At 72.6% G+C, this 46,007-nt stretch carries 43 protein-coding genes; 28 read left to right on the top strand and 15 right to left on the bottom strand.

What is annotated here, in order from left to right:
- Positions 1–571: 571 nt before the first annotated feature.
- Both Q7T52_RS10610 and Q7T52_RS10605 read right to left on the bottom strand, forming a co-directional pair.
- The gene (locus Q7T52_RS10610; protein ID WP_304802200.1) at positions 572–883 is read right to left on the bottom strand and encodes a DUF4235 domain-containing protein; all 312 of its coding nucleotides are present in this window, start codon (positions 881–883) and stop codon (positions 572–574) included.
- A gap of 38 nt (positions 884–921) precedes the next feature.
- Positions 922–1,374 (bottom strand): DUF3093 domain-containing protein, encoded by a 453-nt coding sequence (locus Q7T52_RS10605; RefSeq protein WP_304802198.1) that lies wholly within the window; start codon positions 1,372–1,374, stop codon positions 922–924.
- A 58-nt stretch (positions 1,375–1,432) separates the two neighbouring features.
- Here Q7T52_RS10605 and dut point away from each other — a divergent pair, with 58 nt between their 5' ends.
- From dut to Q7T52_RS10585, 4 genes are read left to right on the top strand one after another with little or no spacing between them, the layout of a single operon-like run.
- The gene (dut, locus tag Q7T52_RS10600; RefSeq protein ID WP_304802195.1) at positions 1,433–1,891 is read left to right on the top strand and encodes a dUTP diphosphatase; all 459 of its coding nucleotides are present in this window, start codon (positions 1,433–1,435) and stop codon (positions 1,889–1,891) included.
- 34 nt (positions 1,892–1,925) lie between these two features.
- On the top strand, positions 1,926–2,558 hold the full coding sequence (locus tag Q7T52_RS10595) for a DUF3710 domain-containing protein (RefSeq protein ID WP_304802194.1): 633 nt from the start codon (positions 1,926–1,928) through the stop codon (positions 2,556–2,558).
- A 23-nt stretch (positions 2,559–2,581) separates the two neighbouring features.
- Positions 2,582–2,947, top strand: a complete 366-nt coding sequence (locus Q7T52_RS10590; RefSeq protein ID WP_304802192.1) for an OB-fold nucleic acid binding domain-containing protein — start codon at positions 2,582–2,584, stop codon at positions 2,945–2,947.
- The gene (locus Q7T52_RS10585; protein ID WP_304802190.1) at positions 2,944–3,696 is read left to right on the top strand and encodes a DUF3159 domain-containing protein; all 753 of its coding nucleotides are present in this window, start codon (positions 2,944–2,946) and stop codon (positions 3,694–3,696) included. Before Q7T52_RS10590 ends, Q7T52_RS10585 begins: the two co-directional genes overlap by 4 nt.
- A 102-nt stretch (positions 3,697–3,798) precedes the next feature.
- Here Q7T52_RS10585 and Q7T52_RS10580 read toward each other — a convergent pair whose 3' ends face one another.
- Both Q7T52_RS10580 and Q7T52_RS10575 read right to left on the bottom strand, forming a co-directional pair.
- On the bottom strand, positions 3,799–4,470 hold the full coding sequence (locus Q7T52_RS10580) for a TrkA family potassium uptake protein (RefSeq protein WP_304802189.1): 672 nt from the start codon (positions 4,468–4,470) through the stop codon (positions 3,799–3,801).
- A 7-nt stretch (positions 4,471–4,477) separates the two neighbouring features.
- Positions 4,478–5,146, bottom strand: coding sequence for a TrkA family potassium uptake protein (locus Q7T52_RS10575; RefSeq protein WP_304802187.1), 669 nt, complete (start codon positions 5,144–5,146; stop codon positions 4,478–4,480).
- Between the two features lie 70 nt (positions 5,147–5,216).
- On the opposite strand from Q7T52_RS10575, the gene Q7T52_RS10570 reads away from it, so the two are divergent.
- From Q7T52_RS10570 to Q7T52_RS10560, 3 genes are read left to right on the top strand one after another with little or no spacing between them, the layout of a single operon-like run.
- The gene (locus Q7T52_RS10570) at positions 5,217–7,265 is read left to right on the top strand and encodes an APC family permease (RefSeq protein WP_304802185.1); all 2,049 of its coding nucleotides are present in this window, start codon (positions 5,217–5,219) and stop codon (positions 7,263–7,265) included.
- Positions 7,266–7,272: 7 nt separating this feature from the next.
- Positions 7,273–8,400 carry a class I SAM-dependent RNA methyltransferase gene (locus tag Q7T52_RS10565; protein WP_304802183.1) on the top strand — a complete coding sequence of 376 codons (1,128 nt, stop codon included), beginning with the start codon at positions 7,273–7,275 and terminating at the stop codon, positions 8,398–8,400.
- A gap of 34 nt (positions 8,401–8,434) precedes the next feature.
- A complete protein-coding gene (locus Q7T52_RS10560; RefSeq protein WP_304802181.1) occupies positions 8,435–9,265 on the top strand; it encodes an SDR family oxidoreductase in 831 nt (276 codons plus the stop codon).
- Between the two features lie 25 nt (positions 9,266–9,290).
- Here the strand turns inward: Q7T52_RS10560 and Q7T52_RS10555 are convergent, their stop codons facing one another.
- On the bottom strand, positions 9,291–9,869 hold the full coding sequence (locus tag Q7T52_RS10555; RefSeq protein WP_304802179.1) for a dihydrofolate reductase family protein: 579 nt from the start codon (positions 9,867–9,869) through the stop codon (positions 9,291–9,293).
- Positions 9,870–10,009: 140 nt separating this feature from the next.
- Between Q7T52_RS10555 and Q7T52_RS10550 the strand changes: the two genes are divergently transcribed.
- The 10 genes from Q7T52_RS10550 to Q7T52_RS10505 all read left to right on the top strand — a co-directional run bounded on the left by Q7T52_RS10550 (position 10,010) and on the right by Q7T52_RS10505 (position 20,697).
- Positions 10,010–10,798: a VWA domain-containing protein gene (locus Q7T52_RS10550; protein ID WP_304802177.1), complete on the top strand. Its 789-nt coding sequence runs from the start codon at positions 10,010–10,012 to the stop codon at positions 10,796–10,798.
- A gap of 242 nt (positions 10,799–11,040) precedes the next feature.
- On the top strand, positions 11,041–13,869 hold the full coding sequence (locus Q7T52_RS10545; protein ID WP_304802202.1) for an aconitate hydratase: 2,829 nt from the start codon (positions 11,041–11,043) through the stop codon (positions 13,867–13,869).
- A 144-nt stretch (positions 13,870–14,013) separates the two neighbouring features.
- On the top strand, positions 14,014–15,342 hold the full coding sequence (locus tag Q7T52_RS10540; RefSeq protein ID WP_304802175.1) for a hypothetical protein: 1,329 nt from the start codon (positions 14,014–14,016) through the stop codon (positions 15,340–15,342).
- Positions 15,326–15,835, top strand: a complete 510-nt coding sequence (locus Q7T52_RS10535) for a SigE family RNA polymerase sigma factor (RefSeq protein WP_304802172.1) — start codon at positions 15,326–15,328, stop codon at positions 15,833–15,835. The genes Q7T52_RS10540 and Q7T52_RS10535 overlap by 17 nt, the downstream gene beginning before the upstream one ends.
- A 61-nt stretch (positions 15,836–15,896) precedes the next feature.
- Positions 15,897–16,589: a hypothetical protein gene (locus tag Q7T52_RS10530; protein WP_304802171.1), complete on the top strand. Its 693-nt coding sequence runs from the start codon at positions 15,897–15,899 to the stop codon at positions 16,587–16,589.
- A gap of 24 nt (positions 16,590–16,613) precedes the next feature.
- On the top strand, positions 16,614–16,925 hold the full coding sequence (locus Q7T52_RS10525; RefSeq protein WP_304802169.1) for a thiamine-binding protein: 312 nt from the start codon (positions 16,614–16,616) through the stop codon (positions 16,923–16,925).
- A gap of 14 nt (positions 16,926–16,939) precedes the next feature.
- Positions 16,940–17,494 carry a DUF3105 domain-containing protein gene (locus Q7T52_RS10520; RefSeq protein ID WP_304802167.1) on the top strand — a complete coding sequence of 185 codons (555 nt, stop codon included), beginning with the start codon at positions 16,940–16,942 and terminating at the stop codon, positions 17,492–17,494.
- Positions 17,495–17,498: 4 nt separating this feature from the next.
- Positions 17,499–17,918: a YjbQ family protein gene (locus Q7T52_RS10515; protein ID WP_304802165.1), complete on the top strand. Its 420-nt coding sequence runs from the start codon at positions 17,499–17,501 to the stop codon at positions 17,916–17,918.
- 28 nt (positions 17,919–17,946) lie between these two features.
- Entirely contained in the window at positions 17,947–18,318 is a 372-nt protein-coding gene (locus Q7T52_RS10510) for a hypothetical protein (protein WP_304802163.1), read from the top strand.
- 93 nt (positions 18,319–18,411) lie between these two features.
- The gene (locus tag Q7T52_RS10505) at positions 18,412–20,697 is read left to right on the top strand and encodes a DUF3376 domain-containing protein (protein WP_304802162.1); all 2,286 of its coding nucleotides are present in this window, start codon (positions 18,412–18,414) and stop codon (positions 20,695–20,697) included.
- Between the two features lie 91 nt (positions 20,698–20,788).
- On the opposite strand, the gene Q7T52_RS10500 is transcribed toward Q7T52_RS10505, so the two are convergent.
- Positions 20,789–21,796, bottom strand: a complete 1,008-nt coding sequence (locus Q7T52_RS10500; protein WP_304802160.1) for a glycosyl hydrolase family 18 protein — start codon at positions 21,794–21,796, stop codon at positions 20,789–20,791.
- A 41-nt stretch (positions 21,797–21,837) separates the two neighbouring features.
- Between Q7T52_RS10500 and Q7T52_RS10495 the strand changes: the two genes are divergently transcribed.
- The 6 genes from Q7T52_RS10495 (at position 21,838) to Q7T52_RS10470 (ending at position 28,874) form a co-directional block, all read left to right on the top strand.
- Complete coding sequence (locus tag Q7T52_RS10495) at positions 21,838–22,704, top strand: NUDIX domain-containing protein (RefSeq protein ID WP_304802158.1); 867 nt, start codon at positions 21,838–21,840, stop codon at positions 22,702–22,704.
- A 67-nt stretch (positions 22,705–22,771) separates the two neighbouring features.
- Positions 22,772–23,716, top strand: coding sequence for an SMP-30/gluconolactonase/LRE family protein (locus Q7T52_RS10490; RefSeq protein WP_304802156.1), 945 nt, complete (start codon positions 22,772–22,774; stop codon positions 23,714–23,716).
- Between the two features lie 17 nt (positions 23,717–23,733).
- Entirely contained in the window at positions 23,734–25,638 is a 1,905-nt protein-coding gene (gene dxs / locus Q7T52_RS10485) for a 1-deoxy-D-xylulose-5-phosphate synthase (protein WP_304802154.1), read from the top strand.
- Entirely contained in the window at positions 25,622–27,031 is a 1,410-nt protein-coding gene (locus tag Q7T52_RS10480) for a basic secretory protein-like protein (RefSeq protein ID WP_304802153.1), read from the top strand. Before dxs ends, Q7T52_RS10480 begins: the two co-directional genes overlap by 17 nt.
- 53 nt (positions 27,032–27,084) lie before the next feature.
- Positions 27,085–28,017: a proteasome assembly chaperone family protein gene (locus Q7T52_RS10475; RefSeq protein WP_304802151.1), complete on the top strand. Its 933-nt coding sequence runs from the start codon at positions 27,085–27,087 to the stop codon at positions 28,015–28,017.
- Positions 28,014–28,874: an acyl-CoA thioesterase II gene (locus tag Q7T52_RS10470; RefSeq protein WP_304802149.1), complete on the top strand. Its 861-nt coding sequence runs from the start codon at positions 28,014–28,016 to the stop codon at positions 28,872–28,874. Before Q7T52_RS10475 ends, Q7T52_RS10470 begins: the two co-directional genes overlap by 4 nt.
- Before the next feature lie 3 nt (positions 28,875–28,877).
- Here the strand turns inward: Q7T52_RS10470 and Q7T52_RS10465 are convergent, their stop codons facing one another.
- From Q7T52_RS10465 to Q7T52_RS10455, 3 genes are all read right to left on the bottom strand, one after another.
- Entirely contained in the window at positions 28,878–30,272 is a 1,395-nt protein-coding gene (locus tag Q7T52_RS10465) for an O-antigen ligase (RefSeq protein WP_304802147.1), read from the bottom strand.
- 76 nt (positions 30,273–30,348) lie between these two features.
- Positions 30,349–31,206, bottom strand: a complete 858-nt coding sequence (locus Q7T52_RS10460) for a MaoC/PaaZ C-terminal domain-containing protein (protein WP_304802145.1) — start codon at positions 31,204–31,206, stop codon at positions 30,349–30,351.
- Positions 31,207–31,209: 3 nt separating this feature from the next.
- Positions 31,210–32,559 (bottom strand): 3-oxoacyl-ACP reductase, encoded by a 1,350-nt coding sequence (locus tag Q7T52_RS10455; protein ID WP_304802143.1) that lies wholly within the window; start codon positions 32,557–32,559, stop codon positions 31,210–31,212.
- Positions 32,560–32,701: 142 nt separating this feature from the next.
- On the opposite strand from Q7T52_RS10455, the gene Q7T52_RS10450 reads away from it, so the two are divergent.
- Complete coding sequence (locus tag Q7T52_RS10450; RefSeq protein WP_304802141.1) at positions 32,702–33,991, top strand: acetyl-CoA C-acetyltransferase; 1,290 nt, start codon at positions 32,702–32,704, stop codon at positions 33,989–33,991.
- 334 nt (positions 33,992–34,325) lie between these two features.
- Here Q7T52_RS10450 and Q7T52_RS10445 read toward each other — a convergent pair whose 3' ends face one another.
- Positions 34,326–35,018 carry a TetR/AcrR family transcriptional regulator gene (locus Q7T52_RS10445; protein WP_304802139.1) on the bottom strand — a complete coding sequence of 231 codons (693 nt, stop codon included), beginning with the start codon at positions 35,016–35,018 and terminating at the stop codon, positions 34,326–34,328.
- Positions 35,015–35,404, bottom strand: a complete 390-nt coding sequence (locus Q7T52_RS10440) for a hypothetical protein (RefSeq protein ID WP_304802137.1) — start codon at positions 35,402–35,404, stop codon at positions 35,015–35,017. Before Q7T52_RS10440 ends, Q7T52_RS10445 begins: the two co-directional genes overlap by 4 nt.
- Positions 35,405–35,553: 149 nt before the next feature.
- On the opposite strand from Q7T52_RS10440, the gene Q7T52_RS10435 reads away from it, so the two are divergent.
- Entirely contained in the window at positions 35,554–35,868 is a 315-nt protein-coding gene (locus Q7T52_RS10435; protein WP_304802135.1) for a DUF4333 domain-containing protein, read from the top strand.
- Between the two features lie 17 nt (positions 35,869–35,885).
- Here the strand turns inward: Q7T52_RS10435 and Q7T52_RS10430 are convergent, their stop codons facing one another.
- A complete protein-coding gene (locus Q7T52_RS10430) occupies positions 35,886–37,409 on the bottom strand; it encodes an ATP-dependent DNA ligase (RefSeq protein ID WP_304802134.1) in 1,524 nt (507 codons plus the stop codon).
- Between the two features lie 146 nt (positions 37,410–37,555).
- Here Q7T52_RS10430 and Q7T52_RS10425 point away from each other — a divergent pair, with 146 nt between their 5' ends.
- A complete protein-coding gene (locus Q7T52_RS10425; protein WP_304802132.1) occupies positions 37,556–40,804 on the top strand; it encodes a M36 family metallopeptidase in 3,249 nt (1,082 codons plus the stop codon).
- Positions 40,805–40,999: 195 nt separating this feature from the next.
- Here the strand turns inward: Q7T52_RS10425 and Q7T52_RS10420 are convergent, their stop codons facing one another.
- Positions 41,000–41,590: a TetR-like C-terminal domain-containing protein gene (locus Q7T52_RS10420; RefSeq protein ID WP_304802130.1), complete on the bottom strand. Its 591-nt coding sequence runs from the start codon at positions 41,588–41,590 to the stop codon at positions 41,000–41,002.
- Positions 41,591–41,636: 46 nt separating this feature from the next.
- On the bottom strand, positions 41,637–42,410 hold the full coding sequence (locus Q7T52_RS10415; RefSeq protein WP_304802129.1) for an enoyl-CoA hydratase/isomerase family protein: 774 nt from the start codon (positions 42,408–42,410) through the stop codon (positions 41,637–41,639).
- Positions 42,411–42,458: 48 nt separating this feature from the next.
- Here Q7T52_RS10415 and Q7T52_RS10410 point away from each other — a divergent pair, with 48 nt between their 5' ends.
- Positions 42,459–43,424: a DNA-3-methyladenine glycosylase gene (locus tag Q7T52_RS10410; RefSeq protein WP_304802127.1), complete on the top strand. Its 966-nt coding sequence runs from the start codon at positions 42,459–42,461 to the stop codon at positions 43,422–43,424.
- Between the two features lie 146 nt (positions 43,425–43,570).
- Here the strand turns inward: Q7T52_RS10410 and Q7T52_RS10405 are convergent, their stop codons facing one another.
- Positions 43,571–44,764 (bottom strand): MFS transporter, encoded by a 1,194-nt coding sequence (locus tag Q7T52_RS10405; RefSeq protein WP_304802125.1) that lies wholly within the window; start codon positions 44,762–44,764, stop codon positions 43,571–43,573.
- Between the two features lie 99 nt (positions 44,765–44,863).
- Here Q7T52_RS10405 and Q7T52_RS10400 point away from each other — a divergent pair.
- Positions 44,864–46,007, top strand: a 1,144-nt coding sequence (locus Q7T52_RS10400) for a phosphatidylserine/phosphatidylglycerophosphate/cardiolipin synthase family protein (RefSeq protein WP_304802123.1), incomplete at its 3' end; no start/stop codon positions are given.

Genomic DNA, 46,007 nt, shown 5'->3' with positions numbered 1-46,007 from the left:
GTCCGGGTCGGGTGGCCGCGCGCGTAGCAGACCGCGTCTCGGCGTCAAGGACGCCTTCGGCGCCGCTTCGCGGTCGCTGCGCGATCCTTGACCCCGAGCCTCTCGCGGTCTGCTCCTCGGCGCGCAACGGCGTGGCCTCGCGCGCGCGGCACGCCGTCGCCTGCGCGGCCACCCGACCCGGCGGTGCGTGAGCCACCGTTCTGGGCGATCCGAGGTGCCGGTTCGGAGGCTGACACACCGCCGGCCCGGGTCGGGGAGCCCGCAAGGTGAAGTTCTGCGACGAAGCTCCCGCTTCTGGGCCGAAGTTTCATAGGAGAACCGGGAGAAACGTCCGGTCAGCGCGACCAGTGGTGCAGATGAGGGCTGTCCGCGCCGGACGAGGGCGCGGCGGAGCCCGCCCTTGTCTGCGCCCTCAAGCATCCCGGGAGAGGCTCGCTGTCAAGGATCGCGCAGCGACCGCGCAGCGGCGCCGTAGGCGTCCTTGACAGGGAGACCCGGGATGCTAAGCGCGCGGACAGCCCGACCCCGAAAGACCTCAGGCTGACAAGGACCCAGCCCGACGTACGACCCTCTACTGCCCGTCCTTGTGCAGCCCAGGAGGCAGCCGACCGGTGGAGCGCGCGTAGTAGGATGCGGCCCGGCGCTGGGCGAGCATCCGGGCCAGGCCGACGAAGGCGCCGCTGAAGACGGCCCACGCGACCGCCTCGCGCAGCTCGATGTCGGGGTCGGCGGGGTTCTCGGGCGGCTTCTTGCGCGTGGCGGTCTTCCAGGTGGCGTTGAGCCCCTTCTTGGCCAGGGCCGCGGCACCCAGCGCCGACACGAGCGAGAACACCGACCAGATCTTGGAGCTGTCGGGGGCGCCTGAGGCGTCTTTCTTGGCCATGGCCCGACCCTATAGCGCCGGGGTGCGCCAAGGACCGGTCAGTCTCTGGAGAGGGCGTCGACCGCGTGGGCGAGCTGGTCGGGGTGGCGGGTGCTGATCAGCCAGTACGGCGCCGGGTCGGCCGGGTCGGTGACCTCGACCTTGACGGCGCGGGAGAGGTAGGGCCGCAGCAGCAGGAAGGCCCGGGCGTCGGCCTCGACGCCGGCGGTGCGGCGGGCCTGGTCGGCGTCGAGGGGCACGGCGCGGCCGAGGTGGTGGCCCTCGATCCGGGCCCGCCCCACCCGCAGCACCCCGTCGTCGACGACGATCCGGGCGCCGCCGTAGGTGCGCAGCAGCAGCGTCAGCAGGGCCACGGCGACGGCGGTGACCGCCCAGGCGAGCAACCCGGGGACCGCGACGACGAGGGCCAGCCAGAGCGACGCGACGAGCATCGAGCCCTGGACCCACCACCGCAGCGGGACGGCAAGCCTCTCGTCGTACGCCGTCACCACGGGTCAAGCGTCCCATCCGGTCCCTGAGGAGCCGATGACGGGTCGTAGGGTCCGTGCCGTGCCCGACCTCGAGATCCAGGTGCTGCGCCTCGACCCCGACCTGCCGCTGCCGGCCTACGCCCATCCCGGCGACGCGGGCGCAGACCTGCTGACGACCGTCGACGTGACGCTGGCACCGGGGGAGCGGGCGCTGGTGCCGACCGGCGTCGCCATCGCGCTGCCCGACGGCTACGTCGCGCTGGTGCACCCGAGGTCGGGGCTGGCGGCGCGGCACGGGCTGTCGATCGTCAACACCCCCGGCACCGTCGACGCGGGCTACCGCGGCGAGATCAAGGTGCTGCTGGTCAACCACGACCCGCGAGAGCCGATCGAGCTGCGCCGCGGCGACCGGATCGCCCAGCTGGTGGTGCAGCGGTTCGAGCGCGCCGCGTTCGTCGAGGTCGAGCGCCTCCCCGAGAGCGTGCGAGGGGCCGGGGGCTACGGTTCTACCGGCGGGTTCGGTCCCGTCGTACCGTGAACGGCCCCGCAGCCCCCGTCCCAGGAGTGACCTCGTGAAGTTCCGCCGCAAGTCCGACGCCGAGAAGGCTCAGGACACCCTCGACGAGGAGACGGCGGCGACCGCCGCGCGCGAGGCCCTCGTGGGCCCCTACGACGCCGAGGACCTGTCCGACGACGACGGCGTCGAGCGGGTCGACCTCGGCTCGCTGCTCATCGTCCCGACGGCCGACCGCGAGCTGCGGATGCAGGTCGACGAGGCCTCCGGCCAGGTGCAGTCGGTGATGCTGGCCGGTCCCGACGGGGCCGTCGAGCTGCGCGCCTTCGCGGCGCCCCGCAACGGAGACCTCTGGAGCGAGGTGCGCCCCAAGATCGCGGCCGACATGGCCCAGCGCGGCGGCACCGCCACCGAGCGCGAGGGCCGATTCGGCTCCGAGCTGGTCTGCGAGATCCAGGTCCAGCGGCCCGAGGGCAACGCGGTGCAGAACTCCCGCATCATCGGCATCAACGGCTCGCGCTGGCTGCTGCGCGCGACCTTCCTCGGCAAGCCGGCGCGCGACGTCGACTCCTCCGACGAGTGGGAGGACCTGCTCACGCAGGTCGCCGTACGTCGGGGCACCAGCCCGATGATGGTCGGCGAGCCGCTCCCCCTGGTGCTGCCCGAGTCCGCGCGCCGCGTCCAGGGCTGACCCCGAGGACCTGCGGGACACCCATGGCGGAGAAGAGCCGGTTGCGGCGCACCATCAGCAAGTGGGCCAACCCCGACGACTCCTACGCCCGCGACATGCGCGCGACCTACGTCGGTTCCGGTGACGTCTCGATCGCCGACGCCCCCGACCGCGAGCTGGTCACCCTGCGCGGCACCATCCGCACGGTCACGGTCCGGCCGCGCGGCGGCGTGCCCGCCCTCGAGGCGGAGCTCTACGACGGCTCCGGCGTCCTCACCATCGTCTGGCTCGGCCGCCGCCGGATCGCCGGGATCGACCCCGGTCGGTCGCTGCAGGTGCGCGCGCGGATCGGCGTCCATGACGGCCACCGGATCATCTACAACCCGCGCTACGAGCTGATGTCGACGTGAGCACCGACGAGACGACCGGCACCGACGGCACCGGAGCGGCCAAGCCCGAGGCCGACGTCGCGACCGTCGAGGCGATGGTCCGTGCGCAGATGTCCAAGGCCCTCGGCGGCAAGCGCGGCATGCTCGAGGCCGCCATCCCGGGGTTGCTGTTCACCGCCGTCTGGCTGCCGACCAAGGAGCTCCAGCTCGCACTGGTCGTCAGCCTGGCGTCGGCCGGGATCGCCCTGGCGGTCCGGCTGGTGCAGAGGAGCACGCTGCAGTACGTCCTCAACGCCGTCTTCTCGATCGGTATCGGCTACGTCTTCGTGCGGCTGGCCGCCCGCGGCGGCGGTTCGGCGGACGACCAGGCTCTTGCGTTCTTCCTGCCCGGCATCCTCTACAGCCTCGTCTACACGATCGTGCTCTTCGGCTCGGTGGTCGCGCGCTGGCCCGCGGTCGGGTTCATGCTCGGCAGCGTCACCGGCGACCCGACGGCCTGGCACGACAACAGGCAGGTCGTGAAGCTCTGCGGCCGCCTCACCCTGCTGCTCGGCGCCCCCGGTGCCGTCGGCGTGCTGCTCCAGGGACCCGTCTGGGTCCTCGGCTGGCAGGACGTCATCGGCACCGGCACCGCCGTCGCGATCATCGCCGCGCTCCGCTACGGCCTGGGGTGGCCGCTGCGGATCGCCTCGTGGTCGGCCATGGTGTGGCTGCTCGCGCGCAACGCGACACCCCTCGAGTCCGCAGAGGGGCAGCGAGGTACGACCTGACCCTCGTCGCGGACGAAGGTCGAGCGGGACCTCCGGCTGAGGAACGAGGCCGGAACGGGCGCGTCGAGAACACCGCAGCCGGCCCACCCAGGCCGCGGTGAGTCAGCCCGGGTGGCTCGACGGAGCGAGCATCTGCTCGAGCTCGTCCTCGCCCTCGGCGCCCACGACGAACAGCAGCTCGTCACCGGACTCCACGGGCTGCTCGATGTCGGGCACGTAGACCTGCCCGTCACGCAGGATCGTGACGAGGGCGCAGTTCTCGGGGAAGGGGATGAGCCCGACCGGCTTGCCGACGTAGGGCGAGTCGGCGGGCAGGGTCATCTCGACCAGGTTGGCGTTGCCCTGGCGGAAGGTGAAGAGGCGGACGAGGTCGCCGACGGTGACGGCCTCCTCGACGAGCGCCGACATGATGCGCGGGGTCGAGACGTTGACGTCGACGCCCCAGGCCTCGGTGAACAGCCACTCGTTGTTGGGGTGGTTGACCCGGCCGACGGTGCGGGGGACCCCGAACTCGGTCTTGGCCAGCAGCGACGTCACCAGGTTGACCTTGTCGTCGCCGGTCGCGGCGATGACGACGTCGCACTTGTCGAGGCGGGCCTCCTCGAGCGACGACATCTCGCAGGAGTCGGCAAGCAGCCACTCGGCGTCGGGGACGCGCTCAGGCATCACCGAGCGCGGGTTCTTGTCGATCAGCAGGACCTCGTGGCCGTTGCCGATCAGCTCGCGCGCGATGGAGCGGCCCACGGCACCGGCCCCGGCGATGGCGACCCTCATGAGTTGTTCATCCGTGGTGCTCCTCGGGTCCGCTCTTGATGACGTCGAACGCGCGACCGGCGTCGGACTCGCGCATGACCAGGTGGATCAGGTCGTTCTCCTGGAGCACGGTGTCGCGGTCGGGGATCATCCCCTCGCCGAGCCGGTCGATCCAGGCGATGCGGCCGCCGCTCTGGAGCTGTAGGTCGATGGTCCGCTGGCCCACCCACACCTCGGGCACCGGCACCTGGTCGACGCGGATGGTGCCGCTGGGGTCGCGGAAGTCGGGCTCGGCGCCGGCCGGCAGGATCCGGCGCAGCACCTGGTCGGCCGTCCACTTCACCGTGGCGACCGTGGTGATGCCGAGACGCTGGTAGACCTCGGCGCGGCCGGGGTCGTAGATCCGGGCGACGACCTGCTGGATCCCGAACTGCTCCCGCGCGACACGCGCGGCGATGATGTTGGAGTTGTCACCGCTCGAGACCGCGGCGAAGGCGTCGGCCCGCTTGATGCCGGCCTTCTCCAGGACCTGCTGGTCGAAGCCGTAGCCGGTGACCTTGTCGCCGTTGAACGCCGGGCCCAGCCGCCGGAACGCGTCGGGCTCGCTGTCGATGACGGCGACGGTGTGGTTGCGGTCCTCGAGGCTGCGCGCCAAGGTCGAGCCGACCCGGCCACAACCCATGATCACGACATGCACAACGTCACCCTAGGGCCTGGCCCGGCGCGGACAGCAGCGAACCCGTCCGCCACCAGTACCCTTTCGGCTCGTGGGTGTCGGCGATGTCTCGAAGCGGATCCTGTTGGGACGCAAGCTTCGGAGCGCCCAGCTGGGCGAGACCCTGCTGCCCAAGCGCATCGCGCTCCCGATCTTCGCCAGTGACGCGCTCTCGTCGGTCGCCTACGCGCCCGACGAGGTCTTCATCATGCTGTCGCTGGCCGGCGCGTCGGCGTACGCCTTCTCGTGGAAGGTCGGCATCGCCGTCGCGGTGGTGATGATCGCCGTCATCGCGTCCTACCGGCAGACCGTGCACGCCTATCCGAGCGGCGGTGGTGACTACGAGGTCGCGACGGTCAACCTCGGCAAGACCGCCGGCATCACCGTCGCCAGCGCACTGCTGGCCGACTACATCCTCACCGTCGCGGTCTCGATCTCCTCGGCCTCGCAGTACGCCGCGGCCGCGATCGAGCCGTTGCAGGGCCACGAGGCCCTGTTCGGGTCGGTGATGGTGGTCCTGCTCGCGTCGATGAACCTGCGCGGCATCCGGGAGTCCGGCGGTTTCTTCGCCGTCCCCACCTATGCGTTCATGATGGCGATCCTCGGCATGTGCGCCTACGGCTTCGTCCAGCTGGCCCTGGGGACGCTGCCGCAGGTCGAGAGCGCCGACCTCACCATCGAGGCCGCCCCGGGCTACGAGCAGCCGCTGACGACGATCGCGCTGCTCTTCCTGCTGGCGCGGGCGTTCTCCTCGGGCTGTGCCGCCCTGACCGGCGTCGAGGCCATCTCCAACGGCGTACCGGCGTTCCAGCGGCCCAAGAGCAAGAACGCCGCGACGACGCTGTTCCTGCTCGGCCTGATCGCGATCTCGATGATCCTCAGCGTCATCGTGCTGGCCCGCGAGATGGGCCTGCGCTACGTCGACCCCAACGACGGTGACCGACTGATGATGGGCGGGATCCCGGTCCCCGGCGACTACGAGCAGCACGCCGTGATCGCCCAGATCGCACGAGCGGTGTTCCTCGACTTCAGCCCGGGCTTCTACTTCGTCATCACGGTGACCGGGATCATCCTGGTGCTGGCGGCCAACACGGCGTTCAACGGCTTCCCGGTGCTGGGCTCGATCCTGGCCAAGGACGGCTACGCGCCCCGCGCGCTCGGCTCGCGGGGCGACCGCCTCGCCTACTCCAACGGCATCCTGTTCCTGGCGGTCATGGCGATCGTCCTGATCGTCGCCTTCGACGCCGAGACCACCAAGCTGATCCAGCTCTACGTGGTCGGCGTCTTCGTCTCGTTCAACCTCAGCCAGCTCGGGATGATCCGGCACTGGACCCGCAAGCTGCTGACCGAGCGCGACGCCGCCGCCCGGCGACGGATGCAGCGCTCCCGCGCCATCAACGCGGTCGGCCTGTCGTTCACCGCTGTCGTGCTCGTCGTGGTGCTGGTGACCAAGTTCCTGGCCGGCGCGTGGATCACGATCCTGGCGATGCTCTTCTTCTTCGCCCTGATGCGGGCCATCAAGGGTCACTACGACAAGGTCGCGCTCGAGCTCGTGGCCGACGAGGACGACAAGCTGCTGCCGACCCGCGTGCACGCGATCGTGCTGGTGGGCCGGATCCACAAGCCGACGCTGCGGGCGCTCGCCTTCGCCAAGGCGTCGCGTCCCAACGTCCTCGAGGCGATCTACGTCGCCACCGACGCCAAGGACACCAACAAGCTGGTCGACGACTGGGAGCGCCGCAACCTCGGCGTGCCGCTCAAGCTGCTGCACTCGCCCTACCGCGAGCTGGTCAACCCGATCGTCGCCTACGCCACCGAGATCCGCCGGGCCAACCCGCGCGGCGTCGTGGCGGTCTACATCCCGGAGTACGTCGTCGGGCGCTGGTGGGAGCAGCTGCTCCACAACCAGACCGCCCTGCGGCTCAAGGGCCGCCTGCTCTTCACGCCCGGCGTGATGGTGACGTCGGTGCCCTACCAGCTGCGGTCGTCGCAGATCGCCGTCGAGCGTGAGGAGCGCGACGCCTTCCGGGTCAAGGCCGGCGACCTGCGTCGCGGCCAGGTCGACGAGCGACCGCGCCCGCGCGGCCCCCTCGACAAGTGACGCGCACGTGACCCGCTCGTCGGGCCGCCGGCCGCGCACCCGGACCGCGCGCGGCGCCTCCCGCGTGGGGGAGCGCTTCGAGGTCGAGGTCGGCCCCGTCGGGCACGGCGGGTTCTGCGTGGCCCGGCACGAAGGCCGTGCGGTCTTCGTGCGGCACGCGCTGCCGGGCGAACGCGTCGTCGTCGCGGTCACCGAGGGCACCGAGGGCGACCGGTTCTGGCGTGCCGACGCCGTCGAGGTGCTGGAGCCGTCCGAGCACCGCGTCGAGCCGCCCTGCCCGTACGCCGGGCCCGACGCGTGCGGCGGCTGCGACCTGCAGCACGTCGCCGTACCGCACCAGCGTGAGCTCAAGGCCACCGTCGTCGCCGAGCAGCTGCGTCGGCTGGCGGGCCTCGACGTCGAGGTCGTCGTCGAGCCGGTGCCGGGGGACACCCCGGTCGGCAGCGGGCTCGGCTGGCGCACCCGGCAGCGCTACGCGCGGCTGCCGGCGGCGCAGGGCGGGGGGCCGGCGATGCGCAAGCACCGCTCGCACGACCTCGTCCCGGTCGACCAGTGCCTGCTGGAGGCGCCAGACCCCTCGCCCCACGTGGTGCGCGGGATGTCGTTCGCCGTCGCCGCCGACGGGTTCTGGCAGGTCCACCCCGGCGCGCCGGAGGTGCTCGTCGACGCCGTGCTCGCCGTGCTCGAGCCGCGGGCGGGGGAGTCGGTCCTCGACCTCTACGCCGGGGTGGGGCTCTTCGCGCGCTTCCTCGCCGAGGCGGTGGGCGACCCCGGGCTCGTGACGATGGTGGAGGGTGACCGCACGGCCTCGGCGTACTCCCTCGACAACGTGGCGGGGGCGACCGCGCTCGCCGGCGACGTCGGCACGGTCCTGTCCGGGCTGCCGACGACCCCGGTCGACCTCGTGGTCCTCGACCCGCCGCGCGAGGGCGCCAAGCGTGCGGTGGTCGAGCAGGTCGTGGGCCGGGCGCCGCGCGCGGTGGCCTACGTCGCGTGCGACCCGGCGGCCCTGGCCCGCGACGTCGCGATCTTCGCCGAGCACGGCTACGGGCTGGTCTCGCTGCGGGCGTTCGACCTCTTCCCGATGACCCACCACGTCGAGTGTGTCGCGCTGCTCACCCCTCGCGCTGGTTGACCTGGAGCGCGCACCAGTCCCTAACGTCGAGGTCATGACGGACACCTCTGGCAAGACCTGGTTCATCACCGGCGCCTCGCGCGGCTTCGGCCGCGAGTGGAGCACCGCCGCCCTCGAGCGCGGCGACCGCGTGGCCGCCACCGCCCGTGACACCTCGACGCTCGACGACCTCGTGGCGACGTACGGCGACGCGATCCTGCCGATCGAGCTCGACGTGACCGACCACGACGCCGACTTCGCGGCCGTCGCGCGCGCCCACGAGCACTTCGGCCGCCTCGACGTCGTCGTCAACAACGCCGGCTACGGCCACTTCGGCTTCGTGGAGGAGCTCACCGAGGCGGAGTTCCGCGCGCAGCTCGAGACCAACGTGTTCGGCGCGATGTGGGTGACGCAGGCGGCGCTGCCGTTCCTGCGCGAGCAGGGCTCCGGCCACATCCTGCAGGTGTCGTCGATCGGCGGCATCTCGGCGTTCCCGCTCGTCGGCGCCTACCACGCGTCGAAGTGGGCCCTCGAGGGCTTCTCGCAGGCCCTGGCCCAGGAGGTCGCCGGCTTCGGCATCAAGGTGACGCTCATCGAGCCCGGCGGGTTCTCGACCGACTGGGGCGGGTCCTCGGCCAGCCGCTCGGCCGAGCTCCCGGCCTACGCCGCCCTGCGCGAGCAGGTCGCCGAGCAGCGCAAGTCGCGCTGGACCCCCGGCGACCCGACCGCCTCGTCCGCCGCCGTCCTGCGCATCGTCGACGCCGACGAGCCGCCGCTGCGCGCCTTCCTCGGCGAGGCCCCGCTCACGATCGCCAAGGCCGACTACGCCTCCCGCCTCGAGTCTTGGGAGAAGTGGCAGGACGTGGCGGTGCTGGCGCAGGGGTGAAGCGGCGATCCCCCACGCCGACGGATCAGCGTACGACGTCGTACACGAGCTTCTGCACGCCGTTGCCGTAGGTCTCGCTCTCGACGACCTCCAGCATCTGCTTCGCCTTGTCGGTCTCGCTGAAGAGCCGCTTTCCGGCCCCGAGCAACACGGGGAAGACCAGCAGGTGGTAGCGGTCGACGAGACCGGCGTCGGCGAGGTCGCGGGCCAGGGTCGCGCTGCCGTGCACCGAGATCGGGCCGCCCTCAGTCTGCTTGAGCGCTGCGACGTCGTCGAGCGACCGCAGGATGGTCGCTGGCCAGCGGGGGTCGAGGTCGGTCTCGGCGAGCGTCGTCGAGACGACGTACCTCGGCATCGCGTTGTAGCCGGCGAAGAAGTCCATGTCGGGCCACACGGGCGCGAAGGCCTGGTAGCTGACCCGGCCGAGCAGCATGGCGGTGGCCTCCCCCTGCTCGCGGCCCTTGAGCTCGTAGACGGCGTCGTCGTGCTCGAGGTCCTGGAAGGTCCACCCGGTGCTGCGGTGGTCGGGCTCGCCGCCGGGGGAGTCGACGACCCCGTCGAGGGACACGAAGGCGGTGACGATGAGGGTGCGCTGCTCGGACATCTGTGCTCCTGGGGAGAGTTCGTGGTCGCTGTCATCCTCTCCACGAACGGCGTGGCCGCCGTACGACAGCCGCGCCCGAGGTTTCTCGTTTCGGCTGTCGGTCAGGATGGGCTCGTCCCCACCCCGACGGAAGGTCACTGATGCCCATCTCCCTCGACAAGGTCGAGTCCACCGCACCCGGACTCGTCTCCCTGGCCAAGACCGCCAAGGTCAGCCTCGAGAAGCGCAACCTGTTCGGCAGCAAGGCGAAGGTCGCGGTCGTCATGGACTACAGCGGCTCGATGTCGCGTGAGTACAGCTCCGGGCGCGTGCAGAACCTCACCGAGCGGATCCTGGCGCTGGCCACCCAGCTCGACGACGACGGCGCCATCGACTTCTTCGTGTTCGACTCCAGCGCCGCCTACCTGGGCGAGGTCCCGCTCGACAACTACGCCGGCGCCGTCACCCGGCTGACCCAGGGCCGCCGGATGGGCACCACCGACTACGCCGGCGCGTTCCGCACCGTGCGCGACCACTTCGGCTTCCCGCCGCCCCAGGTGGTCACCACCGAGAAGAAGGGCCTGTTCGGCCGCAAGAAGAAGGTCGAGGGTGCCGTCGACGTCGCCCTCCCCGCCGGCCTCCAGCCCGCCAACGAGCCGGTCTTCGCCATCTTCCTCACCGACGGCGCGCCCAACTCCAAGCCGCAGGCCGTCCAGGCGCTGATCGAGGTCTCGACCGCGCCGATCTTCTGGAAGTTCCTCTCCATCGGCGCCGAGTCGTTCGAGTTCCTCCAGAAGCTCGACGACCTCGAGGAGCGCGTCATCGACAACGCCGACTACAAGCCGATCGGCTCCATCGACGCCCTGTCCGACGAGGCCCTGATCGAGGCGCTGCTCGACGAGTACGGCGAGTACGTCACCGAGGCGCGCCGGCTCGGCATGGTCGTCTGAGCGAGGTCGGCCGCGACGGGAAAGCCGGTCAGCCGGGGAATCCGACCGTTGTCAGGGGTTGCAACCCCTGACAACGGTCGGAATCCCCGGCCGGCCGGGGATTCCGTCACCGTTTTCCCTCGACGTCATGTATCTTGATATCAAGACAAACGTGCTGACCGGTTAGGTCTGCCTTACTACCGCCGGGTTTCCCGGCGGCGGCAAGATGGTCAGCGGCCACCACAGCACCCACGAGGAGACGGCTGAGGCCCAGCAACGCCAGCTTCGGCGCCAAGAGCACCCTGGACGTGGACGGGAAGTCCTACGAGATCTTCCGTCTCGACGCGGTGGAGGGTGAGGGTCTCGACGTCGCGAGCCTGCCGTTCAGCCTCAAGGTGCTGCTCGAGAACCTCCTGCGCACCGAGGACGGCGCCGACATCACGGCCGACGACATCAAGGCGATCGCCGGGTGGGACGCCGACGCCGACCCGAGCAAGGAGATCCAGTTCACGCCGGCGCGCGTGATCATGCAGGACTTCACCGGCGTCCCCTGCGTCGTCGACCTGGCCACGATGCGCGAGGCGATGGCCGACCTCGGTGGCGACCCCACCAAGATCAACCCGCTCGCGCCGGCCGAGATGGTCATCGACCACTCCGTCATCGCCGACGTCTTCGGCACGCCCGAGGCGTTCGGCCGCAACGTCGAGATCGAGTACGAGCGCAACCGCGAGCGCTACCAGTTCCTGCGCTGGGGCCAGGGTGCGTTCGACGACTTCAAGGTCGTCCCGCCCGGCACCGGCATCGTCCACCAGGTCAACATCGAGCACCTCGCCCGCACGATCTTCACGCGTGAGGTCGACGGCGAGCTCCAGGCCTACCCCGACACCTGCGTCGGCACCGACTCCCACACCACGATGGTCAACGGCATCGGCGTGGTCGGCTGGGGCGTCGGCGGCATCGAGGCCGAGGCCGCGATGCTCGGCCAGCCCGTCTCGATGCTCATCCCGCGCGTCGTCGGCTTCAAGCTCAACGGCGACCTGCCCGAGGGCACGACCGCGACCGACCTCGTGCTCACGATCACCGAGATGCTGCGCAAGCACGGTGTGGTCGGCAAGTTCGTCGAGTTCTACGGCCCCGGCGTCTCCGCGCTGCCGCTGGCCAACCGCGCCACGATCGGCAACATGAGCCCCGAGTTCGGCTCGACCATCGCGGTCTTCCCGATCGACGAGCAGACCATCGACTACCTCAAGCTCACCGGCCGCTCGGCCGAGCAGCTCGCCCTCGTGGAGCACTACGCCAAGGCCCAGGGCCTCTGGCACGACCCCGACGCCGAGCCCCGCTACTCCGAGAAGCTCGAGCTCGACGTCTCCACCGTCGTCCCCAGCCTCGCCGGCCCCAAGCGGCCCCAGGACCGGGTGTCGCTCTCCGACGCCAAGCAGTCCTTCCGCGGCGCGCTCGCCGACTACGTCGACGAGTCCGGCGAGGAGAACGGCTACGACGAGTCGGTCGCCGAGACGTTCCCGGCCTCCGACCCCGTGAGCAGCAACGGCCACGGCGAGGCCGCCCCGCCGACCGACTACCTGTCGGCCGCACCCAAGGACGGCGGACGCCCGAGCAACCCGGTCGAGGTCACCCTCGAGGACGGCACCACGTTCACCCTCGACCACGGCGCCGTCACCATCGCCGCGATCACGTCGTGCACCAACACGTCCAACCCGTCGGTGATGATCGGCGCGGCGCTGCTCGCCAAGAAGGCCGTCGAGAAGGGCCTGACCAGCAAGCCCTGGGTCAAGACCACGCTGGCCCCCGGCTCCAAGGTCGTCAGCGACTACTACGACAAGTCGGGCCTCACGCCCTACCTCGACAAGCTCGGGTTCAACCTCGTCGGCTACGGCTGCACGACCTGCATCGGCAACTCCGGTCCGCTCATCCCCGAGGTCTCGGCCGCCGTCAACGAGGGCGACCTCGCCGTCGTCTCGGTGCTGTCGGGCAACCGCAACTTCGAGGGCCGGATCAACCCCGACATCAAGATGAACTACCTGGCCTCGCCGCCGCTGGTGGTCGCCTACGCCCTGGCCGGCTCGATGGACGTCGACCTGTTCAAGGACCCGCTGGGCCAGGACACCGACGGCAACGACGTCTTCATGAAGGACATCTGGCCCTCCCCGGCCGAGGTCGAGGAGACCATCGCCCAGGCGATCAGCTCGAAGATGTTCGACGACTCCTACCAGGACGTCTTCGCCGGCGACGAGACGTGGCAGTCGCTGCCCACGCCCGAGGGCAAGACGTTCGACTGGGACCCCGAGTCGACCTACGTGCGCAAGCCCCCCTACTTCGACGGCATGCCGGCCGAGCCGACCGACGTCACCGACATCGACGGCGCCCGCGTCCTGCTCAAGCTCGGCGACTCGGTCACCACCGACCACATCAGCCCGGCCGGGGCCATCAAGAAGGACAGCCCGGCCGGCACCTACCTCGCCGAGCACGGCGTCGAGCAGCGTGACTTCAACTCCTACGGCTCGCGCCGCGGCAACCACGAGGTCATGATCCGCGGCACGTTCGCCAACATCCGGCTGCGCAACCAGATCGCCCCCGGCACCGAGGGTGGCTTCACGCGCGACTTCACGCAGGACGACGCCCCCGTCACCTCGATCTACGAGGCGTCCGAGGCCTACGCCGCGGCCGACATCCCCCTGGTCGTCCTGTGCGGCAAGGAGTACGGCTCGGGCTCGTCGCGCGACTGGGCGGCCAAGGGCACCGCGCTGCTCGGCGTGCGCGCCGTCATCGCCGAGTCCTACGAGCGCATCCACCGCTCCAACCTGATCGGGATGGGCGTCATCCCGCTGCAGTTCCCGGAGGGCCAGAACGCCGAGTCGCTCGGCCTGACCGGCGAGGAGACGTTCTCGATCGCGGGCATCACCGCGCTCAACGACGGCACCACGCCCAAGACGGTCAAGGTCACGGCAGCCACCACCGACGGGGAGAGCGTCGAGTTCGACGCGGTCGTCCGCATCGACACCCCCGGCGAGGCCAACTACTACCGCAACGGCGGGATCATGCAGTACGTCCTGCGCAGCCTCCTCCGCGCCTGACCGTCCCGTCCTGACGCCGGGTCGGCCACCGTTTGCAGGTGGCCGGCCCGGCGTCGTCGTTCCCGGGAAAGTTTCTCCTCGCCACACCCCTCCCTCCGGCGCCCTCGTGGCGTGTGAGGGGTAGAAGGACCACGAGGAGGACTCATGAGCACCCTGGCCGAGCGACTACGCGACCTGGCCGACGACCACGCCCCGCACGACCTCAGCGCCGACGACCTGTGGGGACGTGGCCGGCGCCGCCAGCGCCGACGGACCGTGGGTGCGGTCGCGCTCACCGTCCTGCTCGTCGCCGGCGTGGTCGGAGCCGGGAGCCAGCTGCTGCCGTCGTCGCAGCGGGAGGTCGGACCCAGCAGAGGTGAGGTGACGCTGCCCCTGCCCGACCGCATCCAGGCCCCCAGCGGCTGGACGAGCGGCACGGACGACGGGCCCGTCGGCCCGCTGGTGGCGGTCCTCGGGGCTGAGCGGCAGCAGCTCTGGGGCTCCGGGACCACCGGGCTGGCCGGTCTCTCGGCGACCGGGGCCTACCGGTTCCTCGACCTGCCGGGCTATCCGGACACGACCTCCGCGGTCGCGCTGTCGGCCGACGGCCGACGGCTCGCCTACGGCTACGACGGACCGGTCTCGGGCGAACCCGGCGGGACGGGCGACGAGGCTCTGGCCGGGATCGCGGTCTACGACACCGTGACCGGCGCCGTACGCCGTCACGACGTACGCGCGCCCCACGGGATCACGGTCGACGACCTGGCCTGGGTCGGCGACGACACGCTGCTGGCCAACTACGGCCTCTTCGACGGTCCGGCCGTGGTCGACGACGACGACAGCAGCACGTCGTCCGGCACCCTGGCGCCCACGCTCGTCTGGGACCTCGGACTGTCGGGGGAGCCGTCGTCGGTCGCCTCCGGTGAGACCGTCGGTCTCACCGAGGCCACCCCGGCGGGCGACCGGCTCGTCGAGGTCACCGGACGCCGCGTCCACCTCGTCGACGATTCCGGCCAGGTGACGCCCGGGCCGCGCCTCCCGGTCGCGGCCGAGGAGAGCCGCGTCGTGGTGAGCCCCGACGGCGCCAGGATCGCGTGGATCGAGGACCTCCAGCCCAACGTGAGCGACGGCCGTCCGCGCAGCGTGCTGGTGGCTGACCTCGCCGACCCGGCGGGCACCCTGCAGCGGCTCGACCACGTCGACAACCAGGTGCTCGGGTGGCGCGACGACGACCACGTCCTGACCGCGGGCAGCGACGGCCGGTGGTCGTCCGTGGGCCTGGACGGCTCGGTGACCGAGGTCGCCCGCACCCCGGTCGAGCAGGACGGTCCCGGTGTCGTCCTGGCCGACGACGCGTTGCGCGGGCCGGTGCTCGACGCCCCTGACCCGGAGTGGATCCTCGACCCCCGGCTTCCCCTCGCCGGCGTCCTCCTGGCCCTGCTCGCCGGTCTCGCCCTGGCTGTCGGGAGGTGGCGTCGTGCGCGGCTCCGCTGACCAGACCGGCTTCGAGGAGTACGTCGCCGCGCGGCGCCGCGCGCTGCTGCGGACGGCCTACCTGCTGACGGGCGACCACGCCGACGCCGAGGACCTCGTGCAGACCGCGCTGGTCAAGGCGGTGCCGCACTGGCGTCGGATCAGCGACGACCCCGACCCCTACGTGCGCCGCATCCTGGCTCGCGAGAGCGTCAACCGGTGGCGCCGCCGTCGGTGGCGCGAGGTCTCGACCGAGCGACCACCCGAGGAGGCGTCGTCGACCGGACTCGAGACGCAGGTGGTCGAGCGCGAGGACCTGCGGAGAGCACTGCTCTCGCTCGCGCCGCGACAGCGGGCCGTGGTTGTGCTGCGCTACTTCGACGACCTGACCGAGCGCGAGACCGCCGACCTGCTCGGCATCGCCGTCGGCACCGTCAAGTCCCAGGCCCGCGACGCCCTCGCCGTGCTGCGGCGTCGGCTGCCCGCCCTGGAGGCGCTCGAGGAGGTCGGCTGAGCGGCGCGCCGGGACGACCCGGTTGCCGCGTCGACACTGCCACGACCGCGACGATGGTGCGGTGACGAAGCTTCCCCTCCTGACCCTCCTCGCCGCACTCGCGTGGGGCGCCACCGCCTGCAGCGACGACACCGAGCCGAGCGCCGACCCCACGTCGTCGACGACGACCTCCGAGCCGACCCCCGAGCCGACCACCGAGCCCACCACGTCTGAGCCGACGACGACGGAGCTCGTCCCGACCGAGCCCACCTCGACGGCGACCGAGACCCCCACGCCGGCGCCGGACCCCACCCCGACGCTGCCCCCGACCCCCACCCAGCCGCCGGTCGACCCCGACGCCGCCCCCACGACGTACGCCGCCGCGCAGGCACGCTTCGACGCCAAGGGGCAGGAGCCGCGCGAGGTCGTGCGGTTCCGGACCGTGACCGGGACCTACTGCCTGCTCGACTCCGACTTCGCGATCGGCTGCGAGCTGCCGCGCGGCGGCATCCCCGACCCCGACTACTGCGGCGACGGCCCGTCGCAGAACGTCGGCCGTGTCGTCTTCGGCGCTGGCGATCCGACGCCGGAGTGCAACAGCGACACGATCCGTGAGCCCGGCGCGCCCCGCGTGGAGAACGACACCGTCGCGACGTCGACGGCCACGGGCATCCAGTGCCTCGTCGAGGCGATCGGCGTGACCTGCCTCGACCCGGCGCGCACCCAGGGCTTCTTCCTCGGGCCGGACGACTACACCGTGTTCACGGCCGGGTGACCGGCCGCCAGTAGCGTTGGCCCCATGATCGTCGCCTTCAGCATCAGCCCGACCTCCGGGGACGCCGACGGGGGAGTGGCCGAGGCCGTCGCGGCCGCCGTCCGCGTCGTCCGCGAGTCGGGACTGCCCCACGAGACCAACGCGATGTTCACCAACATCGAGGGCGAGTGGGACGAGGTGATGGACGTCGTCAAGCGCGCCGTCGACGTGGTCGCCGCCGTGTCGCCGCGCGTCGGCCTGGTGCTCAAGGCCGACATCCGGCCCGGCCGCACCGGCGAGCTGACCGCCAAGCTCGACCGCCTCGAGCAGGCCCTGGCCGCGGACGGTGCGTCCTGAACCCCCGGGCCCTGGTGCCCGTGGTCGCCGGGGTCGCGGCGCTCCTGGTCGGCGTCGCCCTGGTGCTGTTCCTCCGTGGCGACGAGGAGCCCGACGAGGCCGAGATGGAGGGCCTGCAGACCTGGTCCGACCTCCCCAACACCCACGTCGAGGACGACGTCTCCTACGACCAGGCCCCTCCGGTCGGCGGCAACCACATCGGTGCCTGGATGGACTGCGGTGCCTACGACGCCCCGGTGGCCGACGAGCTCGCCGTCCACAACCTCGAGCACGGCGGCATCTGGATCGCCTACGACGCCGCGGCCCTCGACGAGGCCCAGGTGGCCACGCTCACCGAGGCCCTGCCCGGCAACGGGATCCTGACGCCCTACGACGGCCTCGAGGCGCCGGTCGTCGTGAGCTCGTGGGAGCGACAGGTCGCCCTCGACGGGGTCGACGACCCGCGGCTCGCCGAGTTCGTCTCCACCTACGAGAACAGCCCGATCGCGCCCGAGTCCGGCCAGGTCACCTGCGCCGGCGGGATCACCGCCGAGCAGGCCGTCCAGGTCGCCGAGCAGTACGGGCTCTGAGACCGTGCACACCGAGACCCGCCGCTACCGCACCGGCGACCGCGAGCTCATCCTCGACCTGACCGACGAGGCGGCGGAGTTCGTCGCGACCGCGGGTGCCGACGACGGGGCGGTGGACGGCCTGCTGCAGCTCTTCGTGCCCCACGCCACCTGCGGGATCGCGATCATCGAGACCGGCGCCGGGTCCGACGACGACCTGCTCGCCGCGCTCGGTGACCTGTTGCCGGCCGACGACCGCTGGCGGCACCGGCACGGCAGCCCCGGCCACGGCCGGTCCCACGTGATGCCGGCGATCGTGCCGCCGCACGCCACCGTCCCGGTGGTGGGCGGCAAGCTCGCCCTTGGCACCTGGCAGAGCATCTGCCTGGTCGACCTCAACGTCGACAACGACGTGCGCGAGGTCCGCTTCAGCCTGTTGACCTGATCGAACACCTGTTCGATATCATCGGGCCATGTCGAGCCTCGTCGTCCCGCCCGGTTGGCCTGCCGCGGTCCGCCCACCCGACGCGCCGCGCTGGGAGCTGACGGCCGAGGCGTGGCTGCTCGACCTGAGCCCGCCCGAGTTCCGCTCCTACCCGACGCTGCGGCGCCACGTGGTCCTCCTCGCGCGCTTCGCGCTGCTCCACGTCGAGGCAATGCAGGCCGCGACCCAGCGGGGGCTGAGCGAGGCGCGCTCCGAGCTGCGCGAGGTCGCCCCGCCCGACGTCGTCGACGAGGCCGTCGAGACCTGGCTCGTCGAGGACGCGCGCCTGTCCGCCGTACGCCGGGAGGTCGGGCTGGTCGAGGACGCCCTGCGCGGCACCCGCTACCGCGCCCGTCTCTAGAGGCACCCCCTCGAGACGGGGTAGCCCGATCGGGCCATAGCCGTTCCCACCCAGGTTCGACACGGTGTGGCAGACGCCTTACCAGGAGATGCCATGACCCACGCACCGACCGAGACCCGCTTCGCCCTCGTGCTCAACGGGGGAGTGAGCCTGGCGATCTGGATGAGCGGGGTGGTGCACGAGCTCAACCGGCTGCGGCTGGCGTCGCTGGACGCCGCGCCCGCGGACGAGGACGAGCTGCCGGTGCACGAGGCGTGGCGCCGGATCCTCGAGGCGACGGGTCGGAGCGTCGTCGTCGACGCCGTGGCCGGCACCAGTGCCGGTGGGCTCAACGGCACCCTGCTCGCGACCTCGGTGGCGCGGGGGGCCGAGCTCCGCCCGCTCAAGGACACCTGGTCCGACATCGCCTCCCTCGAGCCGGGCAAGCTGCTCCGTCCCGACGTCGAGGACGCCCCGTCCGTCCTGGACGGCGACTACTTCAGCGAGCAGGTCCACGACGTGCTCGACGCGATCGAGCCGCGCGCCGACATCGAGAAGGGCGAGTGCACGCTGCTGGTGACCGCGACCGCGCTCAAGCCGGCCGCCCGTCGCTACGCGCTCGAGGGCGGGCTCGACGCCCACGCCGTCGACAGCCGGCGGGTCTACCAGTTCCGGCGTCGGACCACCGCCGACGGCTCGCTCGAGGGTCCCGACGACTTCGTGCGGCCGGCGGAGCCCCGTCGCTCGACGATCGCGCTGGCCGCCCGCGCGTCGGCCGGCTTTCCCGCCGCGTTCTCCCCGGTGCGCGAGACCGACGACCTCGCCGCCAAGCGGCGCGACCGCGTGCCACCGGCGGAGCCCGACCCGCTCACCTGGCTCATCGACGGGGGCGTGCTCGACAACGCCCCGTTCGAGCCGCTCATCGAGTCGCTGCGCGACCGCACGGTGCGGCGTCCGTTCGAGCGCGTCGTCCTCTACGTCACGCCGGCCGTCGGGGGTCCGCACGACGAGGTCACGACCGGGCCGTGGGTCGACGCCGACGTCCCGCCCCACGTCGCGGCCGTGCTCGGCGCCGTGGCGACCGCGGTCCGAGAGCCCGACCAGCGCGCCGACATGGAGCGGCTCACGACGTCGTTCGAGAACGCGGCCTACTCCCGCTCCAGCCCCGCCCAGCTGATGACCGACCTGCTCCTGGCCCTGCTGACCGGCGACTCCGAGCAGCTCGACGACGCGGACGCGTCGGCCCTCGGCCTCGACCGGGCGACCACGGTGGCCGAGGCGCTCTTCCCGCTCTACCGCGCGCGGCGCCTCGAGGAGGTCGAGCGCTGGCTGACCGGGATCAACCGGGTCCCGCGGCTCGCGCCCGCGCTGCCGCTGGAGCTCGGGGAGGAGCAGCCCCCGGGGGTGCCGTCCGAGCGTGCCTACGACCCGGCGTCCTGGACCTGGGGCCTGCCCGCCGCCGGCCGCGTGCTCCGCTGGTGGGGCCGCGCGATGGTCGCCGTCAGCTCTTCCACCGGCGCCGACCTCGACCCGGCCTTCGCCGCCCTCGACCACGCCCAGCGCCGCGTCCGGACCCTGCGTGGCCGCGAGGAGGGCGGGCTCCGGTGGATCGACGACACGATGACGCCGCTGGTCCGGCTCGAGCAGCTCGTCGGCGTCTACGACGAGCTCGGCGTGGCGGCCGAGGTCGCCGCGGTGATGGAGGAGTTCACGACCGCCCTCGCCGGGAGCCTGCCCGGTACGACGGGCCCCGAGCTCGCGCAGTACGGCCTCGACGTCGAGGTCGCCGGCACCGCGCTCGTCGCCGACCCCGGCGACCGGCCGTCGTTCCGCTACCGCCAGGTCACCCCGGCCGCGGCGCCGCTGCTTTCCGCCGGCGTCACGGGCGAGGCCCAGTGGCCGGCCCTCAAGCTCTACGGCGAGCGCTGGAACCACTTCGGCGCCTTCGGCTCCAAGAAGGGCCGCGAGCACGACTGGCTCTGGGGCCGCCTCGACGGCGCCAGCGCCCTGTGTGAATACCTCGTCGGCCCCGACTTCCAGACCGACCCGCTCTGCACCGCGCTCGCCGAGGCCATCCGCACCGCCGACGGCACCGACCAGGAGGCGTTCGAGAAGGGGGCGGCAGAGGTCTTCGCCAAGCAGCCCGACCAGCTCTTCCAGGAGTTCGTCGCCGAGCCCGTCAACGGGGGCCAGGCCGCCGTCGACCTGCTCCTCGCCACCGTCCCCGAGGTCCTCGGCACCGTCCCCTCGGCCGGCACCGTCCTCGAGGCCGTCACCTCCGGACACCCGACCTTCGGCGACATCGGCAAGGTCGCCCGCGTCAAGGCCGTCACCCTCAACCTCGTCACCCTCCCGATCCGCGCCTGGGTGCGCCGCAAGATCGACGACGCCTCCGACTGACCGTCGCGCCGAGTCGGCGCGGCGGCTCAGCACCTGCGCCGACTCGCGCTGTTCTCACTTCAACTCTGCGCCGACTCGGCGGTTGGGGAGGTCAGGGGAGGGGGTCGGCGGAGCCCAGGCGCCAGAGGGCGAGGCCGTGGACGCCCAAGGACCGGGCGAGGCGGACGCGCTGGCGGTAGGACCGGGCGTCCGACCACCAGAGCACGGTCCCGCCCGGGAGGAGGGCCGACCACTCGCCGGCCCGCGCGTGCCACACCGGGCGTACGCCGGCCCGGTGGCTCCGGCGGCGCGCCGCGGCCGGGGTGACCGTCCAGCCACCCCCACCCCGGCGCCAGGCGTAGCCGTAGCCCGCGACCCCGAGGTCGATCCGGTCGGCCGGGACGATGCGCCGCATGGTGAGGACCGCGCGGCGCTGCCAGGCCAGGCCACCGACCGGACCGGGTCCCGACCACGACGGGCCGTGCTGGTCGTAGGCCATCAGCTCGATCCGGTCGACGACCGCCGCGAGGCCCGCGAGGTCGTAGCCGCGCTCGCGGTAGCCGCGCAGCGACCCCGACGCGCTGATGTCGATCGTCACCGTCCGGCCCTCCGGCAGGGCCGCGCGCACGGCCTCACAGAGCGCGACCAGCCCGGCGGCGTCGCCGGCCCGGACCAGCTCGAGGTCGACGTTGACGCCGCCCCAGCCGCCGCTCACGGCGAGGTCGGCCAGCCGGGTGCTGACCGCGTCGATCGCCTCGGGGTTCGACAGCAGCAGGTGGGCGCGCCGCGGGTCGAAGTCGCCGAGGCCGTCGCTGAAGTTGTGCACCAGCAGCTCGGTCCGCAGCCCCTCGGCGCGGGCGTCCCGACCCAGCCGCAGGGCGTCGGCGCCCGGCGCCACCACGCCGCTGCCGTCGGCGAGCAGCGCGACCCCGTCGACGGTCACGGTGGTGAGGGCGTGGGCGTCGCGCCGCAGGGCCGACCGGGGGAGTCCGCCGTACGCGAACCCGGTGACGGCCAGACCGGCCGCCCGCGGCGAGACCGGGTCCGCCACCGCACCAGCGGGTCCGGGGACGACGAGGGACGCGGTCGCCAGGACGACGGCGAGGCCGGTGCACAGCATCCCGTCAGGGTGCCACGAGGCGCCACCCCTAGGCTGGCCGGATGCCGTCGTTCGCCTGCGTGGTCCTCGTCGACCGCCGCGGGTGGCTGCTGCTGCAGGAGCGTGACGAGCACGCGCCCATCGACCCGGAGTGCTGGGGGATGAGCGGCGGTCACGTCGAGGACGGCGAGGACGCCGAGGCCGCGGCCCACCGCGAGCTGCGCGAGGAGACCGGGCTCGACCTGCCGCCGGGCGCCCTGCGTCACCACGCGACGTACGCCGTCTTCCACGAGCACTACGGCACCACCGACCCCGTCGACGTGTTCGTCGCGGGCGTCGACCTCACCGATGCCGACGTCGAGTGCCACGAGGGCCGGCAGTTCGTCTTCGTCGACCCGGCCACGATCGGCGACCTGCCGCTGACGCGCTCGGCGCAGCTGGCGCTGCCCGACGTCCTGGCCAGCCGCGCCCACGCCGTGGCGCGCTGGTACGCCGAGGGCGTCGTCCGCTTCGCCCAGGTGACCCTGGTGGACCCGGCCGGCCGGCTGCTCATGCAGGAGCGCGACGAGCACGCCCAGGTCGCGGCCGACCAGTGGTCCTTCCCCGGTGGTGGGTTGGAGCCCGGGGAGTCCTACGTCGACGCCGCCCGGCGCGAGCTGGCCGAGGAGACGGGCGTCGACCTGCCCCAGGGCTCCCTGTGCCTGCTCGGACGCTGGACCCTGCCGTCGACCCTCGAGCCCCTGATGAACGAGTTCGAGGTCTACCTCGCCGCGACCGAGCTGACCGACGCCGACATCGAGTGCCACGAGGGTCGCCAGATGGTCTTCGTGACGCCGGCGTCCACGGCCACCCTGCCCCTGGCCCACACGACGTCCGTGGTCCTGCCCGACCTGCTCCAGTCCGACCTCTACCGAAAGCTGGTCCCATGAGCACCCCAGGACGTTCTCCGTCTCCCCCGCTTCGCTCCTCCACCGGACAACGCCCCGGGGACCCCGCATGAGCACCCGCACGCTCGACGTCCATCCCGTCCCCGGACCCGGTGCCGAGGACGTCGTCGTCGGCCTGTCCGGCGCGGACGAGGGGGCGGTGTTCACCGGCACCGAGGACGGCTCGATCTTCCGCGTCAGCCACGACGGCGCCACCGTCGACCGGGTCGCCCGGACCGGCGGCCGCCCGCTCGGCCTCGAGATCGACCTCGACGGCCGGCTCCTCGTCTGCGACGCCCACCGCGGGCTGCTCCGCGTCGACACGCGCACCGGCGCGATCGAGGCGGTCACCGGCGAGATCGACGGCACGCCGATGAAGTTCTGCAACAACGCCGCGATCGCCTCCGACGGCACCGTCTGGTTCTCCGACTCCTCGACCAAGTTCGGCATCGAGGACTGGAAGTCCGACTTCGTCCAGCACACCCGCACCGGTCGGCTCTGCCGCCTCGACCCCGACGGCACGGTCACCGTCGTCATCGACGGGCTCGCCTTCGCCAACGGCGTCGCGCTGTCCAAGAACGAGGACTACGTCTGCGTCGCCGAGACCGGCGGGCGCACCGTCGTGCGCCGCTGGCTGACGGGCAACCGCAAGGGCATGCGCGACCTGCTCTGCTCCGACCTGCCCGGCTACCCCGACAACATCGCCCGCGGCAGCGACGGTCTCATCTGGGTGACCATCGCCAGCCCGCGCGACGCCCTCGTGGAGCGCCTGCAGACCGGCCCGCTCAAGCTGCGCAAGCTCGCCACCAAGCTCCCCGACCGGCTGCAGCCGCAGCCCAAGAAGACCGTCCGCGTCCAGGCCTACGACGACGAGGGCCGGCTGGTCCACGACGTCGACGTCGACCCGGCGCAGCAGCGGACGGCCTACCACATGGTCACCGGCGTCCGGGAGCACGAGGGGCGCGTCTGGCTCGGCAGCCTCGACGAAGCGGCGATCGCGGTCGTCGACCTCTGAGCACGTAAACTCGCCCCATGTCCCTGCTCGAGTCGATCACCGGTCCGCGCGACCTGCGCGGTCTCGACGACGACCAGCTCGCGAGCCTCGCGACCGAGGTCCGCGACCTGCTCGTCCAGAGCTGCTCCCGCGTCGGGGGCCACCTGGGCCCCAACCTCGGGGTCGTCGAGCTCACGATGGCGATCCACCGGGTCTTCGACTCCCCTCACGACCGCGTCGTCTTCGACACCGGCCACCAGGCCTACGTCCACAAGATGCTCACCGGCCGCGCGCGCGACTTCGGCGGGCTGCGCACCGAGGGCGGCCTGTCGGGCTACCCCAGCCAGTCCGAGTCGCCCCACGACATCGTCGAGAACTCCCACGCCTCCACCGCGCTGAGCTATGCCGACGGCCTGGCCAAGGCCTACCGCATCCGCGGCGAGGACCGCCACGTCGTCGCCGTCATCGGCGACGGGGCGCTCACCGGCGGCATGGCCTGGGAGGCGCTCAACAACATCGCCGTCGCCCAGGAGAGCCGCCTGGTCATCGTCGTCAACGACAACGGCCGCTCCTACACCCCGACCATCGGCGGGCTCGCGACCGCGCTCACGACGCTGCGCACCAACCCCCGCTACGAGCAGGTCCTCGACCTGGTCAAGAAGCGCCTCACCTCGGTCAAGGGCGTCGGCCCGGCGGCCTACGACGCGCTGCACGCAATGAAGAAGGGCCTCAAGGACGCCCTCGCCCCGCAGGGCCTGTTCGAGGACCTCGGCCTCAAGTACGTCGGCCCGATCGACGGGCACGACCGCTCGGCCATGGAGCTGGCCCTGGCCCAGGCCAAGCGGTTCAACGGCCCGGTCATCGTGCACGCGATCACCCGCAAGGGCTTCGGCTACGACGCCGCCGAGCGCCACGAGAAGGACCAGTTCCACCAGATCGGGCCGTTCGACGTCGAGTCGGGCGAGAGCCCCGCCAAGGGCCGCATCTGGACCGACTTCTTCTCCGAGGAGATCGTCGCCCTCGGCGCCGAGCGCCCCGACATCGTGGCCCTGACGGCCGCGATGATGCACCCGGTCGGCCTCGACGGCTTCCAGGCGCGCTTCCCCGACCGCACCTTCGACGTCGGCATCGCCGAGCAGCACGCGGCGACCTCCGCCGCCGGGCTCGCGATGGGCGGGCTCCACCCGGTCGTCGCGATCTATGCCACCTTCCTCAACCGCGCCTTCGACCAGGTGCTGATGGACGTCGCGCTGCACCGGTGCGGCGTCACCTTCGTGCTCGACCGCGCCGGCGTGACCGGTGACGACGGCGCCAGCCACAACGGCATGTGGGACATGTCGATCCTCCAGGTCGTGCCCGGGCTGCGGATGGCCGCGCCCCGCGACGGCGCCCGCGTCGGCGAGCTGCTGCGCGAGGCCGTCGAGGTCGACGACGCCCCCACCGTGCTGCGCCTCCCCAAGGGCCCCCCGCCCGACGACATCCCCTCGATCGGCAAGGCCGGCGGCGCCGACGTGCTCGTCCGCAACGGCGCCTTCGACGTCCTCATCGTCGGCGTCGGGTCGATGGCCGCCGTCTCGGTCGACGTGGCCGCCCGCCTCGTCGCCCAGGGCATCGGCGTCACGGTCGTCGACCCCCGTTGGGTCAAGCCCGTCGACCAGGCCGTCGTCGAGCTCGCCCGCCGCCACCAGCTCGTCGTCAGCATCGAGGACAACGGCCGCGTCGGCGGCTGCGGCGCCGTCCTGCTCCAGACGCTCAACGACGCCGGCGTGACGACGCCCTTCCGCCTGCACGGCATCCCACAGCAGTTCCTGAGCCACGCCAAGCGCGACATCATCCTCGAGCGCATCGGCCTGACCCCCCAGGCCCTCGCCCTGGGCATCGTCGAGGACATGACCGCCCTCGCCGACGGCGGCGTCCTGGTCGACCGTGTCGACGTCCCGTAGGTCCGCGCTCGCCGCCTCCCTCGCCGCGTGCCTGGTGCTGGGCGCGTGCGGGGGATCGGACCCGTCGTCCGCACCGACCACCGTCGGCCCGAGCGGGACCCTCGCGCCGCCGGTCGGCACCGGGTCGGCCACCCCCACGGCCACCACCACCGTCCCCGTCCTCCCGAAGATCTCCTCCGACCTGGTCGGCGACCTCCAGCGGGTCCTCGACACCCGCGCGGCGGCCGTCCGCGCCGGCGACCGGGCCGCGTTCCTCGACGGTCTGGCCGCCGAGCCCGACCTGCGGACCGCCGAGGGCGGCTACTTCGACAACCTCGCCCAGCTGCCCGTGTCGACGTTCTCCTACCGGCTCGAGCCGGCCAGCCTGGTCCGCTCCGACGACGCCTACTGGGGCGTGGTCGACGTCCAGCTGCAGCTCTCGCCCTACGACGCCCTGCCGGTCCGCACGGTCGACCGCTTCCGCTTCATCCCGACCGGGCCGTCCGCCTACGTCGTCAGCTCGACCACCGACCCCGCCTGGGAGGCCGAGCACCCCGGGCTCAAGCAGCCGTGGGACACCGAGCCGGTCCGGATCCGTGAGGGTGCCGGCGTGCTCGGCGTCTTCGACAGCGCCGACCGCCGTGAGGCCGCGGGCATCGTGGCCTCGGTCGAGCGTGGCATCACCGACGTCGCCGGCCGGGTGCCCTACACCGAGTGGGGCCAGCAGGCGGTCGTCTACGCGCTCTCCGACCCGCGCTTCCTCGCGGGCTTCGACGACCTCCCCGGCGGCGACCCGCAGGCGCTCGACGGCGTCGCGTTCACGGTGCCGGCCGGCACCGACGACACGAGCGTCGCCTCCACCCGCTTCGCGCTCAGCCCCGACCTGCTGCCCGTGGCCAGCGCCCGGCGCGTCGACCGCGAGCTCGACCGGCTGGTGCGCCACGAGCTCGTCCACGTCGCCGTCGGCGACCACGACGACGCGGCCCCGGTCTGGCTCAGCGAGGGCGTGGCCGAGTGGGTCTCGGTCCAGGCCTTGCCGCCCGCCGCGCGCGACGTGCCCGACCGCGCGCTGGCCGCCGCCACTCGCGGCATCGACCGGATGCCGTCCGACGAGTCGTTCAACGACGACGATGCCGCCGTCCACTACGCCCTCGCGTGGTGGGTGTGCGAGTGGCTCGCCCAGACCTACGGCCCGGACGCCCCCTGGACCGTGATGGAGGCCTTCTCCGTGCGCGCCGGCGACGACGAGCGCGACGTCGTCCGCGACCTGCTGGGCTTCTCGGTCGACAAGCTGGCCAAGCGGGGCGCCGAGCTGATGGCGACGACGTACGCCCCACCGGTCACGGAGGCGCCGACCCCGACCACACCGGCCAGCCCGGCGACGCCGACCGACGGCACCACCATCTACGACTGATCACGCCCTGGCCTGAGGACGGCCCGGCCCACGGCCTTCACTAGTGTGGAGGGGTGTCCTCTGAGCGCTTGGTCCACATCCTCGACGAGGTGCCTGCCCTCGACGGGCTCAACGCGCTCACCATGGTCGTCGCGCTCGACGGGTTCCTCGACGCCGGCAGCTCCGCCGCGCTGGCCGCCCAGCACCTCTCCGCGCTCGGCGACGGCGGGTCGGTGGTGGCGACCTTCGACGTCGACCAGTTCCACGACTACCGCGCCCGGCGGCCCCCCGTGTCGTTCACGCGCGACCACTACGAGTCCTACGACGCGCCGCGCCTGGTCGTACGGCTCCTGCGCGACGCCGGTGACACGCCCTACCTGCTGCTCCACGGTCCGGAGCCCGACAACCGGTGGGAGGCGTTCTGCCGCGCCGTCCGCGAGGTCGTCGAGCGGCTCGGCGTGACCCTGGTCGTCAGCATGGGATCGGTGCCGATGGCGGTGCCCCACACCCGGCCGATCGCGGTCACCCACCACGCCAACGACCCGGGCCTCATCACCGCCACCAACCCGTGGCAGGGCGAGCTCCGGGTGCCGAGCAGCGCCCAGGCCCTGCTGGAGATCCGGCTCGGCGAGTGGGGACGCGACGCTCTGGGCTTCGTCGCCCACATCCCGCACTACCTCGCCCAGCTGGAGTACCCCCGAGCCTCGGTGATGCTCCTCGAGCAGGTCGAGCGGTCGGGCCGGCTCACCCTCGACCTCACCGACCTGCGCGCCGCTGCCGAGGAGCGCGAGGGCGAGATCACCCGCTACCTCTCGGCCAACGAGGAGGTCGGCGACGTCGTCGCCTCGCTCGAGCGCCAGTACGACTCCTTCGCGCAGGCCGAGCAGGCGGGCTCGAGCCTGCTCGCCGACGACCAGCCCATCCCGACCGGTGAGGAGATCGGCCAGCAGTTCGAGCAGTTCCTGGCCGGCCTCGAGGACGGTCCCGACCGGGAGGACGACGAGTGACCGAGCTCGACCCCGCCCAGGAGCTGCGCGCGCTCCTCGACCTGGAGTACCTCGACGTCGACCTCTTCCGCGGCAAGCAGCCGGAGTCGACCCGGCAGCGGGTCTACGGCGGGCAGGTGGCCGCCCAGTCGCTGGTCGCCGGCGCCCGGACGGTCCCCGACGGCTTCCACGTCCACTCGCTGCACTCCTACTTCCTGCTGCCCGGCGACTACCAGGTGCCGGTCATCTACGACGTCGAACGCATCCGTGACGGCAAGTCGTTCGTCACCCGCCGGGTGATGGCGCGCCAGCACGGCCGGCCGATCTACTACCAGACCCTGAGCTTCCAGCGGTCCGAGGACGGCTTCGAGCACCAGGACGCGATGCCCGACGTCAAGGCGCCCGAGGAGGGCATGGACCTCGTCGAGCTCATGCGCGGACGCGGCAACGCCGACGCCGACGCGCTCGGCAAGGAGTGGGCCGCGCTCGACGTCCGCTGGCTCGGCAACTCCCGCCACGGCCTCGAGGCCGACCCGGCGCACCCGTCGCAGGCCCGGATGTGGATCAGGGTCCTCGGCGACATGGGCGACGACCCGCTCGACCACCTCGCGGTGTTCGTCTACGCCAGCGACGTCTCGCTGCTCGGTGCCTCGCTGGCCGCCCACGACGCCGACCCGACCAAGGTGCAGATGGCCTCGCTCGACCACACGCTGTGGTTCCACGCGCCGTTCCGCGTCGACGAGTGGTGGCTCTACGACCAGTGGTCGCCCTCGGCCGGGGGCGCGCGCGGGCTGTCCCTGGGGCGCGTCTTCACCCGCGACGGCGCCCTCGTCGCCACCGCGGCCCAGGAGGGCCTCATCCGTCCCCGGACGCGCTGAGCCTCAGAGCGAGCTGTTGAGGTCGAGGCCGCCGTGCCAGGCGCCGACCGCCGAGAGGAGCAGCAGCCCGACCAAGGCCACGACCGCCACGACCACGACCCGCCGGCTCGGTGGCGCGCCCCGTCGGCGTACCGCTGAGGACGGGACGGCGAGGACGCCCACCAGGGCGGCCTGCGCGAGCAGCGAGGGGTAGGTCCAGTCGAAGTCCATGCCGCTGTGGAGCAGGAGCACGACGTAGGCCGCCAGCGCTCCGGGCTGGACGAGGTCGCCGGCACGGCGTGAGGCGGGCAGCGCGCGTACGGCGAGGAGCGCGAGCGCGAGCAGGGCCACCACGAGCGGCAGGACGAGGACGAGCCCGCCGTCGGAGGCCGCCTGCAGGTAGCCGTTGTGCGCGAAGGCGGTCGAGACCCCGTCCCGCTTGTCGGTGACCGCCGTGGTGGCGCTGTCGAAGGAGTTGAAGCCGGCGCCCGAGGCGGGCCAGTGCCGGAAGATCTCCCACGAGCGACGCCAGTCCTCGAACCGCTGGACGCCGTTGCCCTCGAAGCTGCCGTTGCGGGCCGTGGTGGCCGCGAGGGGGGAGAACCGCTCGCCGAAGAACGGCGGACCGGTGAGGACCCAGCTGGTGGCCCAGGACAGGGCGACGACGGCGATGGTCCGGCAGATGGACCCGATGGCGGCCGTGGTGCCCAGGCGGCAGGCCGCGGCCGCGAGCACCAGGGCGACGCCGATCGCGATGCCGAGCATCGAGCCGCGGCTGGTCGTGAAGACGGTGCCCGCGACGCAGAGCGGGGCGAGGCACCAGCCGAGGGTGGCCAGCGGCCGGCGCCCGTCGGCGACGAGGGCGACCGCCAGCACCGCACCCGCGGCGAGGAAAGCGCCGACCTGGTTGTGCCAGTAGAACGTGCCCTGGAAGAGCCGGCTCGGCGACGGCACCGACGACCAGGCGGCCCAGCCCATGGCGAGCTGGAGCCCCGCGGCGCCGACGACGGCCGTGGCGAGCAGCTGGCGGCGTACGGGGGTCCGCGCCCAGGCGAGGGCGACCAGTCCGAGAGCCCCGGCGTAGGTGTAGGAGGCAGCGTCGTCGGCGCCGGCCCACCCGGTGGGTGCGGTCAGCACGACGACCCAGGCGCCGGCGCCGGGCGCCAGGGCGATCGCCGTGGCCCGCACGCGCAGGACCCGCCAGGGGCGAACCAGGAGTGCGGCGACCGCGACGAGGAGGGCGCCGTACGACAGCACGTGGGGCTCCCGCCCCCCGGTGCCGAACGTCAGCCAGGCCGCCCACCAGGTCATCGCGGCGACGACGGCGACGTCGCTGGCCCAGGGGAGCCAGGTCGTGAGCCGCGTCGTGACCGGACCTGTGACGGAGGGGACCGAGGTCGGGTCGAGGACAGCACTCACGATGGACTCATCGGCCACCCGGCGGTGGGTCTTGAGTGCTGGGCGCGATCCCCGAGGCCGACGGGGCTGGGCGCGGCTAGAGCGCGGTCGTGCGCCCGGCGAGGTGGGGCTTGCCCGACGGGCTGGTGAGCCCGAAGGCGAAGCCCTGGTCGACCGGGGTCGAGCCGAAGGCGACGGTGCCGGGCAGCAGCACCGGCTTCTTGAACGCGACGTCGACGCGGACGGCGTCGGGGAGCCGGTTCTCGAGGGCGGCCACGCAGCGCGCCATCGTCCACATTCCGTGGGCGATCTGGCGCGGGAAGCCCAGCGCCTTGGCGGTCAGCGGGTAGAGGTGGATCGGGTTGGCGTCGCCGCTGACGGCGGCGTAGCGACGGCCGAGATCGGCGGGCAGCTGCCACTGGATCGGTGACGGCGCGGCTTCGGGGAAGACCGTGCCGTAGGACGCCCCGTCCTCGCCCCGGCCGCGGCGCAGGTAGGCCGACGTCTCCTCCCACACCAGCTCGTCGCCGCCCGCGCCCGCAGCCCGGACCTGGGTGACGAACTCGAAGACCCGGCCCTTGGCGTGCGCCACCGGCGCTCCGACGGACGCGACCACGGACAGCGTCTCGCCGATGGCGATCGGCCGGTGCTGGGTGATGGAGTTCTCGAGGTGGACGGTGCCGATCGCGGGCGCCGGGAACGCCGGGTCGCTCATGATCGCCATCTGCAGGTCGAAGACGAGCAGGTGCGGGTAGGGGAGCGGGACGACGTCCTTGGTCGGGAAGCCGCAGACGCGGGCGTAGGCCTCGACGTCGGCGCGCTCGACCGTCACCGGCGGGCGGGTGCGGGTCAGGCCGCTGAAGCCGGCGAGCGGGGCCTTCTTGATGCCGGGCAGCTGGTTGACGACCGGGATCGACGGCAGCGCGGCCCTGAGGAGGGTGGGGATGGCGGACACGTGTCAGGCTCCGAGCATCATCTGGCCGCAGACGCGCACGACGTTGCCGTTGACGAGGCTGGAGGCGGGGTGGGCGTACCAGGCGATCGTCTCGGCGACGTCGACCGGCAGGCCGCCCTGGGCCAGGGCGTTGAGGCGCTGACCGACCTCGCGGGTCGCGAACGGAACGGCGTCGGTCATCTGGGTGATGATGAAGCCGGGGGCGACGGCGTTGATGGTGATGCCCGTGCCGTGGTCGGTGAGCTCGTCGGCGAGCGAGTCGACGAGGCCGATGACGCCGGCCTTGGAGGCGGCGTAGTTGGTCTGCCCGACGTTGCCGGCGATGCCGGCGATCGAGGCGACGCCGACGATCGAGCCGAAGTCGTTGATGACGCCCTGCTCGAGCAGCTCGCGGGTGATCAGCTCGGGGGCGGTGAGGTTGACCGCGATGACCGAGTCCCAGCGGGCCTCGTCCATGTTGGCGAGCTTCTTGTCGCGGGTGATGCCGGCGTTGTGGACGACGACGTCGACGCCGCCGTGCTGGGTCTTGAGGTGGTGGGCGATCCGCTGCGGGGCGTCCTTGCCGGTGATGTCGAGGGTCAGCCAGTCGCCGTCGAGCTCGCGCATCAGGGCCTGCAGCTCGCTCGCGGCCTGGGGCACGTCGACCCCGAGGACCGTCGCACCGTCGCGGTGGAGCACCCGGGCGATCTGCTCGCCGATGCCGCGGCTGGCCCCGGTGACGAGTGCGACCTTGCCGGTGAGGGGCTGGGCGGGGTCGACGACCTCGCCGGTCGCAGTGCCCTTCTCGGCGTGGGCGCCGATCCGCACGACCTGGCCGGAGACGTAGGCCGACTTGGGGGAGAGGAGGAAGGCGAGGGTGCTGGTGGCCGCGGCCTCGGCGCCGTCGGCGACGTAGACGAGCTGGACGGTGCTGCCGCCGCCGATCTCCTTGCCGAGGCTGCGGGTGAAGCCCTCGAGTGCCCGCTGGGCGACCCGTTCGCTGCCCGTGACCTGCTCGGGCGGCGTACCGATGACGACGACGCGGGCGCACCTCTCGAGGCTGCGCAGGACGGGGGTGAAGAAGTCGCGGAGAGCGACGAGCGCGGCGGCGGAGGTGAGGCCGGTGGCGTCGAAGACGAGCCCCTTGACCTTGCCCTCGTCGGGCTTGACGGCGGTCGAGGCGATGCCGAGCGTGTCGAGCAGGCCGGGCAGGGACTCGACGAGGCGGCCCTGGCCGCCGACGAGGACGGTGCCGTCGACGAGAGGCGCGCCCTCGGTCCAGCGCTCGAGCCGGGTGGGGCTGGGCAGGCCGAGGTTCTTGACGAGGATCTTGCCGACGGGCGTGCTGGTGAAGCCCTGGTACTTGTCGCTCATGGCGGGTGCTGCCTCAACTTCTCTGGTCGTCAGACGGAGCTCGAACACGAACATGCAACCCCGTGTGTAACTCAGTGTCCACATTTCGTGACGTGGCCCTCAGTCCCTTGGACCGAGCCTGGTTACCGGTCAGTATGGTCCCATGATCGAGAAGACTCGCCGCGTCGCCGTCATCGGCGGCAACCGGATCCCGTTCGCCCGTTCCAACGGCCCCTACTCCGACGCGTCCAACCAGGACATGCTCACCGCCGCGATCGACGGGCTCGTCGTCCGCTTCGGTCTCGAGGGCGAGCGCCTGGGCGAGGTCGTCGCCGGTGCGGTGCTCAAGCACTCGCGCGACTTCAACCTGACCCGCGAGGCGGTGCTCGGCTCCAAGCTGTCGCCCGAGACGCCGGCCACCGACATCCAGCAGGCCTGCGGCACCGGCCTCCAGGCCGCGATCCAGGTCGCCAACAAGATCGCCCTCGGCCAGATCGACGTCGGCATCGCCGGCGGCACCGACACCACCTCCGACGCGCCCGTCGCGATCAGCGAGAAGCTCCGCAAGAAGCTCGTCAAGGTCAACGCCGCCCGCGACACCAAGTCGCGACTGATGGCTCTCGGCCAGATCCGCCCCGGCGACATCGGCCTCGAGATCCCCCAGAACGGCGAGCCCCGCACCCGCCTGTCGATGGGTGACCACGCCGCGCTGACCGCCCTCGAGTGGCAGATCGGCCGTGAGGAGCAGGACGAGCTCGCCGCCGCGTCCCACCAGCACCTCGCCGCGGCGTACGACGCCGGCTTCCTCGACGACCAGGTCACCCCGTTCCGCGGCGTCGAGCGCGACACCAACCTGCGCGCCGACTCGACCGCCGAGAAGCTCGCCAAGCTCAGGCCGGTCTTCGGCAAGGGCGAGGCCGCGACCATGACCGCCGGCAACTCGACGCCGCTCACCGACGGCGCGTCCGTCGTGCTGCTGGCCTCCGAGGAGTGGGCCAAGGAGCACGACCTGCCCGTGCTCGCCTACATCACGGCCTCCGAGACCGCGGCCGTCGACTACGTCCACGGCGGCGAGGGCCTGCTGATGGCTCCGGCGTACGCCATGTCGCGCATGCTCGAGCGCGAGGGCCTCGCCCTGCAGGACTTCGACTTCTACGAGATCCACGAGGCCTTTGCCTCGCAGGTGCTCTCGACGCTCAAGGCGTGGGAGGACCCGGTGTTCTGCAAGGAGCGCCTCGGCCTCGACGCCCCCCTCGGCTCGATCGACCGCACCAAGCTCAACGTCAAGGGCTCCTCGCTCGCCGCGGGCCACCCCTTCGCCGCCACCGGCGGCCGGATCGTCAACGTGCTCGCCCACCTTCTCGCCCAGTCCGAGGGCGGCACCGGCCGTGGCGTCATCTCGGTCTGCGCCGCTGGTGGGCAGGGCGTCGTCGCGATCCTCGAGCGCGCCTGATCTCTGGTCGTCCGGGCTGCGGCCCGGTCGGGTCGGTCGTACGAACTGCGCGGTTGCGCGCGGTTCGGCCGCGGGTCGGGCGCTCAACTCGTGCGATCGCACGAGTTGGGTCGGTGTTGGGTGGGTTCTCAGCGCTCAACTCGTGCGATCGCACGAGTTGGGCTCGCGTCAGGCAGGGAGGCGCGCTCAACACGAGCGATCGAACGAGTTGGGCCGGGGCAGAGCGGGTTCCGACGTCCAACTCGTGCGATCGCACGAGTTGAGCTGGTACGGCCGGGTCAGGGGCAACCAACTCGTGCGATCGCACGAGTTGGCGACCACCGCCAACCGCCCGTCACCCCCCGGCGAGCGCCAACGCGGAGGCGACCAGGTGCGCACGCACCTGCTCGGCGGTGATCGACCCGACGGTGGGGACACCCGGCGAGGTCTCGGTGACGAGGATGCCGACGCGCGCCAGCTGCAGCGCTCCGAGCCCGCTGGCGTAGAGCGTGTTGGACATCAGCGCGGCGTCGCCGGTGATCGTGAAGTCCCCCGAGGCGACCCCGTCCTCCAGGGCGGTGGTCAGGATGGTCAGGCACGACGAGATCGCCCGGCCGAGCCGGTAGAGCGCACTCTCGGTGATCTCGGCGAGCAGGTCCTCGCCGCGGCGGCGCATCAGCGCCTGCGCACAGTCGACGAAGGCCGGGTGGGCGACGCCGTAGTCGACGAACGCGCCGACGATCGCGGCGAGCCGCTCGGCCGGCGCCGTCGTCGAGGCGCCCGCCGCGGCGAGCTCGTCGCGCATCTCGTCGAGATAGCTGACGAGGGTGAGCGCGAACAGCTCCTCCTTGCCCGTGAAGACCCGGTAGACGATCGCGCGGTTGATGCCGACCGCTGCGGCGATGTCCTCGATCCGCATCTCGCCGACGCCCTGACGATCGAACTCGGCGCGCGTGGCGGCGATGATCTCGGCCTCCCGCGCGCGACGGCGTACGGCGGCCGCGCGGCGCCGGCCGTCGGTCTCCGGCGCGCGGGGGGTGGTGGTCACCCGCTGATGGTAGCCATGTTGCAACTCCGAGTTGCACGACTGTGACGGAAGGCAAGCGTGGCGGCGACCGTGCCCACGACGGCTCCCGCCACCAGCCACCGCGGCAGCGGTCCGTCGGCGCGCGAGCCGAAGCACGCGAGGTCGGCCTGGTGCGAGCCGACCGAGCCCGTCGCCTGCGACGAGAGCAGCGACCCGCCGGACTGCCACGACAGCGCGGAGCCGAAGCTCAGTGCGGAACCCAGCGACCCGACCGACGCGAAGGACCCGACCGACGCCGTCGACAGGACGGACCCGACCGAGCCGATCGACAGGATCGAGCCCTCGGAGGCGAGCGAGAGGATCGAGCCGCGCGAGCGCCACGACCAGAGCGAGCCATCGGCGTCCACGACCGCCAGCCTAGTCACCACGCGCACCTGCGCCAGCCGAAAACGGTGGACCAGTCTGGTCATTCGCTGGGGTATCCAGGGGGAAGGACCTGGGTCACAGTGCAACCTGCCCCGCACACTCCCCACGCCGATCACCTGGAGCACCCGCCGTGAAGCTTCGCCGTCTCGCCTGCACCGCCGCCGTCCTCACGACCGTCGCCTTCTCGGTCGCCGGGTGCTCGAAGACGGTCGACCTGGACTCCCTCGAGGACCAGGTCAGCGGGTTCTACACCGACACGGTCGGTGAGGACCCGGACGACGTGAGCTGCCCCGACGACATCGACGCCGAGAAGGGCGCCACCGGCACGTGCACCGTGACGGCCGGCGACACCGAGTACGTCGTGGACGTGAAGGTCGAGAGCATCGACGGCGACACCGTCAACTTCTCGCTAGAGGTCGAGGACCCCGACGCCGAGGCCGAGTGACCCCACGCCCGACCCGCTCAGGCCAGCGCCTTGACCGTCTCGAGCGTGTCGGACTCCTCGGCCGTCTTGTCGTCGCGGTAGCGCACGACCCGCGCGAACCGCAGCGCGACGCCGCCCGGGTAGCGGGTGGAGCGCTGCAGCCCGTCGATCGCGATCTCGACGACCTGCTCGCGCCGCACGTGCACGACGTGGCCGTCGCGTGAGGTCTCGAGGCCGAGGAAGCGCTCGGTCTGCCAGGCGAGCATCTCGTCGGTCATCCCCTTGAACGTCTTGCCCAGCATCACGAACTCGCCGGGCCGCTCGGGGTCGCGCGCGCCGAGGTGGATGTTGGACAGCAGGCCCTGGCGCCGGCCCGAGCCCCACTCGACCGCGAGCACGACGAGGTCGAACGTGTGCACCGGCTTGACCTTGACCCACGCCGCGCCGCGCCGGCCGGCGGCGTAGGGCGCGGTCAGGTCCTTGACCACGACGCCCTCGTGGCCCGCGGCGAGGACGTCGACGACGAACGCCTCGGCCACGTCGACCGAGGTCGTCACCACCCGCGGCACCCGGAACTCCGCCGGTACGAGCGCCTCGAGCGCCGCGGCCCGCTCGGCACCGGGGGAGTCGAGCAGGTCGTGGCCGTCGACGTGGAGGACGTCGAAGAAGAACGGGGTGATGCGCACGCCCTCGCCCATCGCGGTGCGCGACGCGGTCTCCTGGAACGGCCGCGGTCGGCCCGCCTCGTCGAGCGCGAGCACCTCGCCGTCGAGCACGAAGGACGACGCCGGCAACGACCGAGCCACCTCGACCACCTCGGGCAGCCGCGCCGTGATGTCGTCGAGCGAGCGTGTCACGACCAGCACGGTGTCGTCCGCATCGCCGAGACGGTGCACCTGCACCCGGATCCCGTCGAGCTTGGTGTCGACCGCGACGCCCCGCTCGGACGCACCGACCTTGGCCAGCGCGTCGGCCACCGTCGGCGCCGACGAGGCCAGCATCGGCAGCACCGGGCGCCCGACCTCGAGCCCGATCGCGGCCAGCGCCTCCTCGCCACCCTCGAACGCCGTCCGCACCACCGACACCGTCGACCCGGCGAGCATCGCGGCGCGGCGTACGGCGACCAGCGGCAGCCCGGCCGCAGCCGCGACGCCCTCCTGCACGAGCGCGTCGAGGGCACCCTGGCGCAGCTCGCCGGTCACGAGCCCGCGCAGCCAGCGCTGCTCGTCGGTCGTCGCGGCCCCGAACAGCTCCGCCACCGCGTCGGCCCGGGCGGCCTGCGAGCCGGTGCCGGAGATGGCGGCGACGCGGTCGAAGGCCTCGTGGACCCCCGCCACCGTCAGCGACGCCTCGGCCGCCGGCTCGGGGAGCGAGGCGAGGCCCCGCCACCCCACGCCCGTACGACGCTGCAGCAGCGCACCGCCCACGTAGGACGTCACGACCTCGAGCTCGGGGCCCGACCCGGCCCGGCGCAGCAGGTCGGCGATCGCGACCACCTTCTCCTTGCGGGAGCGGGTGGCGGCCACGGCCGCGGAGGTCGCCACGACATCGGAAAGCAACATGCCTGTATCAAACACGGGCGTACCCCCCGTCCGGGTGGGTCGTTGAAGTCCCCGAGCCGCCGACCGTGCCTCGCCCCTCCCTGCACCCGCCCTCCACCCTCCCCTCACCCGGCCTCGGGGCCCCCGGACGACCGAACAGGAACCCTGTGACCCGCTCGCGCATCACCCGCACCGCCGCCCTGGCGGCCGTGTCCGCCGTCGCGCTCAGCCTGCCCAACCTCGCGCAGGCCGCCACCGTGACGACCGCTCTCGCCCCGGCCGCCCGGCCCACCGTCCTGGGTGGCGACACCAACGCCGTACCGGCGGCCGGCGACAACGCCGCCGACCTGTCCTTCGACTCCCGCGCCACCCTGAGGTCCCTCACCCCGACCGCCGCCCAGCGCGCCGGCCTGGCCCGCCTTCCCGGCGCCGTCGCCACCTGGAACCCCACCGGCACCCCGCGCTCGATCGGCGTCGACGGCGGCTTCCTCAGCGCGCCCAGGTCCGGGGACCCGCTCGCCATCGCCCGCGGCTGGCTCGCGACCCACCGCGCGACGTTCGGTCTCGGCGCCGCCGACGTGGCCGACCTCGCGGTCGTCCGCAACCACACGCTCCCGGGCATCGACACCCGCGTCGTCAGCTTCGCCCAGACCTTCGGCGGCGTCGCGGCCGGCATCGGCGGCATCCTCACCGTCGTCGTCGACCGGCAGGGCCGCGTCGTCTCCTACGCCGGCGACCCCGTCCGCAGCTCGGCGCTGCTCGGGTCGTTCGAGCTCACCCCCGCCCAGGCGCTCACCCGCGTCGTCGATTCCCTCGTGCCGGGCCAGGACTTCGTCGCCCGCACCACCGGGACGGTCAAGGGTGGTTACGAGGTGTTCGAGGGCAGCGTCCTCGGGCCCGACCAGCTCGTCCGCAAGGTCGCCTTCCCGACCGCCCAGGGCGGGCGTGCGGCGTACGCCGTCCTGTCGATCCTCAGCCTCGACCAGGCCTGGGCGACGATCGTCGACGCCGCCACCGGCGAGCCGCTGCTGCGCAAGTCGCTCGTGCAGCACGAGGGCGACGGCTCGGTCTTCGAGAACTACCCGGGCGCCGCCAAGGGCGGCAAGCAGGTCGTCAAGAGCTTCGGTCCGACCGCGACCTCGCCGGGCGGCTACCTCGACCCGACCGGGCTCGTCGGCCTGCCGGGCATCACGACCCTCGGCAACAACGCCAACACGGCCATCGCCTGGACCGTGCCGCTCGTCGCCGCCGACCAGTACAACCGGCCGGTCAGCCCCACCGGCACGTTCCGCTACCCGTTCACCAACAGCTGGGAGAAGTCGGGCGGGTCGGTGACCGGCTACCAGGCCGACGCCAACGCCGCGGCGACCAACCTCTTCTACCACCACAACCGGATCCACGACGAGTACTACGCCTTCGGCTTCACCGAGTCCGGCGGCAACTTCCAGCTCGTCAACAAGCCCGGCACGTCCGGCCTCGGCGGCGACCCCGTGTTCGGCGGCGCCCAGTCCGGCGCGCTCAACCTCACCGAGGCGGTCCTCGCCCTGGGCCGCAACAACGCCAACATGCTGACGCTGCCCGACGGCATCCCCGGCTTCACGAACATGTACCTCTGGGAGTTCGTCGACGACGTCTTCGAGGGCCCCAACCGTGACGGTGACTTCGACTCCACGATCATCCAGCACGAGTACAGCCACGGCCTGTCCAACCGCTACGTCGGCGGCGGCGGCCTGGGCTCGCTCGGCACCACCCAGTCCGGCGCGATGGGCGAGGGCTGGGGCGACTGGTTCGCGATGAACGACCTGTTCCGTCGCGGCCTGACCCGCACGGCCGTCACGGCGCCGTACGTCGGCGACCCGCAGCGCGGCATCCGCAACTGGAACTACGCCAAGAGCCCCGCGACCTACGGCGACTACGGCTACGACATGAGCGGTCCCGAGGTGCACTCCGACGGCGAGATCTGGACCGCCACCCTGTGGACCCTGCGCACCAAGCTCCTCCAGGCGGTCGGCGGCAACCAGAAGCAGGCCTCCGACGTCGCCGAGCACCTCGTCATGGACGCCATGCCGCTCTCGCCGCCGAGCCCGTCGATGCTCGACATGCGCGACGCGATCGTCAAGGCCGGCCAGCTCCGCTACGGCAAGAAGTACGCCGACCTCGTCTGGGACGCGTTCGCCGAGCGCGGCTTCGGCGTCTCCGCCAAGACCGACGGCGAGACCGACACCGACCCCCGACCCGGCTTCGACGTCAAGAAGAAGTCGCTCAACGGCACCCTTAAGCTCACCGTCGTCAACGACTCGGCCGGCGGCCGGGTCAAGGGCGTGCGGGTGCTCGGCGGGCGCTTCGAGGGCCGCGGTACGCCGGTGTTCACCACCGGCAAGCAGGGCACCGGCCAGGCGCGCTTCGCCGCCGGCCGCTACACGCTGACCCTCCAGGCGCCCGGCTTCGGCATCCAGCGGGTCACGGTCGCGGTGGCCAAGGGCCGCACGACCGCCACGACCATCCGCCTGCGTCCCAACCTGCTCTCGCGGGCCTCAGGCGCCACGGTCGTGGGGACCGCCAGCCAGGCCAGCGCCTTCCCGGCCGAGAACCTCCTCGACGACTCCGAGGCCACCGGCTGGCGCACCGGCACGTCCACCCGGGCCTACAACAAGGGCCCCGACCGGTCCGTCACGGTCAAGCTCAAGAAGCCCTCGACGATCCGGACCGTCGCCGTCAGCGTGATCAAGCCGATCGGCGTACCCCGCTTCGCCGCCGCCAAGAAGGTGCTCGTCCAGACCTCGATGGACGGCAGGAAGTGGAGGACGGTCAAGGTCGCCCGCTTCAGCTTCGCCGCGCCGCGCCCCGCCGTCTCCGACCTCGGGCTCAAGACCTACCAGCTCGGCAGGAAGGGTGTCCGCGCCCGCTTCGTCCGCGCCGTCGCCGCCGAGGTCTTCGGCAGCGGCGCCACCAACGCCTCGACCGCCGTGGTCGCGGAGGTGCAAGCCTTCGGCACGGCGCCAGGGATCAAGCCGCGGCTGCCCAAGCCCGACAAGCCCGTCACCTACTCCGGCTCGGTCGCCGTCGGCAACCCCGCCCAGGGCTCGCTCCTCGGCCTCGACCCCTACCGTCCCGGTGCCACCGAGCTGACCTGGACCTGCCCCGGCCTGCCCACCGCCAACGGCGGCGACGCCCACTTCGCCAGGCTCCCCAAGGGCGCCGGCGACGGCCAGCACGTGGCCAACCTCAGCGCCGACGTGCCGCTGGGGGAGTACATGCTCTACTTCTACGACGAGAGCTGCGCCCCGCTCGCCGGTGGCGGGTTCGTCCTCGACGGGGAGAGCGTCGTGATCCCGCCGGGCGCCGTCTACAGCGGGTTCCTGCTGATCTACGGCACCGCCGCGTCGTACACGATCGAGGTCACCGAGCCGCGCTAGCCCTGATGGTCGCTCTGGCCGGCCGCGTCTCGCGGCCGACTCCGCCTGGCACTGCTGCCGCCGGGCCTGGGAGTCGGCCGCCGAGACGCAGGGCCGGCCGACGGCGACGTGCGCCCTGTGGTCGACCTGGCAGCGGGTGGGGGCGCCCCGCTGGCCTCGAGAAGATCGGCAGGCACGGTGCGACCGGCACTGCGCTCAGCGCGGGTTGGTCACTTCCAGCACGGCGGCGGTGACGGCCCCGCGCACGACCTGCTCGAAGACCTCCTCGAGCTCGGGGACGCCGTCGAAGTAGCCGCTGGACTCCAGGGCCACGAAGCCGTGCAGCGCGGAGAAGATGGCCATGCCGGTGGGGATGATCCGCTCCTCGGGGAGTCCCGTCGAGCGGACCATCACGCCCATCGCCTCGATCACCTCGCCGGCCGCCGCGAAGAAGCCCTCGCGGTCGAGCGGCGCGCGGGTGACGGCGGCGTAGCGCTGCGGATAGGTGCGGGCGAAGTCGCGCAGCTCGTGGCACAGGACGCGGAGCCCGTCGGCGCCGGCGTGGCCCATCGCGGCGCGCTGGACGTGGCGGCCGAGCAGCCGCATCGCGCGCAGCTGGATCTCGGCGCGCAGGTCCTCGAGGTTGCTGACGTGGTTGTAGAGCGACGAGACGCGGGTCTCGAGGTCGGCGGCGAGCAGGGTCATCGACAGGGCGTCGTAGCCCTCGCGGTCGACGACGGCTTCGGCGGTGACCACGACGGTCTCGCGGTCCAGCCGTGCGCGACGCTCGGTGGCCGGGCTGGTCATCTCGCCCTCATCTCCCCATGAATCGGTTTCGTGCGAACACGAAGGACTATAAGCCCGTGAAGTCCGGCTCCCGGCCCTGGGCGAACGCGGCCAGCGCCTCGAGGTTGGCCGGGCCGCCCATGAGCTCGGCGAACGCGGCGTTCTCCCGCTCGCGGGCCGCAGCGATGCCCTCCCGCAGCGGCGCCACCATCGTGCGCTTGACCGCGACCAGCGACGAGATCGGCCGCGCCGCCAGCACGGCGGCGTGCCGGTGCGCCTCGGCGAGCAGGTCGTCGGGCTCGCAGACCCGCCAGACCAGCCCCATCGCGAGGGCCTCGTCGGCCGAGACCCACTCCGCCGACAGCAGCATCCAGGCGGCGTCCTGACGCCCGACGAGCCGGGGGAGGAGGTAGGACGACGCCGCCTCGGGCGCCACGCCCAGCGACGTGAACGGGCACTTGAGCCGGGCGGTCGAGGCCATGAACGCCAGGTCGGCGAAGCCGAGGACCGTCGTCCCGATACCGAGCCCCAGCCCGTTGACCGCGCAGACCAGCGGCTTGTCGAAGGCCTCGAGCGCGTCGACCAGCCCCGGGAACCCGTGCCGACCGCGCTCGAACGTCGGGTCGGTCGCGATCCGGTGCATCTCCAGCAGGTCGGTCCCGGCCGAGAACGCCCGCCCGGCGCCGGTCAGCAGCACCACGGCCACGTCCGGGTCGGCGGCCGCGTCGAGGAGCGCGTCGGCGAGGGCGTCGTACAGCGCCTCGTTGAAGGCGTTGAGCGCCTCCGGCCGGTCGAGCGTCAGCGTGCGGACCCGGGCCTCGTCGGAGATCTGGAGCGTCATGCGCCGAAGCGTAGGTGGGCTGTCGGTGGGGGCTCCTAGGCTGTCCGCGTGAGGGTTGGCGGGCAGGTGCGGGTGTGGCGACCCGACTGGCCGTGCGGCTTCGGCGTGCTGCGCATGCACCGCCGGGGCGGCGGCGACCCGACCTACAAGACCGACGAGGCGAGCGCCGGCGGCCGCACCTGGCGCGGCATCCGTACGCCGGTGGGCCCGGCCACGCTCGTCCTGCGGTCGCGCCCGGCCGACGGCGAGGTGCACGCCGAGGCCTGGGGGCCGGGAGCCGCCTGGGCGCTCGAGTCGGTGCCGGCGATGCTCGGCGCCGAGGACAGCTGGGACGGATTCGAGCCGCGCCACCCGGTGCTGGCCGAGGCCCGGCGCCACTTCCCCCACGCCCGGCTCGGTCGCACCGGTCTGCTGATGGAGGCGCTGGTGCCGGCGATCATCGAGCAGAAGGTCACCGGGCAGGAGGCGTTCGCGGGCTTCCGGATGCTCGTCCACCGCTACGGCGAGCGCGCGCCCGGCCCGGGCGCCGACCGGCGCCTGTGGATCCAGCCCGACGCCGCGACGCTGCGCACGGTCCCGTCGTGGGAGTGGCTCAAGATGCACGTCGACCCGGCCCGCTCGCGCACCCTCGTCACCGCCGCCCGTGTCGCCGACGCCCTCGAGCGCGCGGTCGCCCTCGGCCCCGAGGAGGCCGACCGCCGGCTGCGCAGCCTCCCGGGCATCGGCGGCTGGACCAGCGCCGAGGTCCGCCAGCGCGCCTTCGGCGACCCCGACGCCGTCTCCTTCGGCGACTACCACGTCGCCAAGGACGTCGGCTGGGCCCTCACCGGCACCCCCTTCACCGACGCCGAGCTCGAGGATTTCCTCGAGCCCTGGCGCCCGCAACGCGGCCGGGTGCCCGCGCTCGTCGGCATGGCCGGCCTCCGCCGCCCGCGCCACGGCGCCAAGATGTCCCCTCGCACCCACCTCCCCGCGAGCGTCACCCGCCACGGTGGTCGAGCCGCGGGGACGTAGTCACCGCGTGCGAGACCCTCGCCGGCGGCACCCCCGACCCGAGCTGGCCCCTGCGGTCGGATGGTCTCGAGTCAGGCGTGTCCGCCTTCCTCGACCGACGTGGGGCCGGGTCCGACCACCGGGGCGGTCCCCACGGGGGAACGCGGTCAGTGCAGCTCCTCCTCGCCCCGCACCGGGACCAGCCCGACGGCGACGGCGGGCAGCAGCGCGGCGACGGCGAACGTGGCGGCGTAGCCGGTGTGCGTGACGAGGAGCCCGCCGAGCGGCGGGACCAGGGCGCTGGTGAGGAACTGGGCGGTGTTCTGCAGGCCCAGGGCGCGGCCCGACCAGAACGGCCCGGCGCGCTCGGCGACGGCGGTGAAGGCGAGGCCGTTGTCGGCGACGGTCAGGACGGTCGCGATCACCAGGAGCGGTACGGCGACCGAGAGGTCGAGACCCGCGGCAAGGCCCAGCAGCGCCATCGTCGCGGAGGCGGCGACCGCGACCCAGCGCAGCGGCCGCATCCGGGAGCCGACCAGGTCGGAGAGCTGCCCGGCGGCGATCCGGCCGAACGCGGCGACCACCTGGGCCACCGCGACCAGGGTGCCGGCGGCAGCGGGGGACCAGCCGCGCTCCTCGACGAGCCAGACGAGGCTGAAGGTCCACACGACGAACTGCGGCACGACCAGCAGCACCGAGACGCCGTGGATGCGGGCGAGGAACGAGTCGGCGCGGTAGGGGTTGGCGGCGCCGCCCTCGACGGCCGGCGGCCGGGGCGGGTCGACGACCACGAGGAGGACGACCACGGCGGCGACCGCCGCGGCGACGGTCGGCACCAGCAGCGCGGCGCCGATGCCGTGCGCGTCGGCGATGACGGCCATCGACACCGCGGCGACGGCGACGCCGACCGGCTGGGCCATCTGCCGGATGCCCATGGCCAGGCCCCGCCGGTGCGGCGGGAACCAGCCGACGACGACCCGGCCCGACGCGGCGTTGGCGCTGGCCGCGGCGGCACCGGCCAGGAAGAGCGAGGCGCTCAGCAGGACCAGGCCGTCGGCGAGCACGGCGAGCCCGCTGAAGACGGCGGTGAGCGCCAGGCCCAGGACCAGCACGAGCCGCTCGCCGCGGCGGTCGGTGAGCATCCCCCACGCGACGAGCGTGAGCATCACGCCGACCGTCGGCGCGGCCGCGACGACGCCGGCCTCGGCCAGGCTGAGGCCCTCGTGCTGGCGCAGGGCGGGGATGAGGAACGCCGGTCCGTGCGCCGCCACGGCCGAGGCCGCCTGGGCCACGGTGCTCGCGCCGAGCATGGACCAGCGGCGCGCGGCGCCGATCGTGGTCGGCTCGACGGTGAGGGTCACGGTCCGAGTCAACCCCGGCGGGGCGGCGTACGACGACCGGATCTCGCCGATTCCGGTGTGAGAAGTTCCGCACGCGGACCACCCCGATAGGTTGACCGCGTGAAGCGCTGGCTGGACGTCGACCGACTCCTGGCCACGCTGCGCCGGACCCTGCTGACGATCCTCGGGCTTCAGCTCGTCATCGCGATCACGATGTCGCTCGTCGACTCCTACCGCCGCCGCGGCAAGAAGCCCAAGCCGTTCCCGACGACGGCACCCGGCAAGGTCGACATCGGCGAGAGCTCGGTGACGACCTACACCTTCGGCCGCGACCTCTACGACGACATGCTCGCCGCGATCGCGGGCGCCGAGAAGCAGATCCTCTTCGAGACCTACATCTGGAAGGGCGACGCGACCGGGGAGCGGTTCAAGTCGGCGCTGGCCGCCGCGGCCGCCCGCGGCGTCGAGGTCTACTGCATCTACGACGGCTTCGCCAACCTCGTCGTCTCGCCGGTGTTCAAGCGGTTCCCGGCGTCGATGAAGGTCCTCAAGTTCCCGGTCTACGCCGCCGGGTGGCGGTTCTTCGACCTGCGCCGCTACGGCCGCGACCACCGCAAGATCCTCGTCGTCGACGACACCGTCGGGTTCGTCGGCGGCTACAACATCGGCGACGCCTACGAGACCGAGTGGCGCGACACGCACGTGCGGATCACCGGCCCCGGCGTCTGGGACCTCAAGCGTGCGTTCGCCGACTTCTGGAACCTCCACCGACGCCGCCGCATCCGCCACAGCGAGCGCCCCCTGCTGCTCGAGACCGCGTCGACGTGGGAGCCGCGGATCCGCGTGCAGCGCAACGTGCCGCGGCTGTGGATGTTCCCGATCCGCGCGATGTACCTCGAGGCCATCAACCGCGCCAGCACCAACGTCTGGCTGACGACGGCCTACTTCATCCCCGACCAGGACTTCGTCGACGCGATGAAGGACGCCGCCCGCCGCGGGGTCGACGTACGCCTGCTCGTGCCGCTCAAGTCCAACCACATCGTGGCTGACTGGATCTCGCGGGGCTACTTCTCCCAGCTGCTCGCCGCGGGGGTCAAGGTGCTCCGGTTCAAGGGCGCGATGGTGCACGCCAAGACCGCCACCGTCGACGGCACCTGGGCCACCGTCGGCACCGCCAACATCGACCGGCTCAGCCTGTCGGGCACCTACGAGATCAACGTCGAGATCATCGACGCCGGCCTCGCCGCTCAGCTCGAGGCGGTCT

It is taken from the genome of Nocardioides sp. (assembly GCF_030655615.1).
Lineage (GTDB): Bacteria > Actinomycetota > Actinomycetes > Propionibacteriales > Nocardioidaceae > Nocardioides.
This window is presented reverse-complemented; position numbering and strand designations above follow the sequence as displayed.

What these genes read in the sequence shown, in the direction of transcription:
- Q7T52_RS10610 (WP_304802200.1), bottom strand. Translation starts at nt 883, where the DNA reads ATGGCCAAGAAAGACGCCTCAGGCGCCCCCGACAGCTCCAAGATCTGG.
- Q7T52_RS10590 (WP_304802192.1), top strand. Translation starts at nt 2,582, where the DNA reads ATGGCGGAGAAGAGCCGGTTGCGGCGCACCATCAGCAAGTGGGCCAAC.
- Q7T52_RS10580 (WP_304802189.1), bottom strand. Translation starts at nt 4,470, where the DNA reads ATGAGGGTCGCCATCGCCGGGGCCGGTGCCGTGGGCCGCTCCATCGCG.
- Q7T52_RS10560 (WP_304802181.1), top strand. Translation starts at nt 8,435, where the DNA reads ATGACGGACACCTCTGGCAAGACCTGGTTCATCACCGGCGCCTCGCGC.
- Q7T52_RS10555 (WP_304802179.1), bottom strand. Translation starts at nt 9,869, where the DNA reads ATGTCCGAGCAGCGCACCCTCATCGTCACCGCCTTCGTGTCCCTCGAC.
- Q7T52_RS10550 (WP_304802177.1), top strand. Translation starts at nt 10,010, where the DNA reads ATGCCCATCTCCCTCGACAAGGTCGAGTCCACCGCACCCGGACTCGTC.
- Q7T52_RS10540 (WP_304802175.1), top strand. Translation starts at nt 14,014, where the DNA reads ATGAGCACCCTGGCCGAGCGACTACGCGACCTGGCCGACGACCACGCC.
- Q7T52_RS10525 (WP_304802169.1), top strand. Translation starts at nt 16,614, where the DNA reads ATGATCGTCGCCTTCAGCATCAGCCCGACCTCCGGGGACGCCGACGGG.
- Q7T52_RS10510 (WP_304802163.1), top strand. Translation starts at nt 17,947, where the DNA reads ATGTCGAGCCTCGTCGTCCCGCCCGGTTGGCCTGCCGCGGTCCGCCCA.
- Q7T52_RS10505 (WP_304802162.1), top strand. Translation starts at nt 18,412, where the DNA reads ATGACCCACGCACCGACCGAGACCCGCTTCGCCCTCGTGCTCAACGGG.
- Q7T52_RS10500 (WP_304802160.1), bottom strand. Translation starts at nt 21,796, where the DNA reads ATGCTGTGCACCGGCCTCGCCGTCGTCCTGGCGACCGCGTCCCTCGTC.
- Q7T52_RS10495 (WP_304802158.1), top strand. Translation starts at nt 21,838, where the DNA reads ATGCCGTCGTTCGCCTGCGTGGTCCTCGTCGACCGCCGCGGGTGGCTG.
- Q7T52_RS10490 (WP_304802156.1), top strand. Translation starts at nt 22,772, where the DNA reads ATGAGCACCCGCACGCTCGACGTCCATCCCGTCCCCGGACCCGGTGCC.
- dxs (WP_304802154.1), top strand. Translation starts at nt 23,734, where the DNA reads ATGTCCCTGCTCGAGTCGATCACCGGTCCGCGCGACCTGCGCGGTCTC.
- Q7T52_RS10455 (WP_304802143.1), bottom strand. Translation starts at nt 32,559, where the DNA reads ATGAGCGACAAGTACCAGGGCTTCACCAGCACGCCCGTCGGCAAGATC.
- Q7T52_RS10450 (WP_304802141.1), top strand. Translation starts at nt 32,702, where the DNA reads ATGATCGAGAAGACTCGCCGCGTCGCCGTCATCGGCGGCAACCGGATC.
- Q7T52_RS10430 (WP_304802134.1), bottom strand. Translation starts at nt 37,409, where the DNA reads ATGTTGCTTTCCGATGTCGTGGCGACCTCCGCGGCCGTGGCCGCCACC.
- Q7T52_RS10420 (WP_304802130.1), bottom strand. Translation starts at nt 41,590, where the DNA reads ATGACCAGCCCGGCCACCGAGCGTCGCGCACGGCTGGACCGCGAGACC.
- Q7T52_RS10415 (WP_304802129.1), bottom strand. Translation starts at nt 42,410, where the DNA reads ATGACGCTCCAGATCTCCGACGAGGCCCGGGTCCGCACGCTGACGCTC.